Origin of the sequence: Amycolatopsis sp. MJM2582 (genome assembly GCF_000754115.1) — a bacterium.
Taxonomy (GTDB): Bacteria; Actinomycetota; Actinomycetes; order Mycobacteriales; family Pseudonocardiaceae; genus Amycolatopsis; species Amycolatopsis japonica.
On record NZ_JPLW01000003.1, the window covers coordinates 324,370 to 380,779 of the forward strand.

The following is a 56,410-nucleotide window of genomic DNA, read 5'->3' on the forward strand; positions in this document are numbered from 1 at the left end:
GGCGTCGGGCTTTCCGTCGTCACCGGGGACCCGGTGTGGGACGGCATCGGCACCGTGACGATCGGCCTGCTGCTCGGCGTCATCGCGATCATCCTGATCATCGAGATGAAGAGCCTGCTGATCGGCGAGGGCGCCTCCGAGACCGACCTCGACGTGATCGTCGACGAACTCGCCGCCGGAAAGGTCGAGCGGGTCATCCACATCCGGACGCTGTACATCGGGCCGGACGAGATGCTGGTGGCCGCGAAGCTCGCGCTGGTGCCGGGGTTGGAGACCGCGGAAATCGCGCAAGCCATCGACGACGCCGAAGCGCGTGTGCGGGCGAAGGTGCCGACGGCGAAGCTGATCTACCTGGAGCCGGATCTGGACCGCGCGCTGGCGTGAGCCGGTCTCCGCTCGCTTCACGGATGTCATGAAAGGGCCGTTCAGGACGTTTTTCGTCCTGAACGGCCCTTTCATGACATCTGGGCCAAAAGGTGCCGCGACCGCCATCCGGAGCAACTCTCCGTACTCCGCCGATTACCGCCACGACCTCCGCGTACTTCGTTGCTCTCCCACCGCGCTGCCGTCACGACCGGGCGATAGGGTCCGTTGAACCGCAGTCAGGTGTAGGAGGTCAAGGGTGCCCGGAAACGGTCTGTGGCGTACGAAATCCATCGAGCAGTCCATCGCGGACACCGACGAGCCGGGGACGAAGCTCAGGCGGAACCTGAGCGCGTGGGACCTGACCGTCTTCGGCGTCGCCGTCGTCATCGGTGCCGGTATCTTCACGCTCACCGCGCGCACGGCCGGCGACTACGCGGGCCCGTCGGTGTCGCTTTCGTTCGTCTTCGCCGCCATCGCCTGTGCGCTGGCGGCCCTCTGTTACGCGGAATTCGCGTCGACCGTCCCGGTGGCCGGGAGTGCGTACACGTTCTCCTACGCCACCTTCGGCGAGTTCATGGCGTGGATCATCGGCTGGGACCTCATCCTGGAACTCGCGGTCGGCGCGGCCGCGGTGTCGAAAGGCTGGTCCGCCTACCTCGAAACCGTGCTCTCCTACATCTTCGGCAAGGGCACGAAGACGACGTTCGAGATCGGCGGTGTCCCCGTCGACTGGGGCGCCCTGGTCGTGGTGCTGGTGCTGGCGACCCTGCTCGCCCTCGGCACGAAGCTGTCTTCGCGGTTCTCGATGGTGATCACCGGGATCAAGGTCGCGGTGGTGCTGTTCGTGATCGTGCTCGGCATCTTCTACATCAAGGGCTCCAACTACAGCCCCTTCATCCCGGAGGCCCAGTCCGGCGCCGAATCGTCGGCCACCGGGGTCGACCAGTCGCTGTTCTCGGTCTTCGCGGGCAGCAGCAGTAGCTCGTTCGGCGTCTTCGGTCTGCTGGCCGCGGCTTCGCTGGTGTTCTTCGCGTTCATCGGTTTCGACATCGTCGCGACCACCGCCGAGGAGACCCGCAACCCGCAGAAGGCCGTGCCCCGCGGCATCTTCGGCTCGCTCGCCATCGTCACGGTGCTCTACGTCGCCGTGTCGCTCGTGGTCGTCGGCATGGTCAACTACAAGGAACTCGCCACCTCGGCGGGTGACGGCGGCAAGAAGACGCTCGCGTCCGCGTTCGCGGCCAACGGTGTCGACTGGGCGGCCAACATCATCTCCGTCGGTGCCCTCGCCGGTCTGACGACCGTCGTCATGGTGCTGATGCTGGGCCAGATCCGGATCATCTTCGCGATGTCGCGCGACGGCCTCATGCCGCGTTCCCTGGCGAAGACCGGCGCGAACGGCACGCCGAAGCGGGCGACCATCGTCGTCGGCGGACTGGTCGCCGTCGCCGCCACCTTCTTCCCGGCCGACAAGCTGGAAGAGATGGTCAACGTCGGCACGCTGTTCGCCTTCATCCTCGTTTCCGCGGGTGTCATGGTGCTGCGCAAGACGCGACCGGATCTGCCCCGTGCCTTCCGGGTGCCGTGGGTGCCGGTGGTCCCGATCCTGGCGATCCTCGCCTGCCTGTGGCTGATGCTGAACCTGACCGTTTTGACCTGGTTGCGGTTCATCGCGTGGATGGTGCTGGGTGTCCTCATCTACTTCGTCTACAGCCGCCGCCATTCGCTGCTCGGCAAGCAGAAGAAGGACGAGGTCCCGACGTCCGTTTCGGACTGATCATTCTCGTTTCGACGGCCCACCATTCCTTTGTGGATGGTGGGCCGTTTTGTCGGGGGCCCCGATTCCGGTGTGAAATCGGTGTGCGCTAACGTCCGGGCTCTTGCCTCACCCCGTCGGGTGAACGGGACTCGTGTAGAAGCACCGCGAGTTGACCTTCGTCCCTCAGAAGAGGCAACCGCGCTTTGCTCGTTGTCCCCCGATCGGTACAGGAGAGCTCTGAATGCAGATCATTTCCGCGCGGCGTGTCCGCTCCGCCGCCACCGTCGTCGCGCTGGCGACGGCCGCCCTGCTCGGCGTCACGGGCACCGCGCTCGCGTGCCACACCGACGACCCCCGCGCCATCCCGACCCCGAAGAACGTCAGCACCTGTGAGAAGGCGAAGCTGCCGGGCACCGAGATCTCGACGAAGGACCTGACCTTCACCGGTGGCACGGAGAAGGACAAGTACCTCAACATCACCGCGGTCGGTGAAGGCGTCACCGTCACCGCGATCGTGGTGAAGGGCGGCGACGGCTACAACATCTACGAGCCCGGCAAGCGCGGCCTCGGCCAGACCCCGCCGTGGGAGAAGCTGCGTTCGCCGATGAACGGCGGCGGTCAGCAGGCCGACATCAGCCACTGGTTCGCCTGTGGCGAGAAGAAGACCAAGCCGTCGGAGCCCACGAAGCCGAGCGAGCCGACGAAGACGACGACGGCCAAGCCGCCGACGAGCGCGCCGACCACCACGGACAAGCCGTCCGAGACCTCCGCGCCGTCGAGCACCGCGGTTCCCGCCCCGAACGTCGGCGGTAACGGCGGCAACGGTGGCGGTCTCGCGGACACCGGTTTCGACAACGCCTGGTTGCTGTGGGCCGGTGGCCTGCTGGTCCTGGCCGGTGCCGGCGTCCTGGTCCTGCTGCGCGTGCGCCGCGGCAAGACCGACTGAACCAGCTGACGCCTGAAGGCCCTCTTCCTCGCGAAGGGGGCCTTCAGCGCATCTGCGGGAAGTCCCCGAACAGCGAACCCTGCTCGCCCCAAGGATTCTTCGGGCGAGGGCGGCCGAGACCGGCGGCCATCGCGACGGCGTTGTCCCATTCGGCGTCGACGACGTAGTCCGTGTGCTTGAGAACGCCGGGCGCCCAGCGGTGCCGTCCGGTCGGCCCGCGCATCGGGTCGGGCAGCCAGTGATCGCCGCCGAGCACGAGGACACCCTGCTCGTCGGGTTCGGCGGCCAGCGGTCCGGTGCCGCCACCGGGCAGGTAGCCGTCGCCCAGCAGTTTCCCGCCCACCACGCGATGCCGCCACGTCGTGACGCCGCCGCCGAAGATGTCCGTGCCGCGGCACAGCGCGCGCCAGCGGCCGTCGAGACCTTCGTAGAGCCCGGCCAGCTGCGTCTGCGGCAGCATCGCGGGGAACGCGCGCTGATAACCCCATTGCAGTGGTGAGCCCGCGGTCAGCAGCCCGACGCGGTCACGGTCCTCCGGCGGAAGGTCGGCGATGACGCGCGCGGCGGCGAGCACGGTCAGCAGGCTGCCGAGGTTGTAACCGGACAGCACGACCCGCGTGCCGGGGTCGGCCAGATGTTCCTTGACGCGGTCCGCGAGCTCCGGGACGACCCGGAGCGCGTAACTCGGCGGCACGGTCGGATGGGCGGCACGCGGCCAGAAGCAGACGAGATCCGCCAGTGCCCCGAGGTGACGGCTGCGTTTGGGGGTCGTCGCGGCGGCGAACACGACGCGCAGCAGCCCCGCCGCCATCGCGCCGAGCGCGAACACGCCGATCGCGGAGATCGGCTTGGACCAGGCGCCCAGCGGACCGAAACCGAAGCGCAGCACCAAGAGCACGCCGCCGCCCGCCGCCATCGCGAGCGCCACGGTGAGCGCGAGATGGTGCAGATGCTTGCGTTCCCACGAGGCGCGGGCCCATACCCGGGCTGCCTCTTCTTCCTGCGCCTCGCTGATCTCCATGAGGGCGACGATCTTCGGGATGCCCCGGCGCAGCCGTCGCAACGGGACGGCGACCGCGAAGCCCAGCACGCCGAGCACGAGGGCGAGCGCGAGACCGGCACCCCACAGCACGGTCACCAGGGAGTACGTGTCGGGCAGCCGGAGTTCGCTCGCGCCGACCAGCTGCCGCAGCGCGACCGCGAGCCCCGCGCCGAACCCGCCGCCGAGCAGCCCGGCCAGCGCGACGACCGGCGCCGCGGCCCAGCCGCCGAGCCACGGCCGCAGCCGGTGCGGCAGGTGTTTCCAGGTCGATCGGCCGAGCAGGGCCGCCGGGATGAGGATCAGCGCGAACAGCACGGTCACCGTGACCATCGCCGCGCCCAGTGCTTCGACAGTCCCGTCCGCTCCGCCGAGCCCGCCGCCCGGCAGGCCCGCGGGCAGCGGCGTCCGGCGCACGACGGCGATCCCGACCAGCACGACGGCGAACGCGATCAGTCCACCCCGGATCACCGGGCCGGCCGAGAAGCCGACCGTCGAGGCCACGAGCGCGGCGAGGACGAGCGCCAGCGCGCAGATCCAGACGACCAGGTCGAAGGTCGCGGACGGCAGCCGGAACGGCCCGCCGAGCAGCGGAAGCGCGACGCAGGTCAAGGCGGCGACGGTGTGCAGCGTGCGCAGCCCCGGCGTCCGCGGCAGATCCTGGGGTTGCAGGGGGCTCGAACTGCGGGCGCGATGCACCCGGTTCCGTGAACGCCAGTCCGACGAGGGGATCCGGTCGAGCAAGAAGATCAGCGCCAGCAACGGCAGTACGCCGATCGCCGTGCGCAGCGGCGCGAAATCGCGCAGGAACGACGGCGCTCCTTCGAGACAGGTCGAACCCGGCGCGAGGCACTGCGCGGCGAACAGGTCGAGCGAGACCACCGCGAGCTGGCTGATCAGCAACATCGTCAGCAGCAGCGAGGCCACCCGCAGCAGCCCCCGGCAGACACCGCCGAGCAGTGCCGCGGACCGCCTGCCCTCCGGGACCGGCGGCAGCATCCAGTGCGCGACGTTCGCCAGCGAGAACGGGAACAGCAGCGCCCAGGTCGCCTTCGCCGCGCCACCGGAGGTCATGCCGCTCCACAGGTAGCCTTCGAGGATGCGCGGGATCGAACGGCCGAGCGCGGGCAGCACCGGACCGGGAGCGGGACGGCGCAGCCGGTCCGACGGCCGGATCAGCCTGCCGACGCCGTCGCCCGCGACGTCGACCACCGACGTCGAATCCAGCAGGCTTTCACCGCTCGTGCCCACTAGCCCGGGTACGCGTATTTCGACGACGCGGGTATCGGGACCCGGCATGACCACGGTGAAGCCTCCAAACCGTTCCAGTGGGGACTGAACCGACAACGGTACTGTTCAGATGTCATCCAACCTTGGAGGAAGCGCGCATATGACCCCCGAAAGCGTTGCCAAGCGGCACGACACCCGCAACGGCATCGAGTTCGCCGTCGCCGATCTCGAGGCCGCCGAGTTCGGCCGCAAGGAGATCCGCCTCGCCGAGCACGAGATGCCGGGCCTGATGGCGCTGCGCCGCGAATACGCCGAGGTGTATCCCTTGCGGGGAGCCCGCGTTTCGGGCTCGCTGCACATGACCGTACAGACCGCGGTGCTGATCGAAACCCTCGTCGCGCTGGGTGCCGAGGTGCGCTGGGCCTCCTGCAACATCTTCTCCACCCAGGACCACGCCGCCGCGGCGATCGTCGTCGGCCCGCACGGCACCCCCGAGGAACCCAAGGGTGTCCCGGTGTTCGCCTGGAAGGGCGAGTCGCTGGAGGAGTACTGGTGGTGCACCGAGCGGATGCTGACCTGGGACGGCGAAGGTCCCAACATGATCCTCGACGACGGCGGCGACGCCACCATGCTGGTGCACAAGGGAACCGAGTACGAGAAGGCCGGTGTGGTGCCCACGCCGGACGAGGACACTTCCGACGAGTTCCGCGTGTTCCTCGAACTGCTTCGGGCCTCGGTCGCCGCCGACACCGGCAAATGGACCAAGATCGGCGAAGGCGTCCGCGGGGTCACCGAGGAGACCACCACCGGCGTGTTGCGGCTCTACCAGCTCGCCGCCGCCGGTGAGCTGCTGTTCCCGGCGATCAACGTGAACGACGCGGTGACCAAGTCGAAGTTCGACAACCGCTACGGCATCCGCCATTCGCTGATCGACGGCATCAACCGCGGCACCGACGTCCTCATCGGCGGCAAGGTCGCGGTCGTCTGCGGTTACGGCGACGTCGGCAAGGGCGCCGCGGAATCGCTGCGCGGCCAGGGCGCGCGGGTGATCGTCACCGAGATCGACCCGATCTGCGCGCTGCAGGCGGCGATGGACGGCTACCAGGTCAAGAAGCTGGAGAACGTCCTCGGCGAGGCCGACATCATCATCACGACCACCGGGAACAAGGACGTCGTGCTCGTCGAGCACATGGCGCGCATGAAGCACCAGGCGATCCTGGGCAACATCGGCCACTTCGACAACGAGCTCGACATGGCGGGCCTGCAGCGTTATCCGGGCATCCGGCGCATCAACATCAAGCCGCAGGTCGACGAGTGGGTGTTCCCGGACGGCAAGAGCATCATCGTGCTGTCCGAGGGCCGCCTGCTGAACCTGGGCAACGCGACCGGGCACCCGTCGTTCGTGATGTCGAACAGCTTCTCCAACCAGGTGATCGCGCAGATCGAGCTGTTCACCAAGCACGAGGAGTACGACAAGGAGGTCTTCCGCCTCCCGAAGAAGCTCGACGAGAAGGTCGCGAAGATCCACCTCGACGCGCTCGGCGGTGAGCTCACGAAGCTGACCAAGGAGCAGGCGGAGTACATCGACGTGGACGTCGAAGGTCCGTTCAAGACCGACCACTACCGGTACTGACCGCTGCAATGAAAGGTCCTTTCCTGGCAAATTTTGCGAGGAAAGGACCTTTCATTGCATGGGGACGCTACTGCCACTCCACCTCGATGCCGGCCAGCCCCGGACCGGCGTCACTGAAGAAACCGCTGGTCACCCCGCCCATGTCGAGTGGCAGCTCTTCGGACTCGACGGGCACGGCGTCGTCACGCGTCCGGAATTGCCGGGTGCAGCGGGCGGGCAGCGCGCCGAGCGCGAACTTCAGCTGCACCAGGTAGCTGGCGCACTGGTCCCGCAGCATCCGGAAGTAGCCGGGCGAAGCGGTGCCGGAGTCGTCGCGGACCTCGAAGCAGAACACGTGGATCTCGCCCTCGGCGAGTTTCCGGTCGAAGAGCAGCTCGGTGGCCATCGTTTCGGCTTCGGCGTTGCGCCGGATCCGGCCGACGCGGCAGCCCTCGGCGGTGATCAGCTCGACGTCGCCGATGTTGCAGCCGGGGTCGCCGTTGTAGACGGTGACGTACCGGTCCGGGCCGTGCCGCCGGGCCCGGCACACCAGCCGCGTCTGGAGGCCGACCTGCCGGTGCGCGGCGTCGAAGGTGATCGTGTCGTGCACCGCGAGCATCTCGAGGTCGGCGTTGTACCGGTTGGAAGACGGGTACGCGCCCAGCTCGGCCAGCAGCTGGTCGACGATCGAGCCCATGTCGCCGGACCGGATGTCGTGGAACGACGCGGCCATCTGGTGCCCGCGAGCCCGGGCCGTCCGCGGTCCGATCAGCACCACGAGCGCGTCCGCCGGCAGCTGCAGCACCGATTCCAGCGCACGCACGGCCGGGAGCGCCTTGGGTACCTCCGGCTGGCGCAATCCGCGCTGCCAGTAGCTCAACGTCGACTGTCCGATTTGGACACCGCGGAGCCCCAGGTGGGCACGGAGCCGGGCCAGCGACAGGCCGCGATAGGCGATCGCCTGGCGGAGCGCGTGGTGGAATTCGCCGCTGCGGAGTGCCTCGACGAGTTCCTTGGGCAAGGCTTCGAGCGGTTGACGGCGCGTGCCGTCGATGATCGTCGGGGTGTCCACGTCCGAGGCAAGCCTTCCCGCCGAGGACGTATCAGCACCGTCTCGTGTCACCGCTCGTCCCTTCACCAGACCAGTGTGTGCGCTGAGCGTGAACACCGCGGAACGTTCACGTTAGCAGCGCACTGTGAACACTACGTCCCCCGTTCGGGGTTGTTGACCCCGGAAGAGTGACCGTTCCGGGGTGTGGAAACGCCCCGGAACGGTCCGTTCCGCCGAGTGCCCATCTTGCTCAGTGTGAGCCTGCTGTTCACCGTTGTGACCACATTGGTTCGCCATGGTGACCAGGAGGCCCGTCGTGCCTGTGTTCTCGAGGAGGGTTTGCGCCGCCGGCGCCGCGAGTCTCGTGGCGTGGCTGGCGATCCAGACCCCGGCGAGCGCGCTGCCGTCGCCGCCTGCCCGCCAGCACCCCATCGCCATGCAGGCGCAGGAGAAGTCCCAGTGGTGCTGGGTGGCTTCCGGCAACACCATCGCGGCGCACCACGGCGTGGCCCTCACCCAGAACGAATTCTGCCGGATCGCCCACGACGAGCGACGCCGGGAGTGCGCCGACAAGCCCGGAACGCTGGGCGACGTCCGGCGCGCGTTCGGCAAGCTCGGCTTCTCGGCCCCGGGGAACTACGTCAAGGGCCGCATCCCCTTCGCCGCCGTCCAGGCGCAGACCGGCGACGGCAAACCCGTCCAGACGCGGGTCGGCTGGGCCTCGGGCGGCGGCCACATGCACGTCCTCTACGGCGCGGACGCCGGCCGGAAGTGGGTCTCGTGGGGGGATCCACTGCCCACCGGCAACCGGTACAACTGGTCGACCTACGACTTCTACTCGGCCAACAAGTCCTTCACCTGGACCCACACGCTCACCGGGATCCGGCGATGAGCGCGCGGCGGTTCCTCGGGCTGGCCGGGCTGGTCGCGGTCGCGCTGCTGGTCTCGGCGCCCGGAGCGCGCGCGGATCACCTGTCGGGTGAAGATCTCGCGGCCGCGAAGGCGGCTGCCGACGACCCCACGCTCCGTGCGGAGCTCGGCCGCTTCTTCACGCAGATGGGTGGTTCGAGCCACGCGCCGTCGGTCAGCGTCATCGACGAATCCTTCCCGGTTTACGAGCTTTCGAGGGATTTCGTCGCCGGTGACGGCGCGATCGCCGGACGGCTCGCCTACGTGGCGGTGCCGGTGACGGCCTCCGACGGGCAGACCGCGACCGTGTGGTCGGTCCGCGGCGACGACGGCGCCTGGCGCGTCGGCAACATCGCGTCGGGCGACCGGGAAAGCGCGCTGGCGCGTCGGTTGCCCGCCGGTGCGACGCTGCTCCACGAACCCCAGGTCGACGCCTGGTACGCGCTGCGCGACGGCCAGGTGACGCTGCTCGACTCCGGTGCCAGCGGCTCGGCGACGGGCACGTCGGCCACCCTCGCGGAGTATCAGAAGACCGTCTCGGGCCGCTACGGCGACATGCTCGCGAGCTCGCCGTACGCCCAGGAGGGCAAGGCCGGCGGTTACAACGCCCAAGTGATGCCCCGCGGCGACGGCGGCCCCGCGCCCGACGCGCAGGACACCGGCTTCGTCCCGCTGCTGATCTTCGGCGGCTTGCTCCTCATCGGTGTCGCCGGCTTCTTCCTGCACTCGAAGAGGCGCGTCCCCTAGCGGACCGGTGGGCCGGACGTGAGCTGACCCGTCTGGCCCGCCGGTCGACCACGGCACTTTATCCATCCATGCCCCCGCCACCGCCCTCAATGGAACCGCTTCGCGGTGCTGGTCATATTCTTGGCCCGTGGGACGACTCGTGGTGATCGAAGGTCTGGACGGCGCGGGCAAGCGCACGCTCGCCGACGCGCTGACCGGCGCGCTGAACGCGGCCGGGGCGAGCGTCACGTCCATCGCGTTCCCGCGCTACGGCGCGAGCGTGCACGCCGACCTCGTGAAGGAAGCGCTGCACCGCGGCCACGGCGACCTCGCCGACTCCGTCTACGGCATGGCGATGCTCTACGCGCTCGACCGTCGCGGCGCGGCCGACGAGATCCGCGCGCGGCTCGGCGATCACGACGTCGTGCTGCTCGATCGGTACGTCGCGTCGAACGCCGCGTACGGCGCCGCCCGCCTCCATCAGGGCGCGGACGGCGAGTTCGTGCGCTGGCTCAAGGAACTGGAGATCGACCGGTTCGGTCTGCCGGTGCCCGTCGCGCATCTGCTGCTCCGGGTCACCGCCGACGTCGCCGCCGACCGCGCGCAGCGCCGCGCGGAGACCGACGCCGACCGCGCGCGGGATTCCTTCGAGACCGACGACGCGCTCCAGAAGCGGTGCTCGGTGGTCTACGACGAACTCGCCGCGACGGACTGGCTCGCGCCCTGGCACGTTCTCGACGGCGTCGCCGGTGTCGACACCCCCGCCCTCGCGACCGCCCTCCTCCGCACTTAGTCCTCTGAATGCGGTCCTTGCGCGTGCAACTACCGCATTTCGTCCTCTAAATGCGTGGCCTCTAAATGCGTGAGTAGCCAGGTGTGGAACTCGCCGATGTGGTGTTCCGAGGGCATCAGCACGCCGCCGCCGCGGTAGGCGCGGGACGCCATCGCGGGCTGGCAGCGTTCGCAGGCGTTGAAATCCTGCTCGTTGACGCGGTGGAACAGCTCCACCGACCGTGACACGTCCCGCCCTGACGCCACGACCTCCTCCGAATAGAGCCAGTCGCATTCGACGACCGTGCGGTCCGGCGCGAGCGGGTACATCCGGTGGAAGATCACGTGGTCCGGCACCAGGTTCACGAACACCTGCGGCCGGATGGTGATCGCGTAGTATCGCCTGTCCTGGTCGTTCGCGACACCGTCGAGCCGGTCGAAGCCCGAACGGCCGTCGATGGTGAACCCCTCCACGTCCTCGCCGAACTCGGCGCCGTGGCCGACGTAGTACTGCGCCGCGTACCCGTCGGCGAACTCCGGCAGTACCTCGGTCAGCTCCGGATGGATGGTCGCGCAGTGGTAGCACTCCATGAAGTTCTCGACGATCAGTTTCCAGTTCGCCTTGACGTCGTAGGTGATCCGGCGCCCGACCGACAGCTTGTCGAGGCGGTACCGCTCGATCGACTCCAGATCGCCCAGCCGTTCGCGCACCGCGCCTTCGACGTCGGCCTCGAACGACGGCGGGTCCGCGGCGAGGCAGACCCACGCGTACCCCAGCCACTCCCGAAGGTGCACGGTGTGCAGCCCGTACTCGGCCCGGTCGATATCGGGGAGGTTCGCCAGATTCGGCGCCGCGATCAGCTTGCCGTCGAGCCCGTACGTCCACGCGTGGTACGGACACTGGAACGCGCGTTTCACCGTGCCGGCTTCCTCCGTGCACAGCCGCGCGCCACGATGGCGGCAGACGTAGAGGAACGCCCGCAGCCCGCCGTCCCGGCCTCGGCTGACGAGCACGCTCTCCCGTCCTACCTGGACGGTCCGGAAGTCACCGGCCGACGGCAGATCCGCCGACCGGACCACGCAGAACCACCGGCGTTCGAAGATCTTCTCCTGCTCGGCCGCGAAGATCGCGGCGTCGGTGTAGTAGCCGCCGCCCAGCGTCGGGATGAGACTGGTCATCTCGCGACTCCGGCGAACCGGGCGGGGTCGAACAGGCCGATCGGCTGCGCGGTGGTGCCGTCCACGACCAGGTCGGCGAGTATCTCACCGACCACCGGGACGAATTTGAAGCCGTGCCCGGAGAAGCCGCAGGCGACCACCACCCGCTCGTGCTCGGGATGGCGGGAGATGACGAAATGCTCGTCGGGCGTGTTGGTGTACATGCAGGTCGCCCCGCGCAGGAACGTGCCGGGCAGTGCCGGCATCTTCCGCCCGACGAACTCCGAGATCTCGGCGACCTCTCCGGCGTGCACCGTCCGGTCGATGGTCTCGGGCGTACAGGGCTCGCCGCCGCGGAAGAACGCGACCTTCACGCTTCCGGCGTCGTCGTGGGAGGGGAAACCGTAGAACTGGCGGCCGCCTTCGCCTTCCCAGACGTAGATCGGATGCCGTTCGGCGCGGAACGGCGCGACCCCGCCCGACGGTGCGAACCAGTACTGGACCTGGCGTTCGATGGTGAACTCGATGCCGAGTTCGGTGAGCAGGCCCGGTGCCCAAGCGCCGGGGCAGATCACCAGCTGCTCGGCGGTGTAGAAGTTCTGCGACGTGCCCACCCGGACCCCGGTGGACGTCTCCCGCCAGGAAAGGACCTCCTCCTCGTGGTGCAGGTCCGCCCCGGCCCGCGCGGCGAGCTGGAGATGCGCCGCCACACTGCCTTCCGGCACCACGAAGCCGGCGTTCTCCTCGTACAGCGCGATTTCGTGGTCCGCCGGTTTCATCGTCGGGAACCGGCGGCGGATCTCGGCCGCGTCGAGGAGTTCGTGCGGCAGATCCCAGGTCCGGGCGCTGGCGAGGCTGCCCGACACCGTCCGCGAATCGGGACCGCCGAGCATGATCCCGCCGCAGCGGGTGAAGATCTTCCGCCCGGAATCGCGTTCGACGCCCTCCCACAGTTCGTGCGCCCGCAGCAGGAGCGGGACGTATGCGGGATCCTCGAAGTACGCCTGCCGGGTGATCCGCGAGCCGCCGTGGCTGGACCCGAGGTTGTGCACGGGCGCGAACCGGTCGATGCCCAGCACGCGCTGTCCCCGCCGGACGAGCCGGTACGCCGCGGCGCTGCCCATCCCGCCGAGGCCGATGACGATGACGTCGTAGTGATTCATGCGGCACTCCTGATCCGGGCCATGGCGGGATCGAACAAGGGCTCGTTCGCGACGACGGCGGGGATGCGCTCGCCGAAGTACTCGATCTCCAGCGGCGTTCCCGGCTGGGCGAACTCGACCGGAAGCCAGGCGTAGGCGATGTTCTTGCCGACGGTGTAGCCGTACGCGGCGCTCGTGACATATCCCGCGGGACGGCCGTCGGCGAACACCGGTTCCTTGCCGAGCACGACGGAGTACGGATCGTCGACGGTGAGGCAGGTCAGCTTCCTGGTCACCGTTTCCTCGGAACGGCCTGCCAGCGCGTCACGGCCGATGAAGTAGCCCTTGTCCATCCGCACGGCGAAACCGAGACCGGCCTCGTAGGGATCGTGCTCGGTGGTGACATCCGTGCCCCACAGCCGATATCCCTTCTCCAGCCGCATACTGGAGAAGGCGTCCCGTCCGGCGGCGATGATCCCGTGCGCCTGCCCCGCCTCCCAGATCGTGTCCCAGAGTTCGCGGCCGAGGTCGGCGCTCGTGTACAGCTCCCAGCCGAGTTCGCCCACATAGGACAGTCGCATCGCGGTCACCGGCACATGGCCGACGTACGCCTGTTTCGTCTTGAAGTAGCCCATGGCCTGATGCGAGAAGTCCGTTGTGGACAGTGGTTGCAGTACGGCTCTCGCGAGCGGGCCCCAGAGCCCGATACAGCAGGTGCCCGGGGTGGTCTCGTGGATCTGCGCGGCGCCGTCGCCGGGGAGATGCCGCCGGAGCCAGTCGATGTCGATGGCGCTGTTGACACCGACCTGAAACCGTTCGGCGCCGAGCCGGGCGACGGTCAGATCGCTGCGCACGCCGCCGTCTTCGTCGAGCAGCAGGGTGTAGGTGACCGAGCCGGGTTTCTTGCCGAGCTGGTTCGTGGTCATCGTCTGCAGGAACGGCAGCGCGCCGGGGCCGGTGACCTCCACCCGTTTCAACGACGTCATGTCGAACATCGCGACCCGCTGCCGCGCGACCAGCGCCTCGGCGCCGCCGATCGGCGACCAGTACCGCGCGGCCCAGTCGTTGCGCGCGGGGACGCGGTCGACCTCGGGCAGGTTCGCGTTCGCCTCGTACCAGTGCGGACGTTCCCAGCCGCCCGCTTCGAGGAAGAACGCGCCGAGTTCGGCTTGCCGTTCGTAGAAGGGACTCGTCCGCAGCGGCCGTGGTTCTTCCATGGGCTGCAAGGGATGGACTATGTCGTAGACCTCGACGAAGCTCTGGCAGCTCCGTTTCATGACGTGGTCCGGCGCCAGTTGCACCCGCTCGAACCGCGCGAGATCGCAACCGTGCAGATCCGTTTCGGACCTGCCGTCGACCAGCCATTGCGCCATGGCGCGCGCGACCCCGGCCGAATGCGTGATCCAGACCGCTTCGGCGACCCAGAACCCGTCGAGGCCGGGGTGTTCGCCCAGCAGCGGCATGCCGTCCGGGGTGAAGGAGAACAGACCGTTGATGCCCTCCTCGACCTTGGTTTCGCCGAGTGAAGGCAGCAGGTCGACGGCGGCGGCCCACGACGCTTCGAAGTCCGCAGGGGTGAACGTCAGCTCCGAGGGCATTCCCTCGCCGGAGCCGATTTCCTTGGCGGGCAACGGCATCGGCCGGTGACCGTACGCGCCGATGCCGATCCGGTCGACGTGCTCGCGGAAGTACAGGTCGGCGTCCTGATGCCGCAGGATCGGCCTCGTGGCCTCCTCGGTCACGCCGGCGAGTGACGGCAGGGGACTGGTGCGCGCGTACTGATGCGCCATCGGCACCAGCGGGATCGTGAGGTCCACCAGTTCGCCGAGCACCGGCCCCCACATCCCGGCGCACGAGAGCACGATGTCCGCGCGGAAGCTCCCGGTCTCGGTGGTCACGCCGGTGACCCGGCCTGCCGACCGTTCGACGCCGACGACCTTCTGCCGCGCGAGGAATTTCGCGCCGCGCCCGATCGCACGGCGGGCCTGTGCCTCGGCCGCCCGGAGGGGATGGGCCAAACCGTCGGAGGGGATGTGGAATCCGCCGAGCACCTTGGCCGGATCGAGCAACGGATGCAGCGTCGCGCATTCGCCGGGATCGATCAACCTGCTTTCGACCCCCGACGCGGTGGCCCAGCCGTGCCGCCGCGCCAGGTCGGCGAGCCGTTCCGGCGTCGTGGCCACCTCCAGCCCGCCGACCGGGCGGAAACAAGGGTTCCCGTCGAGGTCGAGCGTGCCGTATTTGGCGACGGTGTAGCGGGCGAACTCGGTCATCGTGCGGCAGGCGTTGGTCTGGAAGACCAGACCGGGCGCGTGCGAGGTCGACCCGCCGGTGGCGAACAGGTCGCCCTGCTCCAGCACGGTGACGTCGGTCCAGCCGCGTTCGGTGAGTTCGTCGGCGAGCGCGCAGCCGACGATGCCGGCGCCGATCACGACGACGCGGGGTACGGGGGGCATGGTGAGGGGTACCTCCTGCCTGCCCGGAAAGTCCACAAAGGACGATCAGGCATCGGGGTGACAGGCGCTGTTGCGGATGAGGCACGTTGTTCCGTCTTCAGCAACAAAGTGCGGCACCGGCGGGCGCGCTGTCAAGAGCCCGAAAAGGTCGGCCTCTTCAGTCGGCGAAGTACCCCAGCTGCGCCGAAAGATCAGCCGACGCCTCGGTCAGCGGTCGCACGATCTGCCGCACCCGCTGTTTCGAAAGCCGGTACGACGGGCCCGAAGCGCTCATCGCCGCGACGACGTCGCCGCCTGGCCCGTGCACCGGCACCGCGACGGCGTGCATCCCCAGCTCCAGCTCCTCGAAACAGGCCGCGTACCCGTCCTCGGCGACCCGCTCCAGCTCCGCGGTCAACTCGTCCGGATCGACCGTGGTCCGCGGTGTGAACTGTTCGAGTTTCCGCCGGAGCAAGCGTTTGCGCTCGACGTCGCCCATGTACGCGAGCAGCACCTTTCCGCTGGACGTCGCGTGCAGGGGCGTGCGCTGCCCGGTCCAGTTCTGCGTGGTGATCGCGGCCGAGCCGCGGGCCTGGCTGACGTTGATCGCGACGCCGTCGTCGGCGATCGCGATGTTGACCGTCTCGCCGAGCGTCTCCGCCAGGCCCTGGCAGGTCTGCCTGCCCAGTTTCGCCAGGTCCATCCGGCCGGTGGCGGCGCCGGCGAGCCGGACGACGCCGAACCCGATCGCGTATTTGCCCCGTTCGCCGAGCTGCTCGACGAGGCCGCGGTTCTCCAGGACGCTCAGCAGGCGGGAGGCCGTCGACTTGTGCACGCCGAGCTCGCCCGCGATCTCGGTGATCCCCGTTTCCCCGTTGCGTGCCAGCAGTTCCAGCACGCTGATCGCGCGGTCGACGGACTGCACCTGGCTGGATGTTGCGTTCCCCGCGTCCTGGTTCCGCATGACGCAACAGTAGCCGTTTGGCCCGGATCCGCTCGGCTGAGTGGGCGAATCCCTTGACGCACCGGCCCCTCGGGGGTGATTGTTGCGCAGAGCACGTCCCGTCTCGTAATACGCAACATCAACAACCGTCGGTCCTTTCCCCGGAGGCCCCGATGATCCGTGCCTGCTCCGTCTCCGAACTGCCCGAAGGCGAAGCCGTCCGCTTGGCGGGCCCTGTGCCCGTCTCGGTCTTCCATTCCGAGGGCGCGTATTACGCCCTCGACGACACCTGCAGCCATCAGGACGCGTCGCTCGCCGACGGCTGGATCGAAGGCTGCTACGTCGAATGCCCGCTGCACGCCGCGCGGTTCGATCTGCGGACCGGTGCGCCGGACTGCCTGCCCGCCAAGAACGCCGTGCGCACGTACCCGGTCGTGGTCGCCGACGGGGTGATCTACGTGGACACCGAGGTGCGGCAGGACGTCGCTTGAGAACCGTCGCCGTCGTCGGCACCTCCCTGGCGGGGCTCCGCGCGGCACAGGAATTGCGCGCCCAAGGTTTCGATGGGCGCCTGGTGATGATCGGCGCCGAAGCGCCGTACGACCGGCCGCCGTTGTCGAAGGATTTCTTGCTGGGCAAGGTTTCCGCCGACGACATCGCGCTCGCCGGGCAGGACGACCTCGACGCGCTGGCCGCCGAATGGCACCTCGGCGTCCGCGCCGAAAAGCTCGGCCGCGAGGGCGTGACACTCGGCGACGGCACCACGATCGCCGCCGACGGTTACGTCATCGCGACCGGTGCGGTGCCCAGAACCCTGGACGCGGCAAGGAATCTGGACGGCGTGCACACCTTGCGAACGCTCGAAGACGCGGTCGCCCTGAAACAGGCTCTCGCGGCCGGGCCGTCCGCGGTCGTCGTCATCGGCGCGGGATTCATCGGCGCGGAAGTCGCGTCCGCGTGCCGCCTGCTCGGCCACGAAGTGACCGTGATCGAGGCGATGCCCGTGCCGCTCGCTCCCGTCCTCGGCGCGCGGATGGGCGCGGTGTGCGGGGAACTGCACGCCGAGAACGACGTCCGGCTGATCACGGGCGTCCCCGTCGCCGGGTTCACCGGGACCGGCCGGGTCACCGGTGTACGGCTCGCCGACGGCCGGGAGATCCGCGCCGATCTCGTCGTCGCCGGAGTGGGGGCGCGGCCGGCCACCGGATGGCTGACCGGCTCCGGGCTCGCGGTCGACGACGGGGTGCTGGTCGATTCCGGCTGTGTCACAGCGAATCCCCGAGTGATCGCGGTGGGTGACGTCGCGCGGTACCGCTGCCCGCTGCGTGGCGTACGCGTCCGTGCCGAGCATTGGACGGCGGCCGGGGAACAGCCGGGCGTCGCGGTCGCGAACCTGCTCGCCGGCTCGACCGTCACGCATTTCGCACGACATGGTTACTTTTGGTCCGATCAGTACGGACGGCGGCTCCAATTCGCCGGAGTGGCCACGGAAGACGTGCGGATCGCCGAAGGTGACGTGGCTTCGAAGCGCTTCGTCGCGACCTATCACCGCGGCGATGTGCTGACCGGTGTCTTCGCGATCGACTCCCCGAGGCCGTTCACCAGGCTCCGCCGCGGTCTCTAGGGCCCGAAGACCCTACTCGGATGGAGCAATTTGCCCGATTCGATGATCTTTCTGGTGGTCACATCGCCGGGTCGCGCGCCCGCGTGGGGAAACTAGTGCGAACATAGGTTTATGAAGGCACGTGTTCTGGTCGTCGACGACGACCCTGCTCTCGCGGAGATGCTCACCATCGTGCTGCGTGGGGAGGGGTTCGACACAGCCGTCGTGGCCGACGGCTCACGGGCGCTGCCCGCGCTTCGTGAGCTGAAACCGGACCTGGTCCTCCTCGACCTCATGCTGCCCGGCATGAACGGCATCGACGTCTGCAAGGCGATCCGGGCCGAATCCGGCGTGCCGATCGTGATGCTCACCGCCAAGAGCGACACCGTGGACATCGTCCTCGGGCTCGAGTCGGGGGCCGACGACTACGTGGTCAAGCCCTTCAAGCCGAAGGAACTCGTGGCCCGCGTCCGTGCCCGGATGCGCCGCACCGAGGCCGAGCCCGCCGAGTCGCTGACGATCGGCGACCTAGCGATCGACGTCCCCGGCCACGAGGTGACGCGGGAGGGCAAGGCCATCCCGCTGACCCCGCTCGAGTTCGACCTCCTCGTCGCGCTCGCCCGCAAACCGCGTCAGGTGTTCACCCGCGAGGTGCTCCTCGAGCAGGTGTGGGGCTACCGCCACGCCGCCGACACCCGGCTGGTGAACGTCCACGTCCAGCGGCTGCGGTCGAAGGTGGAGAAGGACCCGGAGCACCCCGAGGTGGTGTTGACCGTTCGCGGTGTCGGGTACAAGGCCGGCCCGCCGTGATCACCCCATGACCGGACGCTTGCGAAGGCTCGCCCAGACCACGATGCGCCAGTTCCGGCGCATCGTGGTTTTCGTGCGCCGCAAGATCGTGTCGTTCAACGAACTGTGGCGGTATTCGCTGCAGTTCCGGGTCACCGTGTCCACGCTGGCGCTGTCGTCGGCCGTGGTGTTCGTGCTGGGCATGGTGCTGCAGAACCAGATCACCGATCGGCTGGTCGAGACCAAGCAGAACGCGGCGATCGCCCAGACCAGGGCGGTCGTCGAGACCGCGGCCGCCGAGCTGGTCGGTGTCGGCACCGAAAGCCCGGAAGCGCTCACCGCGCGGATGAGCAACGCGCTGAAGAAGATCTCCAGCACGACGTCCTCTCAGGACGGCGCAGGATCGACGGCGGGCACCTTCGAGCCGGTGCTGGCCGCGGGCGGCCGCGACCAGTCCAGCAAACCGGTGGCCGCCGGTCCTTACGACCGGGTGCCGGTGCGGCTGCGCCAGTTCGTCGAGACCGAGCAGCTCAGCTACCTGACCCACACGGTCACCGAGGCCGACGGCGGCAAGACGACGTATCTGATCGTCGGCGCGCCGGTGAGCACGATGATCAACCCGCTCCAGCTCTACCTGCTGTACCCGCTCACCAGTGAGCAGAACACCGTCTCGACGGTGCAGAACACGCTGCTCGTCGGCGGGCTCGTCCTGCTGCTCCTGCTCGCCGGGATCACGAACCTGGTCACCAGACAGGTGGTCCGGCCGGTCCGGCAGGCCGCCGCGGCGGCCGAACAGTTCGCGGGCGGGGAACTCGACCAGCGGCTCGCCGTGCTCGGCGAGGACGATCTGGCCAAACTCGCCGTGTCCTACAACGAGATGGCCGCGAGCATCCAGCGGCAGATCCGCCAGCTGGAGGAGTTCGGCGGGCTGCAGCGCCGGTTCACCTCCGACGTCTCGCACGAACTGCGCACCCCGCTGACCACCGTCCGGATGGCGGCCGACGTGCTGCACGCGTCGCGCGAGCAGTTCCCGGCCGGGCTCGCCCGCTCCACCGAACTGCTGGTCGACGAACTCGACCGGTTCGAGGCACTGCTCGGCGATCTGCTGGAGATCAGCAGGCTGGACGCCGGTGTCGAGGAGCTCTCGGCCGAGCTGATCGACGTCCGCCCGATCGCGACCAGGGCCGTCGAGCAGGTCCGGGTGATCGCGGGCAACGCGGGAAGCTCGGTCGAACTGGTCCTCCCGGACGAGGAGGCACCCGCCGAAGTAGACGCGCGCCGCGTCGAGCGGATCCTGCGCAACCTGCTGGCGAACGCGGTGGACCACAGCGAAGGGAATCCGGTGGTGCTGACGCTGGCGGTCAACGAGACCGCGGTCGCCATCACCGTGCGGGACCGCGGCGTCGGGCTCCGGCCCGGTGAGGCGGAACTGGTGTTCAACCGGTTCTGGCGCGCCGACCCGTCCCGCAACCGCCGGACCGGCGGCACCGGCCTCGGCCTCGCGATCAGCCAGGAGGACGCCCGGCTGCACGGCGGCGTGCTCGACGCCTGGGGCGAGCCCGGCCACGGCGCCTGCTTCCGGCTCGTGCTGCCGCGGCGCCAGGACACGCCGATGGGGGAGAGCCCGCTGCTCCTGCCCCCGCCCGATCACAAGGCGACCGACACGCACGGGTCGTCCGGACTGCTCGAAGTCCGGCCCGCGCCCGACGCGATCCTCGCCGAGCCCGAGGAGGTCGGCCGGTGAAACGGCTGCTGGTCCTGCTCGCGGTGTTCCTGCTGGTCGCAGGCTGCGCGAACATCCCGCTCGAATCCCAGCCCGTCGTCGTGTCCGGGGACAAACCCGGCCAGGCGCCGGCGGACGTCCCCGAACCGGCGGCCGGGATCGACCCGCTGACCGTCACCCGCCAGTTCATCCGCAACTCGGCGGCGCCGGGTACGGCGAGCGCCGCCGCGCGCGTCTACCTCGACGACGACGCCCGGCGTAACTGGAAGCCGTCGCCGGGGCTGACGATCATCGACGACACCTTCGGCACCGTTTACGACACGTCGTCTTCGTCGGGGAACCCGGACGAGCAGGTCGTGAACGTCCGCGGGTTCAAACTCGGGACCCTCAGCCCCGACAGCGCGTTCCTCCCGGTGAAGGCCGAGTACTCGCAGCAGTTCAAGCTGCGGAAGCAGCAGAACGGCCAGTGGCGGATCGTGGACCCGCCGCAGGAACTCGCCGTCACCGACGAGGACTTCGCGCTCAACTACTTCCGGGTGCCGATCAGCTTCTACTCGCCGGACTCCGGCGCCTTCGTCCCCGACCTCCGGTACGTCGCGGCGAAACCGCAGGCCGGATTGCCCGGCCGGGTGATGGACCTGGTGCTGCAGGGCCCGTCGGAGGGGTTGAAGGGCGCGGTCAAGGACCTGCTCGGCGACCAGGTCACCATCGAAAGCAACGTGCGCAGCACGGACGACGGCACACTGGACATCAACCTGACCGGCGTCGGCGGGGCCAGCCTCGTGGACCGGAACCTGATCGCCGCGCAGATCGTCCTGTCGCTGCAGACGGTGACGCTGAGCCGGGTCCGGCTGCTGGCCGACGGCACCGCGCTGGTGCCGGAACACGAATACTGGCGCTCCAGCGAACTGCCCAACTACAACGTGGACATCGCGCCCAACTCGGAACTGCTGGGCCTGATGACCGTGAACGGGCGGGTCCGGTCGCTCGGCGACGGGCAGCCGGTCGGCGGGCCCGCGGGCAACGGCGGGTACAAGGTCGTCAGCGCCGCGCAGTCCGTCGACGGCAAACGCCTCGCCGTGGTCGAAGAACGCGACGGCAGGCAATGGCTCCGGGTCGGCGACCTGGGACACGACCTCGCTTCGGTAGACCTGTTCGGCGGCAGCCTGAGCCGCCCCACCTGGCGCCCGGTCGCCCGTGGCGGCGGCGGGGTCTCCGGCGAGGTCTGGACGGTGGTCGACCACAACACCGTCGCCCGGGTCACGCTGGCCGCGGACGGCCGCTGGGTGAAGGCCGGCGTCGACGCGACCATGCTCACCGGGCTGGGGCAGATCACCGAACTGCGCCTTTCGCGGGACGGATCCCGGCTCGCCGCGGTGGTCAACGGGCAGCTGGTGGTCGCCTCGATCGTGCGGACGGCGGACTCGGTGGCCCTGCGGGCGCCGCGGAAACTGCAGGAACGCGATCTCAAGGACGTCGTCGACGTCGACTGGGCGACCCAGGACCACCTGATCGTCGCGACGTCGTCGAATTCGCTGCCGGTGGTCAAGGTGCCGCTGGACGGGCAGCGGATGGACCCCTTCAGCGGCTCGAACCTGACCCCGCCGGTGCACGGCGTCACCGCGGCGCCGAGCAGGCAGAACCTGGTCGCGGACGCGGGTGGGCTGTGGGTCGCCTCCGAGCTGGGCGAGGTCTGGCGGCCGCAGGCGCACACCGTCACCGATGCGGACCCGTTCTATCCGGGCTGAGGTTTCGGGCTCGGGCGCGCAGGTCATGCCCTGAAGGCCACCTTTGAGACGTCCAGCGTCCTGAAGGTGGCCTTCAGGACATCGCCAAGGGGAGCAAGGGACCTTTAGTACCGCTAGCTTTCCTAGCGGCGCTAGCGGAGCGAAAGCCCGTGAAGGCCTCCTTCACTACCTTGAGGGTAGGCAAGGAGGCCTTCACGGACCGAAACCGGCGTGCGAAGGAGCCCCGAAGCGACCTTCTCCACGATTGACTTTTTCAACACTGGCCCCCTGACGCCGCAAAGTGTCCAAACCGGACCAGTCACACCCCGGCGGCGCCCGGAACTGTCGGAGCCCCGGCCGACACTCGCCCCATGCCCAAACTCCTGGACCTCCTCATCCCCGCCCGTTGCGCGTCCTGCGGAGCACCGGGCGCGCCCTGTTGCGCGACCTGTCAGACCGCCTGGGGTTCGCTCAGCGAGATCATCCGCGGCCCGACGGCCGGTCTCGTCCCCGTCTACGCCCTGGCCCCCTACGCCGACGACGCCCGTCGCCTGATCCTCGCGTACAAGGAACGCGGCCGCCGCGACCTCGCCCCCTCCTTCGGCCGGGCCGTCGCCGAAGCCCTCGTCCACCTGCCCGAACCGGAGCCGGAACCGTGTCTTGTCCCGGTCCCTTCGCGACGGTCCGCCTCGCGTGTCCGGGGTGGACCGCACGTCCGGCGCATCGCCGAGGAATGCGTGAAAGCACTGGCGGACAAGGGAAAGCCGGCGACGGTGGCAGCTGTCCTCAAGCTCGGGGCCGGTGTCCGTGATGCGGTGGGGCTCACCAGGATCCAGCGATCGGCGAACCTCGACGGCCGTATTCGCCTGGTCCCGGGAGACTGCCCGGAGAAGGTCGTTCTTCTTGACGACGTGATCACAACCGGAGCGACCGCCGCCGCTTGTACGCGCTTTTTGGACATAAGCGGAATTCACGTTTCCGCGGTGGTAGCGCTGGCCGCCGCCGGGTGATCGGAGCGTCACCTACAAGAGTGATGAATGATCGGGAACGGGAATGGGTACATGGGCGTTGACGGGATATGAGGGACCTTCTGGGGAACACTCCGACGGCCCGCCACTCCACCGGGGTGGCGGCGGATTCCCCCGGGCACGGCCCACTGGGCACCCTCCGCATTTTCCTGTCCGAAGGCTTGCGCCGTCCGCGTGAAAAGAAATCACGGGGACGACGCCCGACAAGCCGGATTGTCCCGCTGGCCACAGCGTCGTCGTCGCGTGCGGTGACGAGGTCTCACGTCCTGATATCCCCCGGCTCGGGGGCTGTTGCTCGCGGCGTGATGCAGCTAACGTGCAGCGCTATCAGCAATCCCGGCAGGCAGGGAGGTGACCAGCCCATGTCCCTGGCGCCGGAGCCGCGCTGAGTCCGCGCTCGGACATCCGACACGAGACGTCGTGGCCGTATGCCGAGTTCCCTCACCGCCCGCGATCCGGGCTTCGTCCCCGCATTACCGGCGCCCTAGTGAACACATCTACAGCTCGCAGTCATTTCAGCGAGGGAGGTCGTGTATGGACATCGTCGTTAAGGGCCGCAACGTGGAGGTGCCCGACCACTATCGGGCACTCGTCAGCGAAAAGCTGGCCCGGCTAGAGCGCTACGACAAGAAGGTCATCCGTTACGACGTGGAGCTCTTCCACGAGCCCAATCGCCGGCAGTCGAAGAACTGCCAGCGCGTCGAAATCACCGGTAAGGGCCGTGGCCCCGCCGTACGCGCCGAAGCGTGTGCCGGCGACTTCTACGCAGCGCTGGATTCCGCACTGAACAAGCTCGAGAACAGGTTGCGGAAGACACACGACCGCCGGCGCGTGCACTACGGCCGCAGCCGCCCGGAATCCGTCGCCGAGGCGACTTCGATGGCGGCCGCCGGTGGAATGACCACCGACACCCGACATCTGGCGGGTACCGCTGTGCTCGAAGCGCCTGAGGCCGAACCCATGGCCAACGGTTTCGCTGTCGAGAGCGGTGAGTTCGAGATGCCCCAGCAGCAGCGCTGGGATGACGGGGTGACCGAACACCAGCCCGGTCGCGTCGTCCGCGAGAAGAAGCATGACGCGGAGCCCATGACGGTCGACCAGGCTCTCTACGAGATGGAACTGGTCGGTCACGACTTCTACCTGTTCAACGACTCCGACGCCGGGTGCCCGAGCGTCGTCTACCGGAGGCGAGGCTTCGACTACGGCGTCATCCGGCTCAGCTAGCCGGCCCCTACTGCCCTGACGGCGGCCCGCACGCGTCCCGTGCGGGCCGCCGTCATGTCCGGATCAGGCGGGACCCGCCCCCGTCTCGTCAGGTACCGACAGACGGTGCGTGCGCGAACACCGAGGTGTTCCCTACGATGGGGGCGGACGGTGGTGCGTTACCAGGCACCGCCGCGGACGAGATTGCCCGGGACCGGCTCGGGTGCGATCACAATCAGCTAGTGAGGTCGACCGGATGGTGCTGAACCGCCTGCTCCGCGCGGGCGAGGGCAAAATGGTGAAGCGGCTGCGCAACATCGCCGATCACATCAACACCCTCGAAGACGACGTCAAGGAACTTTCGGACACCGCGCTGCGGGCCAAGACCGAGGAGTTCCGTAAACGGCACGCGGACGGCGAGTCACTCGACGACCTCCTGCCGGAGGCGTTCGCGGTGGCGAGGGAAGCGGCTTGGCGCGTGCTCGGCCAGCGCCCCTACGACGTCCAGCTGATGGGCGGCGCCGCGCTGCACCTCGGCCAGGTCTCGGAGATGAAGACCGGTGAGGGCAAGACCCTGACCCAGGTCCTCCCCGCGTACCTGAACGCCATCTCCGGCAAGGGCGTGCACGTCATCACGGTGAACGACTACCTCGCCAAACGTGACGCCGAGTGGATGGGCCGCATCCACCGCTTCCTCGGCCTCGAGGTCGGGGTCATCCTGGCCGACCAGACGCCCGAGGTCCGCCGCCAGCAGTACGCCGCCGACATCACGCACGGCACGAACAACGAGTTCGGCTTCGACTACCTCCGCGACAACATGGCGTGGAGCCTCGAGGACTGCGTGCAGCGCGGCCACAACTTCGCGATCGTCGACGAGGTGGACTCCATCCTCATCGACGAGGCCCGGACGCCGCTGATCATCTCCGGCCCGGCCGACCAGTCCTCGCGCTGGTACGTCGAGTTCGCCCGGATGACGCCGCTGATGAAGCCGGACATCCACTACGAGGTGGACATCCGCAAGCGCACCGTCGGTGTCACCGAGAAGGGTGTCGCCTTCGTCGAGGACCAGCTGGGCATCGACAACCTCTACGAGGCCGCGAACACGCCGCTGGTCGGCTACCTGAACAACGCGCTGAAGGTCAAGGAGCTCTACAAGCGCGACAAGGACTACATCGTCCGCGACGGCGAGGTCCTCATCGTCGACGAGTTCACCGGCCGCATCCTGCACGGCCGCCGCTACAACGAGGGCATGCACCAGGCGATCGAGGCCAAGGAAGGCGTCGAGATCAAGGCCGAGAACCAGACGCTCGCCACGATCACGCTGCAGAACTACTTCCGGCTCTACGACAAGCTGTCGGGCATGACCGGTACCGCCGAGACCGAGGCGGCCGAGTTCCACCAGACCTACAAGCTCGGTGTGGTGCCGATCCCGACGAACAAGCCGATGGTCCGCGCCGACCAGGCCGACCTGATCTACAAGACCGAGCAGGCCAAGTTCGAGGCCGTCGCCGAGGACATCGCCGAGCGGCACGAGAAGGGCCAGCCGGTGCTGGTCGGCACCACGAGTGTCGAGAAGTCCGAGCACCTGTCGAAGCTGCTGCTCAAGCTGGGTGTCCCGCACGAGGTCCTCAACGCCAAGCACCACGACCGGGAGGCCCTGATCGTCGCCCGCGCCGGGCGCAAGGGCGCGGTCACCGTCGCCACCAACATGGCGGGCCGCGGTACCGACATCGTGCTCGGCGGCAACCCGGACATCATCGCCGACGAGGTGCTGCGCGCCCGCGGCCTCGACCCGGTGGAGCACTCCGAGGAGTACGAGGCCGCGTGGCCGAAGGTGCTCGAAGAGGTCCAGGCCGACACGAAGGCCGAGGCCGAGGAGGTCCGCGAGGCCGGCGGGCTGTACGTGCTCGGCACCGAGCGGCACGAGTCCCGCCGGATCGACAACCAGCTCCGCGGTCGTTCCGGCCGTCAGGGTGACCCGGGCGAGTCCCGGTTCTACCTTTCGCTCGGTGACGAGCTCATGCGCCGCTTCAACGCGACGATGGTCGAGCGGGTCATGACCACCATGCGGCTGCCGGACGACGTGCCGATCGAGCACAAGATGGTCTCCAAGGCGATCAAGAGCGCTCAGACGCAGGTCGAGCAGCAGAACATGGAGATCCGCAAGAACGTCCTCAAGTACGACGAGGTCATGAACGAGCAGCGCAAGGTGATCTACGCCGAGCGTCTGCGCGTCCTCGAAGGCGAGGATCTGCGCGAGCAGATCGAGCACATGCTGGTCGACGTCATCAACGCGTACGTCACCGAGGAGACCTCCTCGGGCTACGCGGAGGACTGGGACCACGAGAAGCTGTGGACGGCGCTGAAGCAGCTGTACCCGGTCAAGGTCACCTGGGAAGAGCTCACCGAGGACGACGACCTCGACGCCGACAGGCTGCGTGAGGCGCTGCTCGAAGACGCCCACCGCGCGTACGACGAGCGCGAGGCCGAGATCGACGGCAAGGTCGGCGAAGGCGCGATGCGGAGCCTGGAGCGTCAGGTGATGCTCACCGTGCTCGACCGCAAGTGGCGTGAGCACCTCTACGAGATGGACTATCTCAAGGAGGGCATCGGCATGCGTGCCCTGGCGCAGCGCGACCCGGTCATCGAGTACCAGCGCGAGGGCTACGACATGTTCCGCGCGATGCTGGAGTCGCTGAAGGAGGAGGCCGTCGGCTTCCTGTTCAACCTCCAGGTCGAGCAGGCCGAGCCCACCACCCCGGCGCCGGAGTCCGCGTCCGCGCTGCCCGCCGGAGTCGGCTCCGGGAACGGCCAGGCCGCGAACGGCGACGGCAGGCACGCCCGTCCGACGCCGCCGCAGGGTCCGGCGACCGACACCAAGTCCGTGCCGTCCGCCTTGCGGGGCAAGGGACTCGGCGGTGGTTCGCAGTCCGGGCTGACCATGTCGGGCCCGTCCGAGGACGGCGGCGTCGAGTCGCATTCGGACAGTGCCGGCAGCGCCGGTGGCGACCAGAGCGGTACCCGCCGGGAGCGTCGCGCCGCGCAGCGCGCCTCCCAGAAGAAGGGCAAGAAGGGCCCGCGCCGCTAACGGCTCCAAGCGCGTGAAGGCCCCTTTCCTCGGCTCAGCCGAGGGAAGGGGGCCTTCACGCGCATCAGGCCGCGAGCGCGGAGACCCGTCGCGGTGGCTTCAGCAGATGGAAGCGGGTGCACACCCAGCCCGACGGCGTCCGCTCGAAGCGGGCGGCCAAGGCGAGGCAGCGTCCGTTCTGTTCGACGGTCGCGCAGGCTTCGACGACGCCGTCCGCCGGGTGACCCAGGTGGACCGACTTCGGCCGGTAGCCGCCCGCCGGACGACGAAGGCCGCTTTCGAGCAACGCGTGGTGGAGCGCCGGGTCGAGGATCGGCCGCACCTGGACCGGCGGACGGCGGCCGTCACAGGCTTCGAGGATGGTGGTCAGCAGCCTGCCGATCTGCCTGCCGTCCGGGGTGTCCGGTGACGGCCGTGGTTCCTCCACGACGCTTTCCCCGGCCAGCGGCAGATCCAGCACGAGCTGGTTGTCCGGCGCCGCCGCCCGGTGCGTCAGGCCGTCGGGCCGGTCGGCGACCCGGTACGGCGGTTCGTACGGTTCGAGCCGTCTCAGTACGTACGACTTCATCGAGCAGTCCCCCTCCGCGGCCCCCTCGGCCACGCCCAGCAACTAAGGGGCACGTGGCGGGCGAAGCCGAGACAAGGACCGCCCGAGAGGATGAACCGGGCGGTGATCGCTTGTGTACGGTGGGCGCGTGCTGAAAGGGCTGGTCGTCGACTACGCCGGGGTGCTCACGGACGTGGGCGCGGACGAGCTGTACGCCTTCCTGCGCTCGGTCAGGGAGCGCGGTGTCAAAACGGCCTTGCTCTCGAACGCCCCCGGTGCGTCGGACGAGGCCAAGCGGTCACTCGGCCCGTTCTTCGACGCGCTCGTCTTCTCCGGCGAGGTCGGCGTGGCCAAACCCGAACGCGAGGTCTACCTGCTCACCGCGGGGCTGCTCGACTTGCCCGCCGACCGGTGCGTGTTCGTCGACGACGCCGCGCACAACGTCCGCGCGGCGGTCGCGGCCGGCATGGCGGGAGTGCACCACACATCGGTCGAGGAGACGCTGACCGAGCTCAGCGCCTTGTTCCCGAAGCCTTAGCCCGGCGCACCAGCTCGAACGACAGCACCGCGGCGGCGGCCGAGACGTTCAGCGACTCGACTTCGCCGGGCATCGGGATCGACACCCACTCGGTCACCAGTTCGCCGACCTCGGCGCCGACGCCGTTCGTCTCCCCGCCCAGCACGAACGCCGCGCGCTGCGGCAGTTCGACGTCGAACACCGAGCTGCGAGCCGAAGCGCCCAGCGCGTAGATCCCGTAGCCGGCTTCGGTGAGCATCTCGGCCGCTTCGCGCGCGCTGCCGCACCGCAGCACCGGTGCGCGGAACGCGACCCCGGCCGAAGCCTTGACCACCATCGGGTCCAAGGCGGCGACGCCGCGCCGCGGCACCACGACCCCGTCCAGCCCGGCGGCGGTCGCCGTGCGCAGGATCATCCCGACGTTCGCCGGGGTGGTGATGCCGTCGAGCAGCAGCACCCGCGACGGCGGCCTGCCGTCGGACAGCGCCGCGTGCAGCGATCGCATACGCGGGGCGACGACGTCGGCCAGCACGCCCTGGTCCTGTTTGCCGTTGCCCGCCAGCACCTTGACGCGATGCGCGCTCGCCCGTTGCACCGGCACTCCGGCGGCTTTCGCGGCACGCTCGATCTCGGCGGCGTTCGGCCCGCGCACGGTGTCGGCGAGGATCACCTTGTCCACCTCGAGCGCCGCGTCGTCCAATGCCTCGAGCACCGGTTTGCGGCCGTACACGGTCAGGAACCGGTCTTTCGGCGAGATCACCGACTCATCACCCACACCGGCGAGTGTCCCACTGTGTAAGGATCGGCCCATGCCCGACCGCCTCTCCGCGCTGGACGCCTCGTTCCTGTACGTGGAAGACCACTCGACCCCGATGCACGTCGGCGGCGTGGCGATCTTCGAGCGACCGCGCGAGGGCTTCACCCACGAGCGGCTGCTCGACCTGATCGGGCAGCGCCTGGCGTTCCTGCCGCGCTACCGGCAGCGGGTGCTGGAGGTGCCCGGTCACCTCGCCCGGCCGGTGTGGGTCGACGACGTCGACTTCGACCTCAACTATCACGTCCGGCGGTCCGCGCTGCCCCAGCCGGGCTCCGACGGCCAGCTGTTCGACCTGGTGGCGCGGCTGATGTCGCGGCGGCTCGACCCGGGAAGGCCGCTCTGGGAGGCGTACTTCGTCGAGGGGCTCGCGGGTGACCGCGTCGCGCTGGTGACCAAGACGCATCAGTCGGTCGTGGACGGGATCGGCACCATCGAGATCGGGCAGCTGATCCTCGACGCGACCCCGCAGGAGCCGGAGCCGTTCGACGACACCTGGCATCCGCGCCGGGAACCGAGCCGCACGCAGCTGATCCTCGACGCGGTAGCCGAGACCGTGCAGCGGCCGACGGAGCTGGTGGAGAATGTCCGCTCCATCGCCCACGACGCCACCGCGATGGCGGGCAAGGTCACCGAAACGGTCGGAGATGTCGCTTCGGCGCTCAAGACCATGGTGAATCCGGCGCCGTCGGGGCCGCTCAACGTCCGCACCTCCGGCGGCCGCATGTTCGCCGGGGTCCGCACGCGGCTGGAGGATCTCCGCCAGGTCCGTGCCGCGCACGGCGGCACGGTCAACGACGTCGTGGTCGCGGTGATCACCGGCGCGCTGCGGGAATGGCTGCTCTCCCGCGGCTCGAACCTGACCGCGACGACCACCGTGCGCGCGCTGGTGCCGATGGCCGTCCGCGACGCCGAGACGGCCGAGTACTCGACGCCGGCGCTGGTCGGGAACCAGGTCGACGCCTATCTGGTCGATCTCCCGGTCGGGGAGCCGAACGCGGTGCTGCGACTGCAGCACATCGGTCACGCGATGGCGGACCACCTCGACTCGGGCCGTTCGGTCGCCGCGCGCGGGCTGCTGACGGTCGGCGGTTTCGCCCCGCCGACGCTGCATTCGCTCGGCGCGCGGGTGGCCGGGTCGATGTCGGGACGTATTTTCAACGTGCTGATCACGAACTCGCCGGGCCCGCAGGTGCCGCTCTACGCGGGACAGGCGAAGATGGTGGAGATGTTCCCGGTCATGCCGCTGGTGCGCAATCAGGCGCTGGCGATCGGGGTCACCTCGTATCACGGCGGTGTCTACTTCGGACTGAACGGCGATCGCAAGGCCGTGTCCGATGTGGACGTGCTCGCCGGGATGATCGAGGAATCGTTGGAAGAGCTGAAGGGTGCGCACTGGTGAGGGTCTATCTACCCGGGACGATCGCGATGCTCCGTGAGCTCGAAACCGCCGGAGAGCTCCGCGCGCGCAGCGGCACGGGATTCGCGCTGACCCCGGCGCTGCGGGAGTCCTACGCCAGCGGATCCGACGAAGAACTCGAGTACGCCGCGCTGCTCGACGCCGCCAGGGCGTCGCTCCGGCTGATCGCGGCCGAGGAGAAGCCCGAGCCGCGGCGGGTGGTGATCTCGGCCGACATCGACGAGGTCACGCTGCGCCCGGATCTCGACGCCGCCGTCGTGCGGCTGGCCGGGCCGGTGAAGATCGCCGACGTCGCCGCGATCCACGTCGACGCGGCCGAAGCCGCTGAGTCCGTGCAGGCCGCCGCCGCGGTGATCGACCAGGCCGACCTCGGCGACCCGGACGCCGAGTTCACCCTCGGCGACGCCGAGGACCACGAACTCGCCTGGTACGCGCCCCAAGAGCTCCCTTTCCTGCTGGAACTCCTCTAGCCTCCCTCGCGTTTCGTCCTCTGAATGCGGTCCTTGCACGCGCAACGGGGGAGCGGAACGTGACGGATCAGCCCGCCGGGATCTCCCCGATCTCCTCCGGCGGAGGCGCTTGGATGTCGGCCTGCGTGCCCCACTCGCTGTAACGCGTGACGATCTTGGCGGTCGCGCTGTCCGGGGCCCCGGAAGCGGCGAGGACGGGGGCGAGGTCGAGCACGATCTGCAGCGGCAAGCGCGCGTCGTCGAGCCAGACCTCCATGGGGAGCTTTCCGACCTTGCCCCGCAGCTCGGCGACGGCCTCGGCCGACAAACCGGCGGGCAGGTCACCGCCCAGCGCGGCCAGGTCGACGTCCAGGCGATAGCGCTCGGCGGACATCCCGTCGAGTTCGCCGTGCTCGGATCCGGTGACCGTGCCCGCCTTCCGCACCTGGTCGAGCGCGCGGGCGGGATCGTTCTGCTTCGCCAGCTGGTCGATGCTGCCGCCGGCGACCTGCGAGAACGGGTCGGCGCCATCGGGGGAGACCTTGACCCACGGTTTCCCGCCGGGCACCTCCTCGCGGGCGGTCTCGGGGACCTTGGCGAAGACGATCTTGTCGACCAGCCGGAGTTCGATCGGCTCGCCGAGGAAGTCCGTGGTCATGGCCAGTGCGGTACCCGTTCCCGCGACCTTGGCCTGCCCCTGGCTCTTCGACCGCATCGTGCCCGCCGTGACGTCGGTGGTGAACTTCGCGGCCTTGCCGGTCATGGCGGACGTGGCCCCGTCGGCGAGCGCGCGGGCGTCGGCGAACGAGACGGCGTCGCCGTCACAGGCGGCGAGCAGCACACCGAGTACGAGCACGACGGTGGACAGGGCCGTTCTCCGCATGAGGACCTGCTTTCGATCGCGGGCACCCAAGCGAAACACAGCCGAGGGCCACGCCCCGATCGGGGGAACGGCTCAGCGGCTGTCGCCGACCGCCTCGGGCGGCGGCGCGATGATCACCACGTCCGAAGCCCAGCTGTCGTATTTGACCGTGGCCTTGCCCATGCTGACCTGCACCGGGCGCTGCTCGGCGTCCAGCCACACCTCGGCGGGCGCGCCACCGAGGTCGAGGACGTACCGCGTGGCGGCCGTGCCGTTCACGTCGGCCTGCTCGGATTTGGTGACCTTGCCCGACTTCGAGATCCGCTCGATCGTCCGGGTCGGATCCATCGTCTCGACGACGTTCGTCATCAGCGCGCCGTTGGCGGTGGAGAGCGAGTCCTTGCCGTCGGCGGTGATCTTGACCCATTCCTTGTCGGTCTTGAGTTCCTGGACCTGCGTGTCCGACAGGTGGTAGTAGAGGACGCCGTCGGCGAAGATCAGGTCCCGTTTCTCGCCCGCGACCTCGGCGACCATGGAGAACTTGCTGTTCGGCCCCTCGTAGAGCCCGGAACTGGTGACCACGACCTTGCGGCCGTCGTCCGCGGTGGTTTCGAGCGAGATCTTGGACGAACGGGCCTTCTGCGTGCCCGCGGCGGCGACCGAGGCCAGCTGCGCCGCGTCGTTCACCGGTTGCGCCGCCGGTTTCTCTTCGCCGGAACAGCCGGCCACGAGCAGGAGAGCGGTACAGACGACGGCGAATCCGGTGGCACGCATGGGACTCCCTCGGGTGAATGGTCTGTACCACCACCGTAGTGCCTGTCGCGTGAATTTCCACCGTCCGAATGTCGGGGTACGCGCGAGCGGCAGCGTCAGCCGCCCATCAGCTCGCTGTAGTCGGCGACGTTACCGATCGTCGTCATGCCCGGCTCGGGAACCCAGAAGGCGGCGCAAAGACTCCAGTCGTTCGTGACTGGCATCACCATCTGTGACCACGTCGTCGAGCGCGCAGTCCGGGTCCGAAGGCGGTCCGAGATGGCCGCAGCCCGACGGACACTCTTCGGCGGCGGCGGCGAATTCCTCGAACGCGAGCACGATGTCGTCGGCGGTCACATGCGCCAGCCCGAACGAGCGGACGCCGGGGGTGTCGACCACCCAGCCGCCGCCGGGGAGCGGGAGCGCGACCGCCGCGACGGACGTGTGCCTGCCCTTGCCGACCGCGCTGACCACGCCGGTCGCCAGTCCTGCGTCGGGCACCAGGCGATTGACCAAAGTGGACTTCCCGACCCCGGAATGCCCGACCAGCGCGGTGACCCGGCCCTTGAGCCGCCCGGTCAGTTCCTCCGGATGCTCGTCGTGGCGGGTCACCACCGCCGGGATGTCGAGGCCCGCGTAGCCGGCGAGGAGTTCGTCCGGGCTCGCGAGGTCGGCCTTCGTCAGGCAGAGGACCGGTTCGAGACCGCCCGCGTAACAGGCGACGAGACACCGGTCGATGAATCCGGTGCGCGGCGGAGGATCGGCCAGCGCGGTCACGATCAGCAGCTGCTCGGCGTTGGCGACCACCACTCGTTCGAAGGGGTCGGTGTCGTCCGCGGTCCGCCGCAGCACGCTGGAGCGCTCGTCCACCCGGATGATGCGGGCGAGGGTGTCCGGTTTCCCGCTCACGTCGCCGACGATGCCGACGGTGTCGCCGACGACGACCGGGACCCGGCCCAGCTCACGGGCCCGCATCGCGGTGACGACGCGGTCCGGATCGGAGTCGATCGCGCAGGTCCAGCGGCCGCGGTCCTTGCCGATGACCATCGCGGTGGAGGCGTCCGCGTGCTCGGGGCGGCGTTTGCTGCGCGGCCTGGTGCCCTTGCCGGGACGGATCCGCACGTCGGATTCGTCCAGCCTGCGCCAGTCCTTGCCCGCCAAACCGCCTCCTGCTCTTCGAACACCGCGGAACAATGATCCCATGCTGCTCGCCATCGTCTGTCCGGCGTGTAACGATGGCTGTCGATTAGGGAGGTTTTCGCATGTGCGGGCGTTATGCCGCCACCAAGGACCCGGCGGCGCTGATCGACGAGTTCGCCGCGGTGGACCTGGCCGAAGGCCGGATCCGGACCGATCACAACGTGGCGCCGACCAAGGACGTGCCCACCGTCGTGCAACGGCATCCGCGTGACGCCGACGGCGCGGTGCTCGAAGACGAACCCGCCGTCCGGTCGCTGCGGATGATGCGCTGGGGCCTGGTCCCGTTCTGGGCGAAGGACCCCGGTGTCGGCTCGAAGATGATCAACACGCGCGCCGAGACGGCGAAGGAGAAGCCGTCGTTCAAGAAGGCGGTCTCGGCGAGGCGCTGCCTGGTCCCCGCCGACGGCTGGTACGAGTGGCGGCGCGACGGCAAGGAGAAGCAGCCCTTCTTCATGACCGGGCCGGGTGACGGATCGCTCGCGTTCGCGGGGATCTGGGAGACCTGGCGGCCGAAGGACGACAAGGACGCCGATCCGCTGATCACCTTCTCCGTGATCACCACGGACTCGGTCGGCAGGCTCACCGACATCCACCACCGCATGCCGCTGCTGATGCCGCGCGAGAAGTGGGACACCTGGCTCGACCCCGACCGGCCCGACGTCACCGAACTGCTCGTCCCGCCCCCGGTGGACCTGGTCGACACGATCGAGCTGCGGCCGGTGTCCAGCCTGGTCAACAACGTCCGCAACAACGGCCCGCAGCTGCTGGACCGCGTCGAACCCGCCGCCGACAGCGCGCTCTTCGAGCTGCCGAACCCATGACGAAACTGGAGATCGACACCGCCTACGGCCCCGCGCGGGCCGAGCTGCACTGTGCCGAAGAAGGGGTCGCGGTCCTGATGCTCGGCCACGGCGCGGGCGGCGGGATCGGCGCGAAGGACCTGGTCGCGGTCACCCGCGCGGCGCAGGCGGCCGGTGTCCACGTCGCGCTCGTCGAGCAGCCGTACCGGGTGGCGGGCCGCCGGGCGCCCGCCCCCGCGACCCAGCTCGACACCGCCTGGCTCACCGTCGCCGACGAGATCTCAGAGCGCTTCGACGACCTGCCGATCGTGTTCGGCGGCCGGTCGTCCGGGGCCCGCGTCGCCTGCCGGACCGCCGCGGCGGGGCAGGCGGTGGCGGTGCTCTGCCTGGCCTTCCCCGAGCATCCGCCGGGAAAGCCGGAGAAATCCCGGCAGGGCGAATTGGACGCCGTCGAGGTCCCGACGCTGGTGGTGCAGGGCGAACGGGACCCCTTCGGGCTGCCGAAGGCCGGGCCGCATCACGAGATCGTGGTGCTCCAGGGAGACCACAACCTCAGCGCCGACCTCGAAGGCGTGTCACGAGCGGCCGCCGAGTGGCTGCAGCGGGTGCTGCGGCCGCTCACCTGACCCCTCCTCCCGCGTTTCGTCCTCTGAATGCGGTCCTTGCGCGTGCAACGACCGCATTCAGAGGACGAAACGCGGGGAGTGGTCAGCCGGCGATCGGCGCCACCACGGCGCCCGTGAGCCGCGCCAGATCGCCGGGCGCGAGTTCGACCTCCAGCCCGCGCCGCCCCGCCGAGCAGTGCACGGTCTCGAACTTCTCCGCCGACGAGTCGATCACCACCGGCAGCCTGCTCCGGTGCCCGAGCGGCGAGATCCCGCCGAGCACGTATCCCGTCGCGCGCTGCGCGGCGGCGGGGTCGGCCATCTTCGCCTTCTTCCCGCCCGCGGCGGCCGCCAGCGCCTTCAGATCCAGCTGACCGGTGACCGGGACCACACCGACGGTCAGTTTCCCGTCGACCTCGGCGACCAGCGTCTTGAACACGCGCGCGGGGTCGAGCCCCAGCGCTTCGACGGCTTCGAGGCCGTACGACTCGGCCCGCGGGTCGTGGTCGTAGGCGTGCAGAACATGCGCCACTTTCTTCTTCACCAGCAGCGCCGTCGCCGGGGTTCCCTTGCCTGCCATGGGCGGAGTCTACGAGCGGCCCGGGAATGCCCGGCCGGGCGTCACTGTTGAAAGGCACGTGTCCACCACACTCGAAGCTCCCCGAATCCTGATCCCGCGCACGCCGGGCGGCCAGGTGATCCGTCCGCGCGTAAACTCGGCGACGTCTCATGCGCACAAGCGCATCGACGCCGATCGGGAAGGGAACGGTTTGCCGAGCACGCAGAATCCCGCGCCGGACACGGGCACGGACGCCGAAGAGGCGGCCGCGCGGGCCGAGCGCTTCGAGCGGGACGCGATGCCCCTGCTCGACCAGCTGTACTCGGCCGCCATGCGGATGACCCGGAATCCCGCCGACGCGGAGGACCTCGTCCAGGAGACGTACCTGAAGGCGTACGCGGCCTTCGCGTCTTTCAAGGCGGGTACGAACCTCAAGGCGTGGATGTACCGCATCCTCACGAACACCTACATCAACGGCTATCGCAAGCGTCAGCGCCAGCCGGTGCAGCAGCCCACCGAGGAGATCACCGACTGGCAGATCGCCAAGGCGGAGAGTCACACCTCCAGCGGGCTGCGCTCGGCCGAGGTCGAGGCGATGGACAACCTGCCCGACGCCGACGTCAAGGAAGCGCTGCAGAAGCTGCCCGAGGAGTTCCGCCTCGCGGTCTACCTCGCCGATGTCGAAGGTTTCGCGTACAAGGAGATCGCCGAGATCATGGACACGCCCATCGGCACCGTGATGTCCCGGCTGCACCGCGGCCGCGCCCAGCTCCGTGACCTGCTCGCCGACGTCGCGCGCGAGCGCGGCTTCATCCGCGCGGGCAAACAGCAGGAGGTGGCGGGGCGATGAGCGAGGACTACTGCGCCGGAGCGGACGACAAGGTCAGGTGCGAGGAGGCCCTCGCCGACATCTACCTGCTCTTGGACAAGGAGTGCAGCGCCGAGCGCGACGCCGCCCTGCGCAAGCACATCGAGGACTGCCCGCCGTGCCTCGAGGAATACGGCATCGACGAGCACATCAAGCAGCTGCTCGCCCGCAAATGCGGTGGCGACCACGCGCCGGACGACCTCAAGTCCCGGCTGCGGGCCTCCATCCGCCAGACCGTGCAGACCAAGGGCTCGATCACCATCGAGCGCACCGAGGTCAAGATCGAGCAGACCTTCGAGTAACCACGGCCCAGGACACACGAAGGCCCCCGTACCGGATCGGTGCGGGGGCCTTCGTCGTCTGATCGATGATCAGGAGTTGGGCTTCTTGCCGTGGTTCGCGCCGTTCTTCTTACGGTCGCGACGCTTGCGGGCGCGCTTCGACATGTTTCACTCCTCGTCCGAGTGGCCCGCGCGGGGTGATACGACACCGCTGGGCCAGGGTCAACCTCTCCAGTGTGTCATGCGGCCCTCACCCTGCTTGGATGGGGACGTGTCCACCCTTTCCGATCTCCTCGCGGAGAACACCGGCCTGTCCGGTCAAGCCGCGGACCATCTCCAGACCGTGGTCGCCGAATGGCAGCTGCTGGCCGACCTGTCCTTCGCCGATTTCCTGCTCTGGGTCGCCGTGTCGGAGGAGCTGCAGCCCGACGGCGGCGACTTCGTGTGCGTCGCGCACGCGCGACCGACGACGGCGCCGACCGCCCATCCGGAGGACGTCGTCGGCTCCCGGTTCACCGAGGACGAGCATCCGCAGCTGGCCAAGGCGAGCCGCGAGGTGCGGATCTGCCGCGAAGAGGACCCGCATTGGTACCGCGACCTGCCGATGCGGCGGGAGGCCATCCCGGTGGTGTTCGGCGGCACGGTGATCGCCGTGCTCAGCCGCGAGACCAACCTGGCCGCGTCGCGGGTGCCGAGTCCGCTCGAGATCGCCTATCTCGGGAGTGCGGGCGACCTGTGCCAGATGATCGTCGACGGCACCTTCCCCAGCCCGGGGAACCAGACGGACACCCACACCAGCCCGCGGGTCGGCGACGGTCTCATCCGCCTCGACCCGACCGGCACCGTGGTCTTCGCCAGCCCGAACGGGTTGTCGGCCTATCACCGGATGGGGCACGAATCGGATCTCGTCGGCCAGCGCCTCGCGCCGCTGACCAGGTCGCTCATCCGTGACCCCTTCGACGCGACCGAGGTGTCGCACCGGATCATCGAGGCGCTCGACGGCAAGCCCAGCAGCCGGACGGAGGCGGATTCCCGGCGCGGCGCCGTCGTGCTGTTCCGTGCGCTGCCGCTGCGGCCCGCCGGGCAGCCCGCGGGTGCACTGGTCCTGGTGCGCGACGTCACCGAGGTCAAGCGCCGTGACCGCGCCCTCCTTTCGAAGGACGCGACGATCCGTGAGATCCACCACCGGGTGAAGAACAACCTGCAGACCGTCGCCGCGTTGCTGCGGCTCCAGTCGCGCCGGACCTCCAGCGAGGAGGCGCGGCTCGCGCTCGGCGAATCCGTGCGCCGGGTCTCGTCGATCGCGATGGTGCACGAGGCGTTGTCCATCTCGGTGGACGAGCGGGTCGATCTCGACAAGCTGCTCGACAACGTCCTCCCGATGGTCGGCGAGGTCGCGACGGCCGAATCGCAGGTCGGGCTTTCGCGCACGGGTTCGTTCGGCGTCGTCGTCGCCGAGATCGCGACGCCGTTGGTGATGGTGCTGGCCGAGCTGGTCCAGAACGCCATCGAGCACGCCTTCCCCGACGGACGGCCGGGCAAGGTCGAACTCGTGGTGGAACGCTCGGCGCGCTGGCTCGACGTCGTCATCCGCGACAACGGGCGCGGGCTGCCTTCGGGGTTCTCGCTGGAACGCAGCGATGGCCTCGGGCTCCAGATCGTGCGGACCCTCGTGGAGTCGGAACTGCGCGGATCGCTGTCGATCCGGGGATTGCGCGGGGATTCCGAAGAGACGGGCGGACGCAGGCTGGGCACCGAAGCCGCCTTGCGCATCCCGCTGTCGCGGCGTCTGTAGTGGACTGTCGCGTTTGATCGTCCTCAATGGACAGTCTCACCCGGACACGTTTTAGGGCCGGCGCCCGAAGAGAAGTGGCGCCGGCCCTGTAACGGTTCCGCGGGAGGACTTGTGAAAAGTCCGCTGAAGCCACACCCCCTCGGGTGCGTGTCGGCCTCGCTTGTTAAGCTCAAGTCGGGTAGGTGTCACCTCGCGACGCAGGGCCATAGCGCCACTGCACCGCGGGATTACCCGAGGCTTGGGGTTGTCACTCAGTTTTCGGTGATGCGATGAAGCGTGCGTGAGTTGAAAAACTCAGGCGGAGGTACGCGTGCCGATGTGCGTACGACGGCGCTTCAGGGCCCGTCGCTCGTCCTCGCTCATCCCGCCCCAGACGCCTGCGTCCTGCCCGCTGGCCAATGCCCAGGCCAAGCAGTCGGAAGCGACGGTGCAGCGGTGGCACACGGCCTTCGCCTGCGCTACCTGCGACAGAGCAGGACCGCTGGTTCCCACCGGGAAGAACAGCTCGGGGTCCTCGTCTCGGCAGGCCGCGTCGTGGCGCCAGTCCATGTTTCTGAGCTCCTTCATAACGGCGCGGTACTCCGCGCCATAGTCGTCATGGCGGTCGTTTTTTTGGGTGCTTGTGAATGCTTTCACGAAGCACCCGTTTCGACAAGGGTTTTCTGAAGATCGGTGAGTCAGCTCACCCGGCCGAGCGACGCTTCTGACCTGCGGTTTCGTTCCGAAACAGCCTTCCGATGGGAAGGCCGATGCGGTGAGCGGAGGTTCTGCGTCGATGAGCGGCAGTTCGTACTTTGCCGCAGGCGATCAGCGGTCCGGTCGTCAGACGATTACCGTCAGTGCTTCCGGGACGCTGAAGAACTCCACCCTCTTCCGCTGGCCGACGAGGTCGCCGTCCACCTGGAAGTTTACCGGTTCAGCAGCGTCAATGCGGATCATCGGCAGGTCATCGTGACGAAGGAGACGTCGTCCGCGTTGGTCGCTCTTCGTGAGCAATGCCTGCCGTACATGCTTGAACACGGTGGGCAATCCCAGACCGCTCAACGCGAAAAGGCCCAGTCCGGTGTCGAACGAGCTGTCCGGGTTCAGGTGGACGGGACGGTCGCCCAGGTAGCTCCACGGATCGGTGTTCGACACGAAAGCGGTCAGCACTTCGGTGGGCTCTTCACCCGGGATGCGGACCGTGAGGGGTGGACGACCGAGCGGAGGCCGCAGATGCGACGCCACGGCGGCCCTCAGATAGAGCCCCGCGGTGGTCTGCTTGCCCCGGCGCTTGGCCACGCGGCCGACGACGTCGGCGTCCCAGCCCAGGCCGGCGTTGAAGGTGAACCAGTGGCCGTCGGCGATCCCGAGGCCGACTGTGCGGCTTCGGTCGTTCTCGATGGCGTTGAGGAGCTGATGGGTCGCTTCGACGGGATCGTGCGCGATCCCGAGCGCGCGGGCGAAGACGTTCGCCGAGCCGCCCGGTACGACACCGAGCATGGGGACGTCGCCGACCTTCGCCGGATCGCCGTCGGCGTCCGCGAGGAGACCGTTGACCACCTCGTTGACCGTGCCGTCGCCGCCGTGGGCGACCACCAGGTCGATCCCGTCGCGGGCGGCGGACCGCGCCACGGCCATCGCGTGGCCGCGGTAGTCGGTCTCCACCACGTCGAGTTTGACCTGGCTGGCCAGTGCGTGCGCCAGCACGTCACGGCCACCGGCGGTGGTCGAGGTGGCCTGGGGATTCACGACGAGGATGGCACGCACATACCGCAGGGTAAGTGACTTCGGCCCGAAGAGGGGAGCGTCAGGTGACGCGAAGCTCAGTGGCCGTGCGTCCTCGAAGCAGCACCGTATGACCCCTGTGGCGGGCGTTCCTCCTCATCGCCGGCGGCTATCGCGCGTCGTGACAAGTGCACCCGGGCCGACCGCCCGCTCATCGACGACGCTTCCAATTCTTCCCATGCGGCGGCGAGGGGAAACCGGCCGACCGGGTGGCATACGATCGAAAGTGCTCACGTACGGTGACCCGCCCTGGTGGAGCGCCGTGTCCGGAAGCCTGGAAGGCTGTTTCGCCGTGTCCATCGCCGACAAGCTCTCGCCCGCGCCCCGTGAAGTCCGCCTCGCCGGCGCCGTCACCGCGCTGCCGGGGCTCGCCCTGATCGTGTTCGCGATCCTGCTCCTGGTCAACGGCCGGGCCGGGCCCGAGAACCTCCTGGCCGAAGTCGCCTACTACCTCGTCCTCGCGGCCGGGACGCTGGCTTGCGCGGCCGGGCTGATGATGGGGAAGACGTGGGCGCGGTCGCCCGGCGTGGTCGTCGCGCTGATCCTGGTGGGCGTCGGCTGGTACGGCGCCGGCCCGTCCGGGCAGCCGCTGTGGGGTGTGCCGCTGGGGCTGGTCGGCGTCGCCGTCATCGTGCTGCTGTTCCGCCGCCCTTCGCGCGCGTGGGCGCTCGGGATGCAGGAGGGCGAGACCGAGGAAGAGGCCGCCGAGCGGGACGGCGCCGCGGGCCGTGCGGCGCGTCGTGAACGCGAGGAACGCGACTCCTGACGCCGCACTCGCGTGATCAGAGGCGGATTTCGCGTGATTGGGGACGTGACTCGCGTGATCGAGGCCGTACCTTCGAGTGCGGCCTCCAGACACGCGAGTTACGTGTCTGATCACGCGAGTCACGCCTTGGCTAGACCTGGGCGGCGAGTGCCTTCAGGGGTTCGTCGGTGAGGCGGTCGACGGTCCATTCGTCCATCGGCACCGCGCCGAGCGACTTGTAGAACCCCTGTGCCGGGTTCCAGTTGAGCACCGACCATTCGAGACGGGCGTAGCCGCGCTCGACGCAGACCGCCGCGAGGGTGGCCAGGAGCGCCTTGCCGAGGCCGGAGCCGCGCTGCTCGGGGCGGACGTAGAGGTCCTCCAGGTAGATGCCGTGCACACCGCGCCAGGTGGAGAAGTTGAGGAACCAGAGCGCGTAGCCGACGATCTCGCCGTCGACCTCGGCGACGTGCCCGAACAGGCCCGGCGCCTCGCCGAACAGCGCGACGCGCAGCTGCTCGGGCGTGAGGTGGCATTCGTCCGGGGCGCGTTCGAACTCGGCGAGGTCGTAGACGAGCTGGACGACGGCGTCCACGTCTTCTTCGCGGATCCGCCGGATGCGGTCGTCCATTTTCAGTCCTCTGTGGTGGGGAGCAGGTTGAGGTGTTCGATCTGCGGCTCGCCGCGTTCGTCGCCGAGCACCGCGACGCCGGCCGGGTCGAGTCCGAAGTGGACACCCGCCGTCGACGGGAGACCGATCCAGCGCGCGACCAGGACGCGGCTGAAATGTCCGTGGCCGACCAGGATCACGTCACCCCTGCCGAGCGGCTCGCGGATCCGGTCGATCAGCTTGTCGGCGCGGGCGTTGACGTCTTCCGCGCTTTCGCCGCCGGGGATCGGGTGTGACCAGACCGTCCAGCCGGGGACGGTTTCGCGGATCGTCGGCGTGGTGACGCCCTCGTAGTCGCCGTAGTCCCATTCGGACAGCTCTTCGGTGACCTCGTCGACGCGCAGTCCGGCCAGTTCGGCCGTGCGCAGCGCACGGGTGCGGGGGCTGGAGAGGACGAGCGCCGGGCTGCCGCCGAGTACCGCGCGCAGGGTGCCGCCCGCCGCGCGGGCCTGCCCCTCGCCGGCGGCCGTGAGCGGGATGTCGGTGCGTCCGGTGTGCCGTCCGTTGACGGACCACTCGGTCTGACCGTGCCGGAGGAGGAAGAGCCGATGTGCCACGTTGCGAATATAGCCTGCCGTCCGGTTATGCTACTGGTGAGTAACATGGTGAGGAGACCGTGATGGCGCAGAATCCGACCTACGCGATGTGGAACCGGCTGGCGGGCAAGCCGGTCGGCAAACAGCTGTTCTCGGCGGCGATGTGCCTGCGTGTGCCGTACTTCCGGACGGTGCTCCCGTCGGTGCGCGAGCTGCGTCCCGGCCGGTGCGAGGTGACGTCCCCGAAGTGGTGGGGTGTTTACAACCACATCAAGACTTTTCACGCGATCGCGGCCTGCAACCTCGCGGAAATCGCGATGGGCATGCTCGCCGAGGCGACCGTGCCGACGACGCATCGGTGGCTGCCGAAGGGCATGACGGTCGCGTACGTGGCGAAGGCCGAGACGAGCCTTCGCGCCGTCGCCGAGCTCCCGGAGTTGCCGGAATTCGGCGACGAGGGCTTCGAGCTTCCCGTGCCGGTGACGATCACGGACACGAACGGGAAACCCGTCGTGACCGCGACCATCACCATCTGGGTGACCAAGAAGAAGTAGGTGCGTCCCCGCCGATCGGTGACAAGCTTCCGGCATGGCGATCGAAGTGTTCGAGGACGGCGACGAAACGCTTTGTTTCCAGGCGACCCGTCTGGACGGCGACGAGGCTTGGGTCTACGAGTTGAGTGAGGTGCGCCCGGCGCCGACTTCGTGGGCCGGAGCGGGCTTGCCGGGTGACGCGCTGGTCACAGTGATGGCCTACGACCCCGAAGTGGAAAAGCCCCCGTGTGTCTACTTCGCGCCAGACGAGGTGGTCACCTTGAGCTCGCTAAGGGTGTTCCTCGATCGCGTCACCGAACACCTTGACAAAGTCGCGGGCGGGGAAGATCCGGGACGCTGAACGTCCGAAATCTTCCCCGCTCGTCGACGTCCGCTCCGCCTGCGGCATCAGAAGACGACTTGCCGATCGCGACCATCCGCATTCAGAGGACTAAATGCGGGTGGTCAGAGGGGTTTGAACTGCACGTAGGTCACCTGCTTGAAGGTGTTCTTCCCGCTCGCAGACGGGAGGCCGAGGACCTCGTCGGCCGCTCGTGTCAGCGGGCCGCAGCCGGTGGTGCCCGGCAGGGCGAGCTGCGAGTCGACGACACCGAACTTCACCGTCTTCGGGTTCTGCGATACCACCTCGAAGGGGACGGCGGGATCGTCCTTGACCACCGAGTGCAGTGGCGCTTCGAGGGTGCCGATCGTGCATTCCTTGGGCAGCAAGGGATGCCGCAGGACGGCGTAGAGGTCCAGCTCGCCGCGGCGCTCGTCGTTCGACAGGAAGTCCGAGTAGCCGCCGTACTTCAGCTGCAAGGTCGTGCCGAAAGCGCCGGGAATCCGGGCCGGAGCGTGCCGTAGTTCGCCGAACACCTGCGCGAACTTCCCGTCCACCTCGCCTTCGGAGAACGTCAGCCGCATCTCCCCGATCGGGATCTCCCGGTCGCCGATGGTCAGGACTCCCTGGGAGACAAAGGCTTCGCACCGCCACGTGCCGGGGTCGGCGTTGGCGGGCGGAGCGGGGCAGGCGGAGAAGTCGAAATTCGGCAACTCCGCGGCGGACGCGTGGCCGGGGAAGGCGAAGAGGGCGGCTGCGGACAGTGCGGCCGCGGTCGCGGCGAGAAGGCGTCTCATGACTCGAAAGAGTGGTCTGTGCCGGTCCGAGTCACATCGGGGAAGCCACCCAAGGGACCCCTGAATCGCCACGTTCAAGTGAAAATAAACGGTGTTTACCCAGCTGACGCGAATCTGCTTCGGATTCGCCCTTGAAGGCGGCTCGAACAGCGGGCGATCATCGGCGCATGTCCCCACTGTCGCGCCGCAAGTTCCTCGGGTACACCGCGCTCAACTCCGCCGCCGCCCTCGGGCTGACCACGATTTCCACCGCGCAGGCCGAAGAAGCGTCCCCGGGCTTCTCGACGGCCGTGGTGATCGGCACCGGCTACGGCGCCGCGGTCACCGCGCTCCGCCTCGGTGAGGCCGGGATCCCCACGGTCATGCTCGAAATGGGCAAACTGTGGGCCGACCCCGGGCCGGACGGCAAGGTCTTCTGCGACATGCTCCGGCCGGATCGCCGGGCCGCGTGGTTCAAGAACCGCACGCAGGCGCCGCTCGCGTCGTTCCTCTGGATGGACCTGGCGAACCGGGACATCGGGCGGTACCCCGGCGTCCTCGACCGGGTGAGCCACGGCGACATGTCCGTCTACGTCGGCCGCGGCGTCGGCGGCGGTTCGCTGGTCAACGGCGCGATGGCCGTGACACCGAAGCGGTCGTACTTCGAGGAGATCCTGCCCGCCGTCGACGCGGACGAGATGTACGGGACGTACTTCCCCCGGGCCAACCGGACCCTCGGCGTGAACCACATCGACCCGCGCTGGTTCGAAACCTGCCGTTCCTATCGGTACGCGAGGGTGTCCCGGAAGGCCGCGACGCGCGCGGGACTCAAGACGGTGTTCGTGCCCAGCGTTTACGACTTCGAGTACATGAAGCGGGAAGAAGCGGGCGAGGTGCCGAGGTCCGCGCTCGCCTCCGAGGTCATCTACGGCAACAACCACGGCAAACGGTCCCTCGACAAGACCTACCTCGCGGCCGCGCTGGGCACCGGGAAGGTGACCATCAAGACGCTGCACGAGGTCCGCGGGATCACCCGGCAGACCGACGGCACCTACGTCCTCACCGTGCACGAGACCTCCGAAGACGGCGCGATCATGGCGAGGAAACAACTCGGCGCGAAATACCTGTTCCTCGGCGCCGGCAGCCTCGGTTCGACGGAACTGCTCGTGCGGGCACGGGAAACCGGGACGCTGCCGGAACTGAACGACGCGGTCGGGCGCGGCTGGGGCACCAACGGCAACGTGATGCTGGGCCGCGCCAACCACGCGTGGGATCTCGGCGGATCACTGCAGTCGGGTATGCCCGCGCTCGGCATCGACGCGTGGGACGACCCGGTGAACCCAGTCTTCGCCGAGGTCGCGCCGGTGCCGGCCGGGGTCGAGACCTGGCTGAGCCTGTACCTGGCGATCACGAAGAACCCCGAACGCGGCCACTTCACCTACGATCCCGCGAGCGACTCCGCGCGTCTCCACTGGCGGGCTTCACAGGGGAAGCCGTCGATCGACGCGGCGAAGTCGTTGTTCGACAAGGTCAACCGGGCGAATCGCACGATCTACCGCAGCGACCTGTTCGGGGATACACGGTCGTTCGAGAACCGGTTCACCTATCACCCGCTGGGTGGTCTGGTGCTGGGTGAGGCCACCGATCTGTACGGCCGCGTGAAGGGCTACTCGAACCTCTACGTGACCGACGGATCCTTGATCCCGGGCAGCACCGGGGTGAACCCCTTCGTCACGATCACCGCGCTGGCGGAACGGAACGTGGAACGGGTGCTGGCCGAGGATGTTGCGCGCTAGCTCAGTTCGCGGCCCGCAACTTCTCGTAGTACGCCACGCAATCGTCGTACCTCGGCAGCAATCCCTGCTCCAAGGCCTCTTTCAGGTAGGGCGCCGCAGTGTCCTTTTCGGACACCACGGGGTCGATGTCCTGGGGCCAGGGCAGGGCGAGATCGGCGTCCATCGGGTTCACGCCGTGCTCGCCCGCCGGGTTGTACGGCTCGGAGCAGAGGTACGCCATGACCGTTTCGTCTTCGAGCGCCATGAAGGCGTGGCCCAGGCCTTCGGCGATGTAGACCGCCTTGTACTCGGTGCTGTCGAGCAGGACGGACGTCCATTCGCCGAAGGTCGGCGAGCCGACCCGGAGGTCCACGATGACGTCCAGCAGCGAACCGCTCGGGCAGTACACGTATTTCGCCTGCCCGGGCGGGGTGTCCGCGAAGTGCACGCCGCGGATGGATCCGCGTCGCGAGACGCTGGTGTTGGTCTGCCCGAGGCGAAGCCGGTGCCCGACCGCCTCGACGAACGCTTCTTCCTGGAACGGCGCCACGAACAGGCCGCGGTGATCGGGGAAAACCCGCGGGGTGAATTCGAAACAGTCGGAGATGCTGAGGCGCCTGGCTTGCATGTGCCCAATGCTAACGAGCGCTTCCCAAACCGGACGGACGTCTTGCGAAAACTCTTCTGAGCTGCGGAAAGCCGGGCCGGTTTGTGACATCAACCGCACCAGAGGGGCACACTGGTCCGCACGCCTGTCACAATGATCTGACCGCTGCGTCCGCGGCCGTCGCCACACCCACGGCACCGATGGCCGATTGGACGCTTCGCCGACAGGCCGGCGCTACCGCGCTGGGCTGCCGTGTCGGAGGACGAGTTACCCCAGGTGGCCGGGCCATGCCCACTTTGGCCTGCTCACCGGCCAGTTCCCCCGCTCGCAGTCCCAGGAGAATTCCAATGACCTTCGCTCGAATCGAGACTTCGCCGTCCTTAGACACGGCGGAAGCAATGACGGGAAGCACCACGATGACCACGCCAGTGACGGACACCGAGATCTTCGAGGGGCACGAGGGCGGCAAGCTCTCCGTGGCCGCCACGCGGCCGATCTCCTCGCCGCGTGACCTTTCGGTCGCGTACACGCCTGGGGTGGCGAAGGTGAGCCGGGCGATCGCCGAGGACGCGGCCAAGGCGAAGCGGTACACGTGGGCGGACAGGCTGGTCGTGGTGGTCAGCGACGGTACGGCGGTGCTCGGCCTCGGTGACATCGGCGCGAGCGCTTCGCTGCCGGTCATGGAGGGCAAGTCGGTCCTGTTCAAGACCTTCGGCGGGCTCGACTCGATCCCGCTGGTGCTCGACACCACCGACGTCGACGAGATCATCGAGACCCTGGTCCGGCTGCGCCCGTCGTTCGGCGCGGTGAACCTGGAGGACATCTCGGCGCCGCGCTGCTTCGAGCTGGAGGACCGGCTCAAGGAGGCCCTCGACTGCCCGGTCATGCACGACGACCAGCACGGGACGGCGATCGTCACGCTGGCCGCGCTGCGCGGGGCGAACCAGGTCCTCGGCAAGGACATCGCCGGCCAGCGCGTGGTCGTCTCGGGAGCGGGCGCGGCGGGTGTGGCCTGCGCCAGGATCCTGCAGAACGCCGGCGTCGCCGACGTCACCGTGCTCGACTCGCGCGGCATCATCCACGAGGGTCGCGAGGGCCTGAACCCGATCAAGCGGAAGCTCGCCGAGACCACGAACACCGCCGGTCTGCGTGGCGGCCTCGGCGAGGCGCTGAAGGGTGCCGACGTCTTCCTCGGCCTGTCCGGGGCGACCATCGACGAGACCCTGCTGGCCGGGATGGCCGACGACGCGATCGTGTTCGCGCTGTCCAACCCCGACCCGGAGGTGCACCCGGTCGCGGCGTCGCGGTACGCCAAGATCGTGGCGACCGGGCGCAGCGACTTCCCGAACCAGATCAACAACGTGCTGGCGTTCCCCGGCGTCTTCCGCGGCGCGCTGGACTCCGGTGCGCGGGCGATCACGGAGAACATGAAGCTGGCGGCGGCCGACGCGATCTTCGCGGTCGCGCAGGACGACCTCGGCCCGGACCGGATCGTCCCGAGCCCGCTGGACCCGCGGGTCGCGCCCGAGGTGGCCGCCGCGGTCGCGAAGGCCGCTGAGGCCGACGGCGTGGTGTGACGGTCCCTTTCACGCTCTCTCAAGTGCTAGGAACGGTCCTTTCCTTGCAAATTTCGCAAGGAAAGGACCGTTCCTAGCATCTGGGGGTTGACACGCTCAGCCGAGCAACTCCGCCAGCCGGTGCCGCGGCAGGTCGATCAGCCGCGCGTCCGTCAGCTCCGGCGGCACGTCCAGCGAGACGTTCGCCAGCCGCGCGTGCGCCCTGGTCAGCAGTTCGTCCTGGTGCTCGACGGCGTCCGCGACGACGATGGCGTGCCGGTTGTCCGGGGTGCTCCGCAGCAACCGCAGCTTGTACTTCGGCCCGACCAGCCGGTTGAGCGCGCCCTGCGCCTCGGCGTTCGTCAGATCGGGATGCGAGTTCGGGACCAGCAGCGCCAGCCGTCGCGCGTTGGTGCCCAGCAGCGTCCGCAGCAGCCACGGGCCGGGGTCGGCCGAGAGGTCCATCGCGACCGCGTCGCCTTCCGGCCCGGAAACGGACCAGTCGACCGGCCGCGACTCCAGCGCCAGCCCGCCCTCCGTGGCGATCTCGTGCAGCTTGTCCAGCAGCGACGGCTTGGCCGCGCCGGCGGACTCCACCGACTGCGGGCCGTGCGTGTAGATCGCGGCCTTCCCCTTGCCGCCGCGGTTCTTCTTCGACTTCGCGGTCGGCTGGCAGACGTAGAGGTCCGCCGCGCTCCCGATCGCCTGCGCGCCGAAGTACCGGTTGAAGTCCGGCAGGATCGCTTCGAAGGTCAGCCCGAGCGTCGCGAGCGCCCGCTGCACCTGCGCGCCCAGCGCGGGGTGACGCGGGCTGTAGCCGTAGGCGAGCAGCAGCCGTCCGTCCGAGGGTTCGGCGAGCGCCTGCACCCCGCGTGCGGCGAACAGGCCCATTCCCTCGGGGGTGTAAGGCGGATCACTGAACACGAGGTCCATCCGCCCGGTCACCGAGGGCGGCAGGCCGACGCGCAGATCCGTGTGCAGCGTGCGGATGGAGCGCTCGCTGAGTTCGTCGATGTAGGAGAGCACGCGGTCGTCGAGATCGACGACGGTGAGGTCCGCGTCCGGCCGCAACGCGCGCACGGCCAGCGAAGTGAGGTCGTGGTCGCCCAGGAACAGCAGCTTCGCCGTGCCGAGGTCGTAGCGCTCGTCCAGCCACAGCGCCCGGTTCAGCACCGTCTCCGGCGTCGCCTGCACGTGATCGAGCGCGGCCAGCGGCGCGGGCACGTTCTCGACGTAGCCGGTGATGGTCTTCAGCAGGTCGGGATCGGATTTCCGGTCCCGTGCCCCGAAGCGCGCGTACTTCTCCCGGGCGGCGGGGGCCAGCCGCAAGCGGGACTCGTTCCGCTCCAGGTCGTCGCCGAGCGCGTTCAGCACGTCTTCGACACTCCGGCGTGGCGCGGTGCTGACGCGGACCAGCTCGCCGAGGTCACGCCAATCCGTCCGGAGCAGGGAAATCACCTGATGGAGCGGTCGCACGTGGACACCGTGCGCCGCGAGGACGTCATCGACGGAGAGACTCACGGCCAGCAGCCTAGTGACCCGCCCCCTGGGACACCGTGCCAACAGGCAGGATCTGGGCTACGGTTTTTCGACCAGACATGGGGAGAGACACGTGACTATCGAGTTCCGTGGCGTGACGAAGCGGTATCCGGACGGGACGGTCGCGGTCGACGACCTGAACCTCACCGTGGAGGACGGCACCATCACCGTCTTCGTCGGGCCGTCCGGCTGCGGCAAGACCACGTCGCTGCGGATGATCAACCGGATGGTCGAGCCGACTTCGGGCACGGTGCTGCTCGACGGCAAGGACGTCAGCGACGGCGATCCGGCGCTGCTGCGCCGCGGCATCGGTTACGTCATCCAGCACGCCGGCCTCTTTCCACACAGGACGGTCCTGGACAACGTCGCCACCGTGCCGCTGCTGTCCGGCTGGGACAAGGGCAAGGCGCGCAAACGCGCGGCGGAACTGCTCGAGACCGTCGGCCTGCCGTCGGAACTCGGCAAGCGGTACCCCGCCCAGCTTTCCGGCGGCCAGCAGCAGCGGGTCGGGGTCGCGCGGGCACTCGCGGCGGATTCGCCGGTGCTGCTGATGGACGAGCCGTTCTCCGCCGTCGACCCGATCGTCCGCGAGGAACTGCAGGACGAACTGCTGCGCCTGCAGTCGCAACTCGGCAAGACGATCGTGTTCGTCACCCACGACATCGACGAGGCCGTGCGGCTCGGCGACAAGATCGCGGTGCTCCGCGTCGGCGGCGTGCTCGCGCAGTACGGCACGCCTTCGGAGGTGCTGCGGCACCCCGTCGACGACTTCGTCGCGTCGTTCGTGGGCAAGGATCGGGGCTATCGCGGGCTTTCCTTCCTTTCGGCGGAAGGGATCGTCGTCGAAGAGGTCAAGCGGGTGGAGGTCGGCAAGCCGGTCCCCGGTCCGTCCGACGAGTGGCAGGTCGCGGTCAACGCCGAAGGGCAGCCGCGCGGCTGGCTGCGTCCGGGGTCCACTGTGGACGGAGAACTCGCCGAGACCGATCTCGTCGCCGGTGGTTCGCTGTACCTTCAGGGTTCGCCGATCCGGGGCGCGCTCGACGCGGCGCTTTCGTCGCCCGCGAGCCTCGGTGTCGTGGTGGACGCCGACCAGAAGGTCCTCGGCGTGGTCAGAGCCCGGCAAGTCCTCGAAGTGATCGAAGCGCCGTCGCTGAGTTCCTGATGGGGGACTTCTTCGCGGAGCTCGGCCGCTACCTGGGCAGCGCCAACAACAGGTCGCAGTTCTTCGGCGACCTGCTCGACCACGTCTATCTTTCGCTGGTCCCGCTGGTGCTGGGCCTGGTGATCGCGGTGCTGGCGGGCTGGCTCGGCCACCGGTTCCGGTCCGTGTGCTCCGTACTGCTCGTCCTGTCGAACCTGCTGTACACGATCCCGTCGCTCGCCTTGTTCGTGGTGATCCCGGGCATCATCGGCTCGAAGATCCTCGACAGCGTCAACGTCATCGTGGCGCTCACCGTGTACACCGCCGCGCTCCTCGTGCGCCCGGTGCTGGACGCGCTCGACGCCGTCCCGCCGCACGTCGTCGCCGCGGCCACGGCGATCGGCTACAAACCCGCGCGCCGTTTCCTCACCGTGGAGCTGCCGCTTTCGGTGCCGGTGCTCGCGGCGGGCGTCCGGGTGGCCTCGGTCAGCAACATCAGCCTGGTCAGCGTCGGCGCGCTGATCGGCACCGGCGGGCTCGGCGTGCTGTTCACCGACGGCTTCCAGCGCGAGTACTTCTCGCCGATCGTCGTCGGGATCGTCGCGACCCTGCTGCTCGCGCTGATCGTCGACCTGATCCTGGTCCGGCTCCGCGATCTCCTCACACCCTGGGACCGGGTGGCGACTACGGCGGGGGCGAAATGATCGGCGACGTGCTGAACTGGTTCGGCGACCCGGCCCACTGGCAGGGCCCGGACGGCGTCCCCGCCCGGCTGCTGCAGCATCTCGGCTACACGGCGCTGGCGCTGGTCTTCGCGCTGATCATCGCGATCCCGCTCGGCCTCTACGTCGGGCACACCGGTCGCGGCGCGGTGCTGCTGGTGAGCGGCGGCAACGCGATCCGCGCGCTGCCGACGCTGGGCCTGGTGACCTTCCTGTTCCTGCTCTTCACCGAAAGCGAGCTCTCGACGATCATCGGCCTCGTGGTGCTCGCCGTCCCGCCGATCCTCGCCGGGACGTACGCGGGCCTGCAGGCGACCGACCACGGCGTCGTCGACGCGGCGCAGGGCATCGGAATGACCGGCTGGCAACGGTTGTGGAAGGTGGAGGTGCCGATCTCGCTGCCGCTGGTGCTCGGCGGGGTGCGGAATTCGGTGCTGCAACTGGTCGCGACGGCCGCCGTGGCGGCCTACGTCGGGCTCGGCGGACTCGGCCGGTTCCTGCTCGACGGACTGGCCATTTTGGACTATCCGCAGGTGGTCGCGGGCGCGTTGCTGACGACGTTGCTCGCCGTCGCGCTGGACCTCGCGCTGGCGGGTGTCCAGCGGTTGCTGGTGCCCAAGGGAGTTCGGCTGGCGCAGGCCGCGAGCGGGAAGAAGGCGAAGGTATGAGGCGGCGGATGGCGGCGCTGTTCGCCGGGATCGCTTTGCTGACAGCGAGTTGTGGCAACCCGCTCGCCGGCGGGGCCGAGGGCGGTGCGACCGGCGACATCATCATCGGTGCGTCCGACGTCGGGGAAAGTCTTCTGCTGGCCCAGATCTACGCGGGCGCGCTGCGCAACGCGGGCGCGGAGAACGTGACCGTGCGCCCGCCGGTCGGCAGCCGCGAGGTCGTCGTCAAGGCACTGCAGGACAAATCGCTCTCGGTGGTGCCGGACTACAGCGGGAACCTGTTGCGCTACTTCGACAAGGACACGCAGGCGACCACGCCGCAGGACGTCTACGCGCAGCTGAAACAGAAGTTGCCGTCGGGATACGAAGTCCTCGAACAGGCCCCCGCGGAGGACAAGGACCTGTTGGTGGTGCGCAAGGAACTCGCCGATTCCGGGATCCGGACATTCTCCGATCTCGGCAAGCGGTGCAAGGAACTCGTGTTCGGCGGCCCCGGGCAGTGGAGCAGCCGATGGAAGGACAAGATCAAGGCGCTCTACGGCTGCGAGTTCGCCGAGATCCGCACGACCGACACCGGCGGCCCGGTCACGGTCGCGGCGCTGAAATCCGGCGACATCCAGGTCGCCGACCTGTTCAGCACGTCGTCGTCGATCGCCGCCAACGGATTCGTGCCGCTGGTGGACGACAAGAACATGTTCCCCGCGCAGAACATCGTGCCGTTCGTGGCGAAGGGGACGTTGTCACCGAAGGAGGTCGACGCGCTGAACCGGGTTTCGGCGGCGCTCACGACCGACCAGCTGACCGAGCTGAACGTCCAGTTCAGCGAGGAGAAGCGCAACCCGCTCGATGTCGCCGAGGAGTTCCTGCGCCGGAACAACCTCCTGGCGCCGTCCTGACCCCTCCGGCATGCATTTCGTCCTCTGAATGCGGTCCTTGCGCGTGCAACTACCGCATTCAGAGGACGAAATGCGGGAGGGGGCTAGAGGCGGTCGAACGCGGGGGAGTAGCGGAACTCGCCCTTGAGGTCCGGGGTGTACGCGCGAAGGGTGCGGACCTGGAAGTGCGGCGCCCATTCCGCGACCGGCGGCGTGATCCCGTGCTGTGCGGCGAGCACGAAACCGAAGCGGGAGTAGTAGTTCGGGTCACCCAGCAGGACCACCGCGCCGTAGCCGAGCGCGTCCGCCGCGCCGAGCACGGCGTGCACGAGCGCGGAGCCGACACCGGACGCGTGGTACTCGGGCAGCACACCGAGCGGGCCGAGACCGACCGTCGACTTCTCGTCGCCGCCGAGTTTCGACGGGCTGCAACAGACGTGCCCGACCACCTTCCCGTCGCGTTCGGCCACGATGGACAGTGCGCCGATCAGGTCGCCGTCCTCCCGTAGCTCGTCGACGAGTTTCGCCTCGACCACCGGGACACTGAGTTTCGCGAACGCGGCCAGATGCACGGCGTGGATCGCCTCGCGGTCGGCCGGGATTTCCTGTCGGAGCAGCATGCGCCCGAGTGTGCTCCATCCGAAGGTAGGATGGAAATCGTTTTCCGCCAGCCGACGTCACGACTTTAGTAGGCGGCCATCCGTGTGTACTTGCCCGAGCGTGAAACGCCAAGAGGGCGGGAAAACGACCACCAGATGTGCGGATCCCCAATTCTTCGTGGGCCGTACGGGCGCAAAACGCGACTAAAGGCGGGGGCTGAACGGTGCCCGAGCTGTGTCGGCACGGCGCCCATTACTACCGGGATGTCCGTAATGCAAGGTCTTCCTTGGGGTGAAAACGCGACTTAGTCTCAGCCTGCGCTCCTAAGTGGAACGCGGTTCACCTCTGATTCACCCCAACGATCCGGCGGGCTTCTTCATGCCCGTGGGTCGACCCTGCCTGGGAGGAATATCTTGAACAATTCCCTGGGAACCTTGAAGAGACGACTGCCCGCCTTCGGTGTGGCCGCGGCCGTCGCGGTGCTGACCGCGCTCGGCGGCACCACCGTCGCGTCGGCGGCTGAAGGTTCGATCGTCAACGCCGGCAGCGCCAAGGCGATCAAGGACAGCTACATCGTCGTGCTGAAGGACGGCTCGTCGGTCGAAGCCACCGCGAAGAGCGTGACCCAGCGCCACGGCGGCACGGTCGAGAAGACCTTCGCGTCTTCGGTCCGCGGCTTCTCCGGTGCGCTGACCGAAAAGCAGGCGAAGCGCGTCGCCGCCGACCCCGCCGTCGCTTACGTGGAGCAGAACCAGACCGTCTCGATCTCGACGGATCAGCTGAACCCGCCGTCGTGGGGCCTGGACCGGGTCGACCAGCAGAGCCTTCCGCTGGACCAGAAGTACAGCTACAGCACCACGGCGTCGAACGTCACCGCGTACGTCGTCGACACGGGCATCCTCACCACGCACCCCGACTTCGGCGGGCGCGCGACCCACGGCCGTGACACCGTCGACAACGACAACGACGCCACGGACTGCCAGGGCCACGGCACCCACGTCGCCGGCACCATCGGCGGTACCGCGCACGGTCTGGCCAAGGGCGTCAAGCTCGTCGCCGTCCGCGTGCTGAACTGCTCCGGTTCCGGCACGACCGCCGGCGTCATCGCCGGTGTCGACTGGGTGACCGCCAACGCCGTCAAGCCCGCCGTCGCGAACATGAGCCTCGGTGGCGGCGCTTCGACGACCCTCGACCAGGCCGTCCAGCGGTCGATCGCGTCGGGTGTCACCTACGGTGTCGCGGCCGGTAACGACTACGGCGCCAACGCGTGCAACAGCTCCCCGGCCCGCACGCCCGAGGCGATCACCGTCGGTTCGACCACCAACACCGACGCCCGGTCCGACTTCTCCAACATCGGCACCTGCCTCGACATCTTCGCGCCGGGCAGCGGCATCACGTCGACCTGGCTGAACAATGGCACCAACACCATCAGCGGCACCTCGATGGCGACCCCGCACGTCGTGGGCGCGGCGGCCCTCTACGCCTCCGCCAACCCGTCGGCGACGCCCGCCCAGGTCCGCGACGCGCTGGTCAACGCCGGCGTCAAGGGCAAGGTGACCAACGCGGGCACCGGTTCGCCGAACGTGCTGCTCAACACCGGCAGCGGCGGTGGCCCCGGCCCCGAGCCGACCCCCTGTGGCACGCAGACCAACAACGGCGTCGTCGCCATCCCCGACGCCGGTGCCGCGGTGACCAGCACGATCACGGTCGCCAACTGCGCCCGCAACGCTTCGGCCACCACCAAGGTCGCGGTGAACATCACCCACACCTACGTCGGTGACCTGGTCATCGACCTGGTCGCGCCCGACGGCACCTCGTACCGCCTGAAGGGTTCGAGTGGCGACTCGTCCGACAACATCAACACCACCTACACCGTGAACGCCTCGGCCGAGGCCGCGAACGGCGCGTGGAAGCTGAAGGTTCAGGACGTGTACCGGATCGACACCGGCTCGCTCAACAGCTGGTCGTTGACCGTCTGATCCACCCCTGGAGTACGTGAAGGCCCCCTTCCTCCTGCTGGGAAGGGGGCCTTCCCGTATCCGGAGGGTGATTCGGCGCCCAGTTGCGGCATTCGTCCACTAAGGACCGTCGTGAGGCTTTAACCTCTCCGCATGCAGCCCGGACCGCCCTACCAGCAGGGACCTCAGCAGCCGTATCCACCGCAGGGATACCCCGGCTACCCGCAGCCCGGATACGGGCCGCCGCCCAAGAAGTCGAACACCGGACTGATCGTCGGGCTCATCCTCGGCGCGGTGGTGCTGCTCGGCGGCGGCGGGGTCGCGGCCTTCCTGCTGCTGTCCGACTCCGGCTCTTCGTCGACCGCCTCACCGACCTCGTCCAAGAAGAGCGGCCCGCCGGACAAGTACACCTCGATGCCCGGCTGCGAGAAGATCGGCAGCAAGGTGCGGAACCTGCCGCCGCTCGAAACGCCGAAGGGCGAGGAACCGGCGAGCACGTCGAACGACGAGATCACCTACACGCGTTCGTCCTGCTCCTGGCGTGAACCGAACGCCCCGTCCGCGACCGTCTCGATGTACCTGTCGAAGTCGAAGGAGCCGGGTTCGGGCGCCGGGGAGGCATGGGCCAAGGCCGGGGTCGAGAACGCCGTGACCGACGGCGGGGTGCTCATCCCCAGCATGGCGAAGTCCACCAAAGCCGTGCACACCAAGCTCGATTCGCCGAGTCAGTGCCAGATCAAGTTCTACCAGGGCAACGTCGAGGGCGAGATCATCGTGACCGGCCCCGACCCGTCCGGAACGGTGAACCAGACGGTGTGCAAGGAGAACGCCCTCAAGATGGCCAGGGCGACCTCCGAGGCGATCGGCTAGCTTCCCCGAACCAC

General features: G+C 68.8%; 55 protein-coding genes (1 of these 55 cut by a window edge). 34 read left to right on the forward strand and 21 right to left on the reverse strand.

Translation table 11 applies throughout. The features are described 5' to 3' along the window. The 3 genes from ED92_RS20265 to ED92_RS20275 form a co-directional block, all read left to right on the forward strand. Nucleotides 1-384 carry the final stretch of a cation diffusion facilitator family transporter gene (locus tag ED92_RS20265; protein ID WP_037340985.1) on the forward strand. The gene continues 531 nt to the left of window position 1, outside the view, so the window shows 384 of its 915 coding nt (coding positions 532-915); its start codon lies off the left edge, out of view; the stop codon is at nt 382-384. 238 nt (nt 385-622) lie between these two features. After that, nucleotides 623-2,143: an amino acid permease gene (locus ED92_RS20270; protein WP_037340988.1), complete on the forward strand. Its 1,521-nt coding sequence runs from the start codon at nt 623-625 to the stop codon at nt 2,141-2,143. Nucleotides 2,144-2,366: 223 nt separating this feature from the next. Next, nucleotides 2,367-3,071 carry an LPXTG cell wall anchor domain-containing protein gene (locus tag ED92_RS20275; protein ID WP_052120760.1) on the forward strand — a complete coding sequence of 235 codons (705 nt, stop codon included), beginning with the start codon at nt 2,367-2,369 and terminating at the stop codon, nt 3,069-3,071. A gap of 43 nt (nt 3,072-3,114) precedes the next feature. On the opposite strand, the gene ED92_RS20280 is transcribed toward ED92_RS20275, so the two are convergent. After that, nucleotides 3,115-5,409: a hypothetical protein gene (locus ED92_RS20280; protein ID WP_052120843.1), complete on the reverse strand. Its 2,295-nt coding sequence runs from the start codon at nt 5,407-5,409 to the stop codon at nt 3,115-3,117. A 91-nt stretch (nt 5,410-5,500) separates the two neighbouring features. Between ED92_RS20280 and ahcY the strand changes: the two genes are divergently transcribed. After that, nucleotides 5,501-6,973: an adenosylhomocysteinase gene (gene ahcY, locus ED92_RS20285; RefSeq protein ID WP_037340993.1), complete on the forward strand. Its 1,473-nt coding sequence runs from the start codon at nt 5,501-5,503 to the stop codon at nt 6,971-6,973. Nucleotides 6,974-7,040: 67 nt separating this feature from the next. Here the strand turns inward: ahcY and ED92_RS20290 are convergent, their stop codons facing one another. After that, the gene (locus ED92_RS20290; RefSeq protein WP_052120762.1) at nt 7,041-8,075 is read right to left on the reverse strand and encodes a hypothetical protein; all 1,035 of its coding nucleotides are present in this window, start codon (nt 8,073-8,075) and stop codon (nt 7,041-7,043) included. Nucleotides 8,076-8,325: 250 nt separating this feature from the next. Between ED92_RS20290 and ED92_RS20295 the strand changes: the two genes are divergently transcribed. From ED92_RS20295 to ED92_RS20305, 3 genes are all read left to right on the forward strand, one after another. Continuing rightward, nucleotides 8,326-8,895, forward strand: a complete 570-nt coding sequence (locus ED92_RS20295; protein WP_037340996.1) for a papain-like cysteine protease family protein — start codon at nt 8,326-8,328, stop codon at nt 8,893-8,895. Further along, entirely contained in the window at nt 8,892-9,659 is a 768-nt protein-coding gene (locus ED92_RS20300; RefSeq protein WP_037340997.1) for a hypothetical protein, read from the forward strand. The genes ED92_RS20295 and ED92_RS20300 overlap by 4 nt, the downstream gene beginning before the upstream one ends. A gap of 139 nt (nt 9,660-9,798) precedes the next feature. Then, nucleotides 9,799-10,431 carry a dTMP kinase gene (locus tag ED92_RS20305; protein ID WP_081975908.1) on the forward strand — a complete coding sequence of 211 codons (633 nt, stop codon included), beginning with the start codon at nt 9,799-9,801 and terminating at the stop codon, nt 10,429-10,431. Between the two features lie 29 nt (nt 10,432-10,460). Here the strand turns inward: ED92_RS20305 and ED92_RS20310 are convergent, their stop codons facing one another. From ED92_RS20310 to ED92_RS20325, 4 genes are all read right to left on the reverse strand, one after another. After that, a complete protein-coding gene (locus ED92_RS20310; protein ID WP_037341000.1) occupies nt 10,461-11,588 on the reverse strand; it encodes an aromatic ring-hydroxylating dioxygenase subunit alpha in 1,128 nt (375 codons plus the stop codon). After that, the gene (gene solA / locus ED92_RS20315) at nt 11,585-12,730 is read right to left on the reverse strand and encodes an N-methyl-L-tryptophan oxidase (protein WP_037341002.1); all 1,146 of its coding nucleotides are present in this window, start codon (nt 12,728-12,730) and stop codon (nt 11,585-11,587) included. Before solA ends, ED92_RS20310 begins: the two co-directional genes overlap by 4 nt. Next, complete coding sequence (locus ED92_RS20320; RefSeq protein ID WP_037341004.1) at nt 12,727-15,165, reverse strand: FAD-dependent oxidoreductase; 2,439 nt, start codon at nt 15,163-15,165, stop codon at nt 12,727-12,729. Before ED92_RS20320 ends, solA begins: the two co-directional genes overlap by 4 nt. A gap of 157 nt (nt 15,166-15,322) precedes the next feature. Beyond that, the gene (locus ED92_RS20325; RefSeq protein ID WP_037341007.1) at nt 15,323-16,108 is read right to left on the reverse strand and encodes an IclR family transcriptional regulator; all 786 of its coding nucleotides are present in this window, start codon (nt 16,106-16,108) and stop codon (nt 15,323-15,325) included. A 152-nt stretch (nt 16,109-16,260) separates the two neighbouring features. Between ED92_RS20325 and ED92_RS20330 the strand changes: the two genes are divergently transcribed. The 8 genes from ED92_RS20330 (at nt 16,261) to secA (ending at nt 27,248) form a co-directional block, all read left to right on the forward strand. Further along, complete coding sequence (locus ED92_RS20330; RefSeq protein ID WP_037341010.1) at nt 16,261-16,578, forward strand: bifunctional 3-phenylpropionate/cinnamic acid dioxygenase ferredoxin subunit; 318 nt, start codon at nt 16,261-16,263, stop codon at nt 16,576-16,578. Further along, nucleotides 16,575-17,711, forward strand: a complete 1,137-nt coding sequence (locus tag ED92_RS20335) for an NAD(P)/FAD-dependent oxidoreductase (RefSeq protein WP_037341013.1) — start codon at nt 16,575-16,577, stop codon at nt 17,709-17,711. The genes ED92_RS20330 and ED92_RS20335 overlap by 4 nt, the downstream gene beginning before the upstream one ends. Before the next feature lie 111 nt (nt 17,712-17,822). Further along, nucleotides 17,823-18,500 carry an MtrAB system response regulator MtrA gene (gene mtrA / locus ED92_RS20340; RefSeq protein WP_005150760.1) on the forward strand — a complete coding sequence of 226 codons (678 nt, stop codon included), beginning with the start codon at nt 17,823-17,825 and terminating at the stop codon, nt 18,498-18,500. Between the two features lie 7 nt (nt 18,501-18,507). After that, nucleotides 18,508-20,223: an MtrAB system histidine kinase MtrB gene (mtrB, locus tag ED92_RS20345; RefSeq protein WP_037341016.1), complete on the forward strand. Its 1,716-nt coding sequence runs from the start codon at nt 18,508-18,510 to the stop codon at nt 20,221-20,223. Then, nucleotides 20,220-21,950: an LpqB family beta-propeller domain-containing protein gene (locus ED92_RS20350; protein ID WP_037341019.1), complete on the forward strand. Its 1,731-nt coding sequence runs from the start codon at nt 20,220-20,222 to the stop codon at nt 21,948-21,950. Before mtrB ends, ED92_RS20350 begins: the two co-directional genes overlap by 4 nt. A gap of 350 nt (nt 21,951-22,300) precedes the next feature. Continuing rightward, entirely contained in the window at nt 22,301-22,939 is a 639-nt protein-coding gene (locus ED92_RS20355; RefSeq protein WP_037341022.1) for a ComF family protein, read from the forward strand. A gap of 552 nt (nt 22,940-23,491) precedes the next feature. After that, nucleotides 23,492-24,181 carry a ribosome hibernation-promoting factor, HPF/YfiA family gene (gene hpf, locus ED92_RS20360; RefSeq protein ID WP_037341024.1) on the forward strand — a complete coding sequence of 230 codons (690 nt, stop codon included), beginning with the start codon at nt 23,492-23,494 and terminating at the stop codon, nt 24,179-24,181. Nucleotides 24,182-24,416: 235 nt separating this feature from the next. Further along, the gene (secA, locus tag ED92_RS20365) at nt 24,417-27,248 is read left to right on the forward strand and encodes a preprotein translocase subunit SecA (protein ID WP_037341027.1); all 2,832 of its coding nucleotides are present in this window, start codon (nt 24,417-24,419) and stop codon (nt 27,246-27,248) included. 64 nt (nt 27,249-27,312) lie between these two features. On the opposite strand, the gene ED92_RS20370 is transcribed toward secA, so the two are convergent. Beyond that, a complete protein-coding gene (locus ED92_RS20370; RefSeq protein WP_037341031.1) occupies nt 27,313-27,816 on the reverse strand; it encodes an Rv3235 family protein in 504 nt (167 codons plus the stop codon). Between the two features lie 112 nt (nt 27,817-27,928). Between ED92_RS20370 and ED92_RS20375 the strand changes: the two genes are divergently transcribed. Then, the gene (locus tag ED92_RS20375) at nt 27,929-28,333 is read left to right on the forward strand and encodes an HAD-IA family hydrolase (RefSeq protein ID WP_037341034.1); all 405 of its coding nucleotides are present in this window, start codon (nt 27,929-27,931) and stop codon (nt 28,331-28,333) included. Here ED92_RS20375 and ED92_RS20380 read toward each other — a convergent pair. Beyond that, the gene (locus ED92_RS20380; RefSeq protein ID WP_037341036.1) at nt 28,308-29,087 is read right to left on the reverse strand and encodes an RNA methyltransferase; all 780 of its coding nucleotides are present in this window, start codon (nt 29,085-29,087) and stop codon (nt 28,308-28,310) included. The two genes, ED92_RS20375 and ED92_RS20380, sit on opposite strands and share 26 nt — an antisense overlap. A gap of 34 nt (nt 29,088-29,121) precedes the next feature. On the opposite strand from ED92_RS20380, the gene ED92_RS20385 reads away from it, so the two are divergent. Further along, on the forward strand, nt 29,122-30,528 hold the full coding sequence (locus ED92_RS20385) for a wax ester/triacylglycerol synthase family O-acyltransferase (protein WP_037341039.1): 1,407 nt from the start codon (nt 29,122-29,124) through the stop codon (nt 30,526-30,528). Further along, nucleotides 30,525-31,016 carry a hypothetical protein gene (locus ED92_RS20390; RefSeq protein WP_125733624.1) on the forward strand — a complete coding sequence of 164 codons (492 nt, stop codon included), beginning with the start codon at nt 30,525-30,527 and terminating at the stop codon, nt 31,014-31,016. Before ED92_RS20385 ends, ED92_RS20390 begins: the two co-directional genes overlap by 4 nt. Before the next feature lie 67 nt (nt 31,017-31,083). Here ED92_RS20390 and ED92_RS20395 read toward each other — a convergent pair whose 3' ends face one another. The 3 genes from ED92_RS20395 to rsgA all read right to left on the reverse strand — a co-directional run bounded on the left by ED92_RS20395 (nt 31,084) and on the right by rsgA (nt 33,771). Further along, a complete protein-coding gene (locus ED92_RS20395) occupies nt 31,084-31,878 on the reverse strand; it encodes a hypothetical protein (protein ID WP_037341042.1) in 795 nt (264 codons plus the stop codon). 72 nt (nt 31,879-31,950) lie between these two features. Continuing rightward, on the reverse strand, nt 31,951-32,631 hold the full coding sequence (locus ED92_RS20400) for a hypothetical protein (protein ID WP_037341045.1): 681 nt from the start codon (nt 32,629-32,631) through the stop codon (nt 31,951-31,953). 129 nt (nt 32,632-32,760) lie between these two features. Continuing rightward, entirely contained in the window at nt 32,761-33,771 is a 1,011-nt protein-coding gene (gene rsgA / locus ED92_RS20405; protein WP_037341048.1) for a ribosome small subunit-dependent GTPase A, read from the reverse strand. A gap of 101 nt (nt 33,772-33,872) precedes the next feature. Here rsgA and ED92_RS20410 point away from each other — a divergent pair, with 101 nt between their 5' ends. Together ED92_RS20410 and ED92_RS20415 are read left to right on the forward strand one after the other, a co-directional pair. Then, nucleotides 33,873-34,631 (forward strand): SOS response-associated peptidase, encoded by a 759-nt coding sequence (locus ED92_RS20410; protein WP_037341051.1) that lies wholly within the window; start codon nt 33,873-33,875, stop codon nt 34,629-34,631. Next, on the forward strand, nt 34,628-35,236 hold the full coding sequence (locus ED92_RS20415) for an alpha/beta family hydrolase (RefSeq protein WP_037341054.1): 609 nt from the start codon (nt 34,628-34,630) through the stop codon (nt 35,234-35,236). The genes ED92_RS20410 and ED92_RS20415 overlap by 4 nt, the downstream gene beginning before the upstream one ends. Before the next feature lie 82 nt (nt 35,237-35,318). Here ED92_RS20415 and ybaK read toward each other — a convergent pair whose 3' ends face one another. Next, a complete protein-coding gene (ybaK, locus tag ED92_RS20420) occupies nt 35,319-35,795 on the reverse strand; it encodes a Cys-tRNA(Pro) deacylase (protein WP_037341056.1) in 477 nt (158 codons plus the stop codon). Nucleotides 35,796-35,985: 190 nt separating this feature from the next. On the opposite strand from ybaK, the gene ED92_RS20425 reads away from it, so the two are divergent. Beyond that, nucleotides 35,986-36,624, forward strand: coding sequence for a sigma-70 family RNA polymerase sigma factor (locus tag ED92_RS20425; RefSeq protein WP_026466946.1), 639 nt, complete (start codon nt 35,986-35,988; stop codon nt 36,622-36,624). Further along, a complete protein-coding gene (gene rsrA / locus ED92_RS20430) occupies nt 36,621-36,944 on the forward strand; it encodes a mycothiol system anti-sigma-R factor (RefSeq protein ID WP_037341057.1) in 324 nt (107 codons plus the stop codon). Before ED92_RS20425 ends, rsrA begins: the two co-directional genes overlap by 4 nt. 69 nt (nt 36,945-37,013) lie before the next feature. On the opposite strand, the gene ED92_RS43810 is transcribed toward rsrA, so the two are convergent. Next, nucleotides 37,014-37,088 carry a 50S ribosomal protein bL37 gene (locus tag ED92_RS43810; protein WP_369299112.1) on the reverse strand — a complete coding sequence of 25 codons (75 nt, stop codon included), beginning with the start codon at nt 37,086-37,088 and terminating at the stop codon, nt 37,014-37,016. Nucleotides 37,089-37,194: 106 nt separating this feature from the next. Here ED92_RS43810 and ED92_RS20435 point away from each other — a divergent pair, with 106 nt between their 5' ends. Continuing rightward, the gene (locus ED92_RS20435; protein ID WP_037341059.1) at nt 37,195-38,718 is read left to right on the forward strand and encodes a sensor histidine kinase; all 1,524 of its coding nucleotides are present in this window, start codon (nt 37,195-37,197) and stop codon (nt 38,716-38,718) included. Between the two features lie 294 nt (nt 38,719-39,012). Here ED92_RS20435 and ED92_RS20440 read toward each other — a convergent pair whose 3' ends face one another. Further along, nucleotides 39,013-39,267 (reverse strand): WhiB family transcriptional regulator, encoded by a 255-nt coding sequence (locus tag ED92_RS20440; protein ID WP_007028999.1) that lies wholly within the window; start codon nt 39,265-39,267, stop codon nt 39,013-39,015. 273 nt (nt 39,268-39,540) lie between these two features. Continuing rightward, nucleotides 39,541-40,467 (reverse strand): diacylglycerol kinase family protein, encoded by a 927-nt coding sequence (locus tag ED92_RS20445; protein WP_037341061.1) that lies wholly within the window; start codon nt 40,465-40,467, stop codon nt 39,541-39,543. Between the two features lie 244 nt (nt 40,468-40,711). Between ED92_RS20445 and ED92_RS20450 the strand changes: the two genes are divergently transcribed. Further along, nucleotides 40,712-41,251: a hypothetical protein gene (locus tag ED92_RS20450; RefSeq protein ID WP_037341063.1), complete on the forward strand. Its 540-nt coding sequence runs from the start codon at nt 40,712-40,714 to the stop codon at nt 41,249-41,251. A 130-nt stretch (nt 41,252-41,381) separates the two neighbouring features. Here ED92_RS20450 and ED92_RS20455 read toward each other — a convergent pair whose 3' ends face one another. Then, a complete protein-coding gene (locus ED92_RS20455; protein ID WP_037341065.1) occupies nt 41,382-41,861 on the reverse strand; it encodes a GNAT family N-acetyltransferase in 480 nt (159 codons plus the stop codon). Nucleotides 41,862-41,863: 2 nt separating this feature from the next. After that, complete coding sequence (locus ED92_RS20460) at nt 41,864-42,457, reverse strand: acid phosphatase (protein WP_037341068.1); 594 nt, start codon at nt 42,455-42,457, stop codon at nt 41,864-41,866. 62 nt (nt 42,458-42,519) lie between these two features. On the opposite strand from ED92_RS20460, the gene ED92_RS20465 reads away from it, so the two are divergent. Next, nucleotides 42,520-42,990 (forward strand): hotdog fold domain-containing protein, encoded by a 471-nt coding sequence (locus ED92_RS20465; protein WP_037341070.1) that lies wholly within the window; start codon nt 42,520-42,522, stop codon nt 42,988-42,990. Nucleotides 42,991-43,024: 34 nt separating this feature from the next. After that, a complete protein-coding gene (locus ED92_RS20470) occupies nt 43,025-43,330 on the forward strand; it encodes a hypothetical protein (RefSeq protein WP_037341072.1) in 306 nt (101 codons plus the stop codon). A 104-nt stretch (nt 43,331-43,434) separates the two neighbouring features. On the opposite strand, the gene ED92_RS20475 is transcribed toward ED92_RS20470, so the two are convergent. Further along, the gene (locus ED92_RS20475) at nt 43,435-44,106 is read right to left on the reverse strand and encodes a hypothetical protein (protein WP_037341074.1); all 672 of its coding nucleotides are present in this window, start codon (nt 44,104-44,106) and stop codon (nt 43,435-43,437) included. Nucleotides 44,107-44,273: 167 nt separating this feature from the next. Here ED92_RS20475 and ED92_RS20480 point away from each other — a divergent pair, with 167 nt between their 5' ends. After that, on the forward strand, nt 44,274-45,881 hold the full coding sequence (locus ED92_RS20480) for a GMC oxidoreductase (protein ID WP_037341077.1): 1,608 nt from the start codon (nt 44,274-44,276) through the stop codon (nt 45,879-45,881). Nucleotide 45,882: 1 nt separating this feature from the next. On the opposite strand, the gene ED92_RS20485 is transcribed toward ED92_RS20480, so the two are convergent. Continuing rightward, nucleotides 45,883-46,488: a dTDP-4-dehydrorhamnose 3,5-epimerase family protein gene (locus tag ED92_RS20485; protein WP_037341079.1), complete on the reverse strand. Its 606-nt coding sequence runs from the start codon at nt 46,486-46,488 to the stop codon at nt 45,883-45,885. A gap of 395 nt (nt 46,489-46,883) precedes the next feature. Here ED92_RS20485 and ED92_RS20490 point away from each other — a divergent pair, with 395 nt between their 5' ends. Next, nucleotides 46,884-48,044 (forward strand): NADP-dependent malic enzyme, encoded by a 1,161-nt coding sequence (locus ED92_RS20490; RefSeq protein ID WP_228694861.1) that lies wholly within the window; start codon nt 46,884-46,886, stop codon nt 48,042-48,044. Nucleotides 48,045-48,140: 96 nt separating this feature from the next. On the opposite strand, the gene ED92_RS20495 is transcribed toward ED92_RS20490, so the two are convergent. Then, on the reverse strand, nt 48,141-49,544 hold the full coding sequence (locus ED92_RS20495) for a bis-aminopropyl spermidine synthase family protein (protein ID WP_037341084.1): 1,404 nt from the start codon (nt 49,542-49,544) through the stop codon (nt 48,141-48,143). A gap of 91 nt (nt 49,545-49,635) precedes the next feature. Between ED92_RS20495 and ED92_RS20500 the strand changes: the two genes are divergently transcribed. The 4 genes from ED92_RS20500 to ED92_RS20515 are packed head-to-tail and all read left to right on the forward strand — an operon-like array spanning nt 49,636 to nt 52,989. Beyond that, nucleotides 49,636-50,724, forward strand: coding sequence for an ABC transporter ATP-binding protein (locus ED92_RS20500; RefSeq protein ID WP_037341086.1), 1,089 nt, complete (start codon nt 49,636-49,638; stop codon nt 50,722-50,724). Further along, on the forward strand, nt 50,724-51,407 hold the full coding sequence (locus ED92_RS20505) for an ABC transporter permease (RefSeq protein ID WP_037341087.1): 684 nt from the start codon (nt 50,724-50,726) through the stop codon (nt 51,405-51,407). The genes ED92_RS20500 and ED92_RS20505 overlap by 1 nt, the downstream gene beginning before the upstream one ends. Further along, on the forward strand, nt 51,404-52,093 hold the full coding sequence (locus ED92_RS20510; protein WP_037341090.1) for an ABC transporter permease: 690 nt from the start codon (nt 51,404-51,406) through the stop codon (nt 52,091-52,093). Before ED92_RS20505 ends, ED92_RS20510 begins: the two co-directional genes overlap by 4 nt. An 8-nt stretch (nt 52,094-52,101) precedes the next feature. Beyond that, on the forward strand, nt 52,102-52,989 hold the full coding sequence (locus ED92_RS20515) for an ABC transporter substrate-binding protein (protein WP_037341093.1): 888 nt from the start codon (nt 52,102-52,104) through the stop codon (nt 52,987-52,989). 83 nt (nt 52,990-53,072) lie between these two features. Here ED92_RS20515 and ED92_RS20520 read toward each other — a convergent pair whose 3' ends face one another. After that, complete coding sequence (locus ED92_RS20520; protein WP_037341096.1) at nt 53,073-53,588, reverse strand: GNAT family N-acetyltransferase; 516 nt, start codon at nt 53,586-53,588, stop codon at nt 53,073-53,075. Between the two features lie 393 nt (nt 53,589-53,981). Between ED92_RS20520 and ED92_RS20525 the strand changes: the two genes are divergently transcribed. Then, the gene (locus ED92_RS20525; RefSeq protein WP_052120764.1) at nt 53,982-55,547 is read left to right on the forward strand and encodes a S8 family peptidase; all 1,566 of its coding nucleotides are present in this window, start codon (nt 53,982-53,984) and stop codon (nt 55,545-55,547) included. Nucleotides 55,548-55,679: 132 nt separating this feature from the next. Next, the gene (locus ED92_RS20530; RefSeq protein WP_037341100.1) at nt 55,680-56,396 is read left to right on the forward strand and encodes a hypothetical protein; all 717 of its coding nucleotides are present in this window, start codon (nt 55,680-55,682) and stop codon (nt 56,394-56,396) included. Nucleotides 56,397-56,410: the final 14 nt, after the last annotated feature.

Coding starts and splice junctions, on each gene's coding strand:
- ED92_RS20480 (WP_037341077.1), top strand. CDS start 44,274: ATGTCCCCACTGTCGCGCCGCAAGTTCCTCGGGTACACCGCGCTCAAC.
- solA (WP_037341002.1), bottom strand. CDS start 12,730: ATGAATCACTACGACGTCATCGTCATCGGCCTCGGCGGGATGGGCAGC.
- ybaK (WP_037341056.1), bottom strand. CDS start 35,795: ATGGCAGGCAAGGGAACCCCGGCGACGGCGCTGCTGGTGAAGAAGAAA.
- ED92_RS20475 (WP_037341074.1), bottom strand. CDS start 44,106: ATGAGACGCCTTCTCGCCGCGACCGCGGCCGCACTGTCCGCAGCCGCC.
- ED92_RS20325 (WP_037341007.1), bottom strand. CDS start 16,108: ATGCGGAACCAGGACGCGGGGAACGCAACATCCAGCCAGGTGCAGTCC.
- ED92_RS20355 (WP_037341022.1), top strand. CDS start 22,301: ATGCCCAAACTCCTGGACCTCCTCATCCCCGCCCGTTGCGCGTCCTGC.
- ED92_RS20440 (WP_007028999.1), bottom strand. CDS start 39,267: ATGGACTGGCGCCACGACGCGGCCTGCCGAGACGAGGACCCCGAGCTG.
- ED92_RS20300 (WP_037340997.1), top strand. CDS start 8,892: ATGAGCGCGCGGCGGTTCCTCGGGCTGGCCGGGCTGGTCGCGGTCGCG.
- ED92_RS20320 (WP_037341004.1), bottom strand. CDS start 15,165: ATGCCCCCCGTACCCCGCGTCGTCGTGATCGGCGCCGGCATCGTCGGC.
- ED92_RS20370 (WP_037341031.1), bottom strand. CDS start 27,816: ATGAAGTCGTACGTACTGAGACGGCTCGAACCGTACGAACCGCCGTAC.
- ED92_RS20385 (WP_037341039.1), top strand. CDS start 29,122: ATGCCCGACCGCCTCTCCGCGCTGGACGCCTCGTTCCTGTACGTGGAA.
- mtrA (WP_005150760.1), top strand. CDS start 17,823: ATGAAGGCACGTGTTCTGGTCGTCGACGACGACCCTGCTCTCGCGGAG.
- rsrA (WP_037341057.1), top strand. CDS start 36,621: ATGAGCGAGGACTACTGCGCCGGAGCGGACGACAAGGTCAGGTGCGAG.
- ED92_RS20485 (WP_037341079.1), bottom strand. CDS start 46,488: ATGCAAGCCAGGCGCCTCAGCATCTCCGACTGTTTCGAATTCACCCCG.
- ahcY (WP_037340993.1), top strand. CDS start 5,501: ATGACCCCCGAAAGCGTTGCCAAGCGGCACGACACCCGCAACGGCATC.
- ED92_RS20520 (WP_037341096.1), bottom strand. CDS start 53,588: ATGCTGCTCCGACAGGAAATCCCGGCCGACCGCGAGGCGATCCACGCC.
- ED92_RS20465 (WP_037341070.1), top strand. CDS start 42,520: ATGGCGCAGAATCCGACCTACGCGATGTGGAACCGGCTGGCGGGCAAG.
- ED92_RS20310 (WP_037341000.1), bottom strand. CDS start 11,588: ATGACCAGTCTCATCCCGACGCTGGGCGGCGGCTACTACACCGACGCC.
- mtrB (WP_037341016.1), top strand. CDS start 18,508: ATGACCGGACGCTTGCGAAGGCTCGCCCAGACCACGATGCGCCAGTTC.
- ED92_RS20275 (WP_052120760.1), top strand. CDS start 2,367: ATGCAGATCATTTCCGCGCGGCGTGTCCGCTCCGCCGCCACCGTCGTC.
- ED92_RS20505 (WP_037341087.1), top strand. CDS start 50,724: ATGGGGGACTTCTTCGCGGAGCTCGGCCGCTACCTGGGCAGCGCCAAC.
- ED92_RS20510 (WP_037341090.1), top strand. CDS start 51,404: ATGATCGGCGACGTGCTGAACTGGTTCGGCGACCCGGCCCACTGGCAG.
- secA (WP_037341027.1), top strand. CDS start 24,417: ATGGTGCTGAACCGCCTGCTCCGCGCGGGCGAGGGCAAAATGGTGAAG.
- ED92_RS20415 (WP_037341054.1), top strand. CDS start 34,628: ATGACGAAACTGGAGATCGACACCGCCTACGGCCCCGCGCGGGCCGAG.
- ED92_RS20490 (WP_228694861.1), top strand. CDS start 46,884: ATGACCACGCCAGTGACGGACACCGAGATCTTCGAGGGGCACGAGGGC.
- hpf (WP_037341024.1), top strand. CDS start 23,492: ATGGACATCGTCGTTAAGGGCCGCAACGTGGAGGTGCCCGACCACTAT.
- ED92_RS20410 (WP_037341051.1), top strand. CDS start 33,873: ATGTGCGGGCGTTATGCCGCCACCAAGGACCCGGCGGCGCTGATCGAC.
- ED92_RS20400 (WP_037341045.1), bottom strand. CDS start 32,631: ATGCGTGCCACCGGATTCGCCGTCGTCTGTACCGCTCTCCTGCTCGTG.
- ED92_RS20530 (WP_037341100.1), top strand. CDS start 55,680: ATGCAGCCCGGACCGCCCTACCAGCAGGGACCTCAGCAGCCGTATCCA.
- ED92_RS20455 (WP_037341065.1), bottom strand. CDS start 41,861: ATGGACGACCGCATCCGGCGGATCCGCGAAGAAGACGTGGACGCCGTC.
- ED92_RS20515 (WP_037341093.1), top strand. CDS start 52,102: ATGGCGGCGCTGTTCGCCGGGATCGCTTTGCTGACAGCGAGTTGTGGC.
- ED92_RS20330 (WP_037341010.1), top strand. CDS start 16,261: ATGATCCGTGCCTGCTCCGTCTCCGAACTGCCCGAAGGCGAAGCCGTC.
- ED92_RS20395 (WP_037341042.1), bottom strand. CDS start 31,878: ATGCGGAGAACGGCCCTGTCCACCGTCGTGCTCGTACTCGGTGTGCTG.
- ED92_RS20280 (WP_052120843.1), bottom strand. CDS start 5,409: ATGCCGGGTCCCGATACCCGCGTCGTCGAAATACGCGTACCCGGGCTA.
- ED92_RS20470 (WP_037341072.1), top strand. CDS start 43,025: ATGGCGATCGAAGTGTTCGAGGACGGCGACGAAACGCTTTGTTTCCAG.